Source organism: Streptomyces sp. NPDC005485 (assembly GCF_040606085.1).
GTDB lineage: Bacteria > Actinomycetota > Actinomycetes > Streptomycetales > Streptomycetaceae > Streptomyces.
On the sequence record NZ_JBEXDZ010000038.1, the window covers coordinates 1 to 57252 of the forward strand.

Here is a 57252-nt window from a genome sequence, read left to right on the forward strand (position 1 = left end):
CCGGTCGCCCTCGGCGCCGAAGACCGCCAGCCCGTCCGGTGAGAACCCCGGCATCGACAGGCCCGCCGCGACCCGCAGCACCTCCTCCGTGGACCCGTCCTCCTGCAACAGCTCGCCCTGCTGCCGCCCGAGCTGCCGCGCCACGGCTCCGCCGACTACGTCCACCTGCTCGTCGAGGGCTGCAAGCTCGCCATGGCGGACCGGGAGGCCTGGTACGGGGACGCGGCGGAGGTGCCCCTCGACGATCTGCTGTCACCGCGGTACAACGCCGCACGGCGCGACCTCATCGGCGACAAGGCGTCCTACGAACTGCGCCCCGGCAGCCCCGGAGGCCGCACGCCGCGGATGAGCGGGCACGCGCGCGTGGCCGCCGAGGCGGACCCCGGCTTCGACCCCATGGGGGCCGGCGAGCCGACGGTCGCCAAGAGCCCGCGGTCCCCGGTGCCGGGCGAGCCGGACGTCACCGCGGACGGTGGCACCCGCGGTGACACCTGCCATCTCGACATCGTCGACCGCTGGGGCAACATGGTCGCGGCCACGCCCAGCGGCGGCTGGCTCCAGTCCAACCCGGTCGTACCGGAACTGGGCTTCCCGCTCGGCACCCGGCTGCAGATGGCCTGGCTGGAGGAGGGCCTGCCCAACTCGCTGACGCCCGGCCGCCGCCCCCGGACGACCCTCACCCCCTCGCTGGCGCTGCGCGACGGCGTGCCCGTCCTGGCGTTCGGCACCCCGGGCGGCGATCAGCAGGACCAGTGGCAGACCCACTTCTTCCTCGCCGTGGCCCTGCGCTCCGAGGTGCGCGGCGGCCTCGACCTCCAGGGCGCGATCGACGCCCCGAACTGGCACAACGACAGCTTCCCCGGCTCCTTCTACCCTCGCGGCATGCGCCCCGGGGCCCTCACCGTCGAGTCCCGCACGGACGAAGCGGTCGTCGAGGAGCTGCGCCGCCGCGGCCACGACGTCCTCGTCGGCGACGCCTGGTCCGAGGGGCGGCTCTGCGCGGTCGCCCGGGACCCGCGGACCGGGGTGCTGTCGGCGGCGGCGAATCCGCGGGGGATGCAGGGGTACGCGGTCGGCCGCTGACCTTGGGGATCAAGGGGCACGTGCGGCGGCGGTCGCCCGGCCCCGGCAATTCATGTCGATTCCACCGGGAGTGCACCGGGCCGGTGGGGATTGTCAGTGGGCCGTGCTCTCATGGATGCATGATCGAAGACACGGAAACCATCGAAGAGTTTCTCGCACAGCACTCGGCCGACGTCGAAGAAGCGGTCCGCACGGCGGCCGCGACCGAGATCATGCCGCGCTTCCGGCAGCTCGCCGCGCACGAGGTCGACCAGAAGAGCGGCCCGCACGACCTGGTCACGGACGCCGACCGCAAGGCCGAGCTGTACCTCACCGAGGTGCTGCGGGAGCTGCTGCCCGGCTCTGTCGTTGTCGGCGAGGAGGCCGTGCACGCCGACCCGGCGTCGTACGAGGCGCTCCAGGGCGACGCCCCGGTCTGGATCGTCGACCCCGTCGACGGAACCCGCCAGTTCGTGCACGGCAACCCGGGCTTCTGCACGCTGGTCGCCCTCGCGCGCGGCGGCGTCCTGCTCGCCTCGTGGACCTACGCCCCCGCGCTCGAGGAGTTCGCCACCGCGATACGCGGGCGGGGCGCCGTTCTCAACGGCGCGCCGCTGCGCTCCGGCTCGCCCGAGCCCGGCCGTGACCTCGACGTCGCCACGTCCCACCCGGACTACACGACGGCCGAGCAGAAGCGCGCCCTGCTCGGCCTGCGCACCGACGGGATCCGCCCGCGCCCCTGCGGCTCGGCCGGCCTGGAGTATCTGGCCATCGCCCGCGGCGAGTTGGACGCCACCGCCTTCTCCTGGGAGGCGGCCTGGGACCACGCCGCCGGTCTGCTGCTCGTCGAGGAGGCGGGCGGCGCCCATCTGACCCTCGCGGGCGAGCCGTTCCGTATCACCGGCGGCAACGCGCTGCCGTTCACGGCCGCACGGGACGCGGCCACGGCTCGCCGGGTGGTGGAGCTGCTGTCGGCCGGAGCCTGAGCTGCGGGGACCCGTTGACGCGGATGCTGACGACCTCGAAATCGGCGGCGGTCCCGTCGGGCGGCCACACGCAGTCTGCCTCCCAGAGATGCACCACATCCACGAAACCGGGCAGCGGCAACCCGAGATCGACGAAGACACCCGTCCTGCCAGGAGGCCACGGGGCCCCGACGAACGTGCCGGGCAGCCGCGTGCCCACCGGTATCGGACCGCTGGAATGCCGGACGTCGCACTGCCGGTAGGAACGGCAGCGCCCCCACATCACGGCGAACTCGTGCTCGGTCACGGGCTCCGCGTCCGGCGGTGCCTCGACGGGCCCCTCCGCCGCCACGCCGTACACGACCTCGTAGAGCTGGGCGCCCAACAGGCCACAGCTGTCGCGGACTTGGGTGAGCTCGGCGAAGTCGACGGCCACCACGGGAACGGAGTCGGCGCCGAGCAAGGTCATCCGGCGTGTCGGCTGTCCGTCCGGGGCCGTCTCGAACCAGTACCAGGCGTCCTCTTCGGGCTCATGGCGGCGGAAGCGGCACGTCATGCGCGTAGGTTACCCGCGCCCCTGGGATGTCGGTGGCCCGGCATATCCTGATCCTCAGTGGCCATCGGCTGACGAAGGAGTCCGAAGGTGTCGTCCATGCTCGATGCGGTCGTGGTGGGAGCGGGCCCGAACGGGCTGACGGCTGCCGTGGAGCTGGCCCGCCGTGGATTCTCCGTCGCCGTCTTCGAGGCCCGCGACACCGTGGGCGGAGGAGCCCGCACCGAGGAGCTCACGCTACCCGGATTCCGGCACGATCCCTGCTCCGCCGCCCATCCGCTGGGCATCAACTCGCCCGCTTTCAAGACGATGCCGCTGGAGCGGTACGGACTGGAATGGCTGCACGCCGAGCTGCCCATGGCCCACCCCTTCGACGACGGTACGGCCGCGGTCCTGTCGCGGTCGGTGGCGGAGACCGCAGCCTCCTTCGGGCCGCGCGACGCGGGCGCGTACCGGCGGCTCGTCCAGCCCTTCCTGCCCAAGTGGGACACGCTGGTACGCGACTTCATGTCCCTGCCGCTGACCTCGCTGCCCCGGGACCCGGTCACCCTGGCCCGCTTCGGCCTCGTCGGCCTGCCGCCCTCGACCTGGCTGATGCGCCGCTTCCGCGACGACCGTGCCAGGGCACTGTTCGCCGGGCTCGTCGCGCACGTCATCGCCCCGCTCGACGGCCTCGCCACGGGCGCCGTCGGCCTCGTCTTCGCCCTTGCCGCGCACGCCAGGGGCTGGCCCGTCGCCCGGGGCGGTTCCCAGTCGATCTCCGACGCGCTCACCGCGTACCTGAAGGACCTCGGCGGCACCGTCCACACCGACTACGAGGTCAAGCGCCTCGACGACCTGCCCCCGGCCCGCGCATACGTCTTCGACACCTCGCCCACGGCCCTGGCCAGGATCGCGGGCCTCGGGCGCTACTACGAGCGGTACCGGTACGGGGCAGCCGTCTTCAAGATCGACTACGCGCTGGACGGCCCCGTGCCGTGGACGGCGCACGAGGCGCGCACCGCGGGAACCGTGCAGGTCGGGGCGAGCAGCCAGGAGATCGACCGCGCCCTGCGAGCGGCGTCGCGTGAGGGCCGCGCACCCGACGTCCCCTTCCTGATCTCGGTACAGCCCAGCGTCGTGGACCCCTCCCGGGCACCCGACGGCAAGCATGTCTTCTGGACGTACGGCCACGTCCCCAACGGCTGGAGCGGCGACCTCACCGACGCCGTCGAACGCCAGCTGGAGCGGTTCGCGCCCGGCTTCCGCGACCGCGTACTGGCCCGTGCGACCGCGGGCCCGCCCGAACTCGCCGTGCGCAACGCCAACTACGTGGGCGGCGACATCGCCACCGGCGCCGCCTCCGGGCTCCAGCTCCTGCTGCGGCCCAAGATCTCCCTGTTCCCGTACGGCACCCCGCACCCGGCCGTCTTCATCTGCTCGTCGGCCACCCCGCCGGGCCCCGGCGTGCACGGCATGTCGGGGCACAACGCGGCCAAGGCCGTCTGGAGGAGGCTGCGCCAGACATGACCGTCATCACGCTGGTCCAGGGCGACATCACCGGGCAGACGGTCGACGCCCTCGTCAACGCGGCGAACTCCTCCCTGCTCGGCGGGGGCGGCGTGGACGGAGCCATCCACCGCCGCGGCGGCCCGGCCATCCTGGAGGAGTGCCGCAAGCTTCGTGCCTCGCAGTACGGCAAGGGGCTGCGCACCGGCCAGGCGGTCGCCACGACCGCCGGTCGGATGGACGCCCGCTGGGTGATCCACACCGTCGGCCCCGTCTTCAGCCGGAGCGAGGACCGCTCCGCCCTGCTCGCCTCCTGCTACCGCGAATCGCTCAGGATCGCCGACGAACTCGGCGCGCGCAGCGTCGCGTTCCCGGCCGTCTCCGCCGGCATCTACGGATGGCCGATGGACGACGCCGCCCGGATCGCGGTGGCGACCGTCCGGGCCACGCGGACCGATGTCGAGGAGGTCAGGTTCGTGCTCTTCGACGAGCGGGCGTACGAGGCCTTCGCACGGGAGACGGCCCAGCGGTCCGGGTAGCGGGCCGGGCTCCGGTGCGGCCGTTCCAGGACGACCAGGATGCTGTTGGCGAGAGGGCGGCTGCCCGGGGCACCGGACCGGTCAGGGACCGGGAACACCGACCCGGCTTCGGTCGTTTCCCGACGGCGCAGCCAATCCCGCCCACCCCGACCTCCCCGAAGCGCACGCCATCAGCATCATCGGCCTCTGATGTGGAGCCTGACATGACGACACCGCGGCACCTGTTGATCATCGCCTTGGACGTCGCGTCCAGCCGCCCCGTCGAGCAGGGTGAGCTGTCGCTCGCCCTCGCGGGAGCCGAGCTCATCGATCTCCTCGACGCCCGGGCGGCCGCTCTGGAGGGCGACCGGATCGTGCCCGGCCCCGAGACTGTCACGGACGACCGGCTGCTGGACGAGGCCGCGTCGGCGCTCGTACGGCAGGAGCCGTACGAGTCCGCCGAGGAGTGGCTGTGGCGCCGCGGCAAAGGCCTGTCCTCGGCGTACCAGGCCGCCCTGGAGGCGGACGGCCAGGTGGCCCGGGAACGCCATCGCTGGATTCCCGTGCGGACCGGACGCACGGCGCTGGTCGACTCTCCCGCGCGTCGCCGGGCCGACGACCGCTGGACGTCGGGCGAGCGCGTCCTCGCAGGACTCGCAGCCGCCGTGGGGATCCTCGACGCGCCGGACGAGGGCTTCGAGGGGCCGACCGACGACGACGCCGTCGTGACCGTACTGGCCGCCGTCCACGACGCGGTGATGGAGCTGGAAGCCGTGCGGCAGCGGCGAAGCATCGAGAACGCGGCCTTCGACAACATCTGGCGAGGTCAGTGACCGAAGCCGGTACGAGGAGGCCGGCCGGCCGCAGGCCACGCGACCTACGTGTCGGATTTCCGCCAGCCCTTGGCCCGGCGGTGCCCGATCCTTGAGACATGCAGAACGGGATGCACGCCGATATCGAACGCTGTGTGCGCGCCGTCCAGTCGAAGGACGCGCGCTTCGACGGGTGGTTCTTCACCGCGGTCCTGACCACCCGAATCTACTGCCGGCCCAGCTGCCCGGTGGTGCCGCCGAAGCCGGAGAACATGACGTTCTACCCGAGCGCGGCGGCCTGCCAGCAGGCCGGCTTCCGGGCCTGCAAGCGGTGCCGCCCGGACACCAGCCCCGGCTCGCCCGAGTGGAACCGGCGCGCCGACCTGGTCGCCCGCGCCATGCGTCTCATCGGCGACGGAATCGTGGACCGCGAGGGCGTGCCCGGCCTCGCCACCCGGCTCGGCTACAGCACCCGCCAGATCGAGCGGCAGCTCCTCGCCGAACTGGGCGCGGGCCCGCTCGCACTCGCCCGGGCCCAGCGCGCCCAGACCGCGCGGCTGCTCATCGAGACCACCGCGCTCCCGATGGCGGAGATCGCCTTCGCGGCCGGGTTCGCCTCCATCCGCACCTTCAACGACACCGTCCGCGAGGTCTTCGCCCTGGCGCCGAGCGAGCTGCGCACCCGAGTGCCCAGGTCACGCGCTCCGGGAGTCTCGGGAACGCCGGGGGTCCTCAACCTGCGGCTGCCGTTCCGCGCGCCGCTCAACCCCGACAACCTCTTCGGACACCTCGCCGCGACCGCCGTACCCGGGGTCGAGGAGTGGCGCGACGGCGCGTATCGGCGCACCCTGCGACTGCCGTACGGCCACGGGGTCGTCGCGCTCGCTCCCACGGCCGACCACATCGCCTGCCGCCTCACCCTCAGTGACCTGCGCGACCTGCCCGTCGCCATCAGCCGCTGCCGCCGCATGCTCGACCTGGACGCCGACCCGGTCGCGGTCGACGACCAGTTGCGCGCCGACGCGCTGCTCGCGCCGCTGGTCGACAAGGCGCCGGGGCGCCGGGTTCCGCGCACCGTCGACGAGGCGGAGTTCGCCGTGCGAGCGGTGCTCGGCCAGCAGGTCTCCACAGCCGCCGCCCGCACCCACGCGGCCCGCCTGGTCCTCGCCCACGGCGAGCCCGTCGAGGATCCCGAGGGCGGCCTCACCCACCTCTTCCCGTCCGCCGAGGCCCTCGCCGCACTCGATCCCGAGTCCCTCGCGATGCCCCGCACCCGCCGCACCACCTTCACCACGCTCGTCGGTCAACTCGCCGACGGCACCATCCACTTGGGCGTGGAGAGCGACTGGGCGGAGACCCGCGCCCGGCTCCTCGCGCTGCCCGGCTTCGGGCCCTGGACCGTGGACGTCATCGCGATGCGCGCCCTCGGAGACCCCGACGCCTTCCTCCCCACCGACCTCGGAATCCGGCGCGCGGCCCAGGAGTTGGGCCTGCCCTCCACCCCGGCCGCCCTCACCGCACGGGCCGCGGCCTGGGCGCCCTGGCGGGCGTACGCCGTGCAGTACCTGTGGGCGACGGACGGCCACCCCATCAACTTCCTCCCTGTGTAAGGACATCCAGTGAAGCAGCACACGGTCGTCGACAGCCCGTACGGCCCCCTCACCCTGGTCGCCGACGACGGGGTCCTGTGCGGCCTCTACATGGTCGGCCAGCGCCACCGCCCGCCGGAGGAGAACTTCGGCGAGCGTGACGAGACCCCGTTCGGGGAGGTGGCCGAGCAGCTACAGGCCTATTTCGCAGGCGAGTTGAAGGAGTTCACGCTCCGCCTCGACTTCGCCGGGACACCCTTCCAGCGCACGGTCTGGGAGCAGCTGAGCCGCATCCCCTACGGCGAGACCCGCTCGTACGGCGAACTCGCGGAAGCGCTCGGCAACCCCAAGGCCTCGCGCGCGGTGGGCCTGGCCAACGGCAAGAACCCCATCGGCATCATCGTCCCCTGCCATCGCGTCGTCGGCGCCGACGGCAGCCTCACCGGATACGGCGGCGGCCTCGACCGCAAGCGCCGCCTGCTGGACCTCGAACGCGGCACGGCGCTCTTCTGACTCCACGGACGAGCCGCCCACCCCGCTCTAGAGGCGGCCCAGCAATTCCGGCAGCGCCGTTCCGATCGGCTCCCGTACGACCTCGTCGGCCCGGTCGTCGTACGGGGTCGGCTCGGCGTTGACGATGACGAGCCGCGCGCCGTGGTCGGCGGCGACCCCCGCGAGCCCGGCGGCGGGCTGCACCTGAAGGCTGCTGCCGACGGCGACGAACACCTGGCAGGCCTTGGTGATCGCGACCGCCTCGGCCAGCACCACCGGGTCGAGCCGCTGGCCGAACATCACCGTCGCCGACTTCAGGATCCCGCCGCACTCCAGGCACGGCGGGTCGTCCTCGCCCGCCTCGACCCGCGCGAGCGCGTCCTCCATCGGCCCGCGCGCATGGCACCCGGTGCACACGAAACTCCGTGCGCTGCCGTGCAGTTCGAGCACCTTGCGGGCCGGCATCCCGGCGAGCTGGTGCAGCCCGTCCACGTTCTGCGTGATCACCCGCACCGGCACCCCGGACCGCTCCAGCTCCACCACCGCCCGGTGCGCGGCGTTCGGCTCGGCCTTGAGCGTGCGGTTGTCGCGCCGCATCTGCCACGAGCGCCGCCGGATCTCCGGGTCCCCCATGTAGTACTCGTAGGTGACGAGCTTCTGGGCCTCCGGGTCCCGCTGCCACAGCCCGTTCGGCCCCCGATAGTCCGGGATCCCGGAATCCGTGGAGATCCCGGCCCCGCTGAGGATCGCGACAAGTGGCTTGTTCATGGTGCCGAGGGTAAAGGCGCCCGACGCCCGGTCGCGAGCGAATTCGGCCTCAGGAGGAGCCGGGGCGCGGGCCGAGGAGCAGGGCGGCGAGCCGCAGGTAGGCCTTGTACGCGTCGGGTGTCAGCCAGGACAGCTCGACCGTGCTGCCCATCGCCAGATGGCCGTCCCGCGGCACCGTGACGATGCCGCGGCAGCGTGAGCTCAGGCCAAGCAGGGCGCCCGAGTCGAGCGCCCAGCCCGCGGCCGGGCGGCTGTGGTTGAGCACGACCACCGACTCCCCGACGAGCCCGGGCCGGTCCAGGGTCACCAGGCGGTCCATGGCCTGCTGGGCCTGGGTCAGGCCCGCGGGGTCCGCGCGCGAGACGATGACCAGGCGGTCGGTGTGCTGCATGATCACGGGATGGAGGTTGTCGGTGTCGACCAGGGTGAGGTGGAAGTAGCGCTGCGTCGTGTACGCCACGCTGCGGAACTCGTAGTCCGTGTACTGACCGGCCGCCGGGGGACGCCGTACCGAGTCGTTCGCCAGCACCATGAGCCCGGAGCGGTGCGGTGACAGAAAGAGCTCCAGGTCCTCGAACCGTTCCACGTCGTGCAGCGAACCGGCAAGGTCCGACATGCTCTCCAGGGTGTTGCGGAACACCCGGCCGCTGATGCGGACCTGCCGTCCCGCATGCCGGTCGGCGTCGATCGCGAGCACGTGTTCCTGCCGTTGGTCGGCCAGCACGGCACCCAGCATCATCGTGGTCGTGGTGCAGCCGACGCCGTCCCTGACCCCCACGAGCGTGATCCGCAGCGGTCGTTCCAGCGGTTCCCGGATGGTCAGCGTCCACTGCTCGCGGTGGTCCTCCGGTGCGGGCGCCTCCATCGGGTCGACCGCCGCGGGGTCGGGCGCCTCTTCCTCGACGTCCTCCCACTCCGTCCCGCCCGGCAGCCGCGCCCCCAGGGCGTCCGCCACCTCACGGGCGGTGGGCCGCCCCTCCGGCTCGCGCATCACGCAGCGCATCAGCAACTCGGCCAGATCCTCGTCGAGTTGGGCGAAGTGATGGTTGCGCGCCAACTCGGCCTGCTCGTGCGGGGACCACGCCCTCCCGGTCACCGCGTGCAGCAGGACGACGCCCAGCGAGTAGACGTCTCCCGCGGTGATCCGCGACTCGCCCCAGTACGTCACCTCCGGCGCCCGGTAAGGGGAGTTGGCCGGTACCGACGCCGTCGACGCACTCCACGCGCCGTCGATGCGCGCCGACGTCCAGCCGATCACGTGCAGCGTCGACTCGGTCACCAGGATCGCGCCCGGGGCCAGCGAGCCGTGCACCATGCCCAGACGGTGGCAGCGGCTCAGCGCACGCGCCAGATTCCAGGCCAGCCAGGTGAACAGCGGGGTGCCCGGCTGCGGCCCCGCCGCCTCCAGCACCGCCCGCAGCGTGGGCGCCGGCCGCCCGTCGGCGAGCGTGTCGAGCCGCAGCGCGAGCCAAGGGGTGGCGGTGCTCGCCAGGTTGCCGTCGACGACCGCGGGCGCGTACACCCCGGCCATGCGACGCAGCGCACGGTGCTCGACGTCGAGCAGCTCCTGCGCCACCGGTGAGGCGAACGAGGAGGACACCCGCAGCAGTACGCGCTGTCCCTCCTCGTCCTCGCCGATGTACGCCGTGGGCTTGCCGCCGGATCCGTCGCGCTGCAGCAGCGTGTAGGGGCCCAGGGAATGCAGGTCCTGCAGACGCAGTGGCAGCCAGGAGGGTGCGGCCTCCAGGTCCGGCGGCAGTCGTACGTCCTCGTACTCGGTGACCCGCTCGGGCGTCGGCGCCATGGGCCGGGCGCCCAGATGCGTCAGCAGGCGGTCCTCCAGCCACGCGAACGGCCGCGTACCGGGCAGGAGTTCACCCGTCCCCGAGGGATGGGCGAGCCATGCCGGGAAGTCGGGGGAGCGGCCCACGAGGGTGCGCAGACGGTCGGTGACGGCTCGTGTCGTGCGCAGCAGGTCGATCGGGGACGCCGTGTCGAGCAGGATCTCCTGGGCGTCCCTGGGGAATCCGAAACGCCGGTGCTGGACCGGGAGCAGCTCGTCGTCGGGCTCGGTCCGGCGCATCAGACCGCCCAGGAACACCTCTGCGAGATGCGCGGTCTCGGCACGCCAGGGCACGGCCGCCTGGACGAGACGCATCACCGGAACCGTCAACGGGGACACTGCGGCCAGATGGGCGGCCAGCCGGTAGGCCTGCGGTGAGGCGGCGTTGCGGAACCGCAGGACGGCCTTCGCCGCGTCGGCTCCGCGGGTGTCGGCCCCGCCACGGGGAGCCCGCGCCTCCGGCGGTGCCAGCAGCGGCAGTTGCGCACTTGCGCCGGGCGACGCGACGAGGCGGGCCCAGGCCGCGACGGCCGGCGGATACGGTTCGAGCACCGGAACAGGGACGCCCGGGAACTTCTCGCCGAGGTCGGGCGGCAGCAGCGGATCGGTCACCTCCCAGCTCTCGTTGGCCGCGCCGCGCCGCCGGGTCGTCACCAGCCATGGCTCCGAGCGGATGCCCGAGCCGTCCCACAGGTGGGCGGGCAGGGTGTGCATGATCGCCGTCGGGCCCTGGCGCGCCCAGCGTTCCAGCGCCGTCCGCATCCGCCCGTCGCGCCAGCAGGGACCGACGCCGTCGCTGATCACCAGCACCAGCGTGCCGCCCGAGGGATCGACGACCGAGGCGGGGGACAGCAGCGGGGCGCCCGGGTCGAAGGGGCGGGCCCGCAGCAGCGGCACCGGCGCCTCGTCGGGGTCCGCGTGGTGCATGCGTGTGTCGAGGCCGTGCACCCGGATGTCGCGGAACGCGCCGAGCCGCTCCAGCAGCGCCCGCAGTTCCGCCGCGAGCCGCCGCCACAGCAGCATCGATATGCCGTCGTCGATCAGCAGGACCAGATCGAGCCAGCGCTGCCGCGCGGGCCGCGTCACCACGTCCGGCAGCCCCGTCTCGGCGATCGCGGCGGCCGTGGCCTCCTCGTCGAACTCCCGCTTCAACAGGTTGGGTTGGGGCTGCTTGAGCAGCCGCAGGGCACGCCCGAAGCGGAGCTCGTCCTCGCCGAGCGCCTTCTCCTCCGGCACCCGCACCGGCATCGCGCCGTCGCGTGCTCCGCCGTGGGCGTCGTCCTCGCCGAGCGCCGCGAACTCGGGTGCACTGCGCGTGGCGGCGGCCGCGTGCAGAGCGCCCAGGAGCTGCGCCGGCGCCGGCGGTTGCGCCGGGGTCTCGGCGCTCGACTCCGACGCGGCGGCCCCCGGAGGGCGGGTGCCGGGCGCCGGCGTGTCCTCGCTCGCGTCGCGCCCCGGACGGTGGGCGGAGAGCCGCGGCAGCGCCGACACGAGCGGGGCGCCGCTGTCCGCCGGAAGCCGCGCCGCCAGCCATACGGCGTCCAGCAGCTCGTGGATGGACAGTTCCTGCCCGGTGAGGCGGGCGATGCTGCTCAGCGCCGGCGGTGGCTCGACGCCGTCGAAGGGGTCGTCCGGAGCCCTGGGGCCCGTGCCGTCGGGCGGCATCTAGACCATCCCGCCGAGCCGGTGCAGTACGGCGTCGAGCAGCCCCTCGGCGTCCAGGTCGACCCCGCCCTTGCGCAGGAACACGGCGTTCAGCAGCTGGTCGGTGGCGAGTTCGCCCGGTGCCCGGCGGTTGAGGAAGGCATGGAGGAGGTCCTCCACGTCGCTCAGCGTGTCCTCGCCCAGATGGGCGGCCACGATGTCCCGCAGCCGGGCCTCGTCCGGGTCGGGCAGGTCCAGTCGTACGCAGCGGCGCATGAACGCGGGCGGGAAGTCCCGTTCACCGTTGCTGGTGATCACCACGACGGGGAACTCTCGGCAGCGGACCAGACCGCGGGTGACCGTGATCCGCTCACCGTGCGCCCCGTGGGTGAGGACCGGCACCTCGGCCTGCTCCTCCGGCAGCCGGGACAGCTCCGGGATCTCGAACTCGCCCTCCTCGAAGACGGTCAGCAGGTCGTTTGGCAGATCCACATCGCCCTTGTCCAGCTCGTCCACCAGCAGGACGCGCGGCCGGTCGCGCGGCACCAGGGCCGTGCCCAGCGGTCCCAGCCGGACGAACGTGCCGATCTCGGGTTCGTCCGCGCCCCGTTCCCGGCGCAGGTGCGTCTCGCGGAGTCGGCCGATGGCGTCGTACCCGTACAGGGCGTCCTTGAGGACCGAACGGCTGTTGACGGCCCATTGCAGCACCGGGCCCAGGGACAGTTCGTGGGCGATGGCGTGCGCCAGCGAGGACTTGCCGGTGCCGGGGTGCCCGGTCACCAGCAGCGGGCGGCGCAGATGCAGCGCGGCGCTCACCACGTCGGCCTCCGCGCGGCCGATGAGATAGGGGCGGTGCCGGGGGCGGCCGCCGGGCCGGTCGGTGAACTGCCGCCAGGGCGGTGCCTCGGGGAACTCCGGCTGCCGGGCCACGCGGTCGCCGCGGAACAGCCGCCACCCGTCGGTCTGCGTCATATCGCGTGCTCCGTTCCTTCCGAGGGGTCGGCGAGCTGTAGTTCGTCCGGCAGCGGCAGTTCGGCGTCGTCCCACACCAGGGCGGGGCGGGCGGCCACCTCGTTGTCCGCGTAGACGCGGACCCTGACGTACCGCACCCGCTCCGGAAGCGCGTCCACCGGCCCCTCGGGCACGATGGCATCGAGCGGGGGTCCCTCGCCAGGGCCGAGGCCGGCGCGGTTCCACAGCACGATGGGCACGCCCATGGCCAGACAGACGAGGACCAACTTGCCGCGGTGCTGGGCGTTCCCGTCCACAAGGACGCGCGCGGTGTCCCGATGGGTTGTCTTCAGCAGTCCGGCCAGTGTCCGGTCGCCCGTGCGGTGGTCGGCGAGCAGCGAGCCGCTCTGCTGCCGGGCGTTCCAGCGCCGTTCGAGATCGGCGGCCCCGGTGGGGGAGCGGCGCCGCAGCCGGGGGCAGCGCAGGACCAGGTGGAAGTCCTCGCCGAGCGGCGCGGGCATGTACTCGCCGGCCCCCGCCCCGTCCCACTCGTCGACCGGCAGGTCCAGCGCCTCCGGCGGCACCGACACGGCGACCAGCGCGACACCGTCACCCGTGTCCTTCGCGCCCCCCGCGACCTCCCTGATCAGCCGGGCGATCTCCGGTCCGGTACGGGGCCGGTCGGGTCCGTCGACGGTGCGTGCGGCGCTGCCGTCGGGGCGCAGCCGCCACACCGAGCAGCGGTAGTGGTGCGCGGGATCCTTGGCGTAGCGGTCGAGCTCCACCAGGATCCGAGCCCCGGCCGGAGCGGCCTGCCGCGACCAGCGCTCGGCGTCGGCGCGGCGCTCGCGCAGCGCGGAGGGGTGGATGCCGAGCCGCGCGGCGACCCGGTTGCTCCATTCGCGCAGGACCTGGCCGACCAGCCCTTCGGTGGCAGCCGCCAGGTACTCGACGACGCGCAGCAGGGCCGGCAGCCGGGGCGTCTCATCGGGCACGGGCGAGCCGTCGCCGTACCAGGTCTCCAACTCGCCCAGCACATCCGGTACTTCGGCCGGGGTGAGCCGGGCCGCCTGCAGTGACCGGGGGAGTTCGAGATAGGGAAGGGCCGCGGTCGCCGCCCGGTGCAGCAGTCCCGGATCGGCCTGGGTGAGATGCTCCAACTTGCCGATGAGCATGCGGTGTTCGGCGATGGAGAGCAGCCGGGCCGCGCCGGTGAGCCGGCCCAGGGCCAGCAGCCGGTCGAGCTCGGCCCGGCCACGCGGGTCGTCGACCACCTTGGGCGCCAGCGACTCGGCAAGGGTCGGCAGCGCCCGCTCCGTGCCGCACAGCAGGTGCGCCAGCTTCTCCACGGACGGCGCCGTGCCGTCGGAGGGCGCCGACAGGCCGAGCTGCTCGGCGAGTTCGCCGGCGTGCGCGGCGCGTGCCACGGGATCGCCGAGCAGCGTGTGCAGCGGCCCCACCATCATGTCGCGCACCGACTCGTCCTCGGCGAACACCGCCGACGGCCCCGCCCACAGCCCGGCCAGGTGCGGTTCCGGCACCGCCTCGGCCCGCCGCAGCTCCACCAGCACCGACTGCCAGCCGAGCCCCCAACTGCGCCGCACCGTGTGCTGGGTCGAGAACCCGTTGTCGGGAGCGGTGATCCGGCCCATGACGAGTCCCACGGCGGCGCCGTCGCCCATCGACCACAGGGGGCCGCCGCTGTACCCGTCGTCGACGGCCGCCCCGGACAGCTGCCCGTCGAGATAGCCGACGCCGTCGTCGTACACGGCCACGCGCACATCGGCGTACGAGAACGGCTGCCCGGCCCCGTACCACGCCCTGACCTCCTGCCCCCGCGCCATCTCCAGCCAGCGCACCGAGCCCACGGGCGGCGGCGGTTCCTCGTCGAGTTCCAGGACGGCCAGGTCGCCCTCCCACCTCAGGGCGCCGTCGTCGACCGGCCCGTACTGGTGGGAGCGGGGCGGTATCCATGACACCAGGCGCGCGCTGCGGACGTCGCCGGCGGAGAGCACAGGGAAGGACACGTCGAGCGTGATCCCTCCCGGGTCCTGCGGGTTCAGGCTCCGCCGCCCGAGCACGGTGTTGACGACATGCGCGCAGGTCAGCAGTCGGCGCCCGGAGAGGTAGACGCCCGCGCCCGCCGTACTGCTGCGGTTGGCGGACAGGACGCGGACGAGCGCGCCGCGCGCGTCCGCCGACCGGTCGCCCCGGGGCGCCGCGAACCAGGTCACTCCCCGTCCCGGGGCGGCAGCTGCCAGGTCGCCGAAATGGTCATGCTGGCCTGTCCGTTGGCGCCCACGATGCCGATCTTCAGGTCCTGGCCGATCTGTATGCCGAAGGCGACCGACAGCTCGTGCGGCGGATCGGCGATGCCGGACACCGAGTCGTGCACCTGCTGAAGTACGGGGCCCAGCGGACTCAGTACGGCGCGCAGGGCGTCCGTTGCCAGCGCCCCGACGCGCGCGCCGCGTCCGACGGGCGTGACACCGGCGATGCCGCCGGGCAGATCGGCGTCACCCGCCGGGGCCTCGCCCGCTGCGGCCAGTTCGAGACGGACCTGCGCTCCGTCGTCGAGCGCGAACTCCATGTAGTCGTAGTGCGGCACAGCAAGCATTGTGCCGATCAATGAGCCCTACAGGTAGGAGAGTTGACGAAATAGGCCCGCGGACCCGAAGGCAGCCGGGCCGCTACGCCCCTACGGCGCCGACCCGGTGGCCGTTCTCCAGCTCCGCCGTCCCCGACCCGTCCGCCAGTACGTCCAGGGCGGCGAGCACCCGGCGGCAGAGCGCGTCCGGCAGGTACCGGGTGAGCTCCTCGCGTGCCACGAGGCGCCAGGAGAGCAGTTCCTCCTCCTGCAGGCGGATGGACTCGAAGTCGCTGTCCGCGAGGACTCCGCCGTCGTAGAGGTAGGCGACCAGCGGCGGGCGTGTCGTCCCGGGCACCCAGTCGACCGCGAGCAGCCGTCCCGGCTCCACGTCGAGCCCGATCTCCTCGACTGTCTCGCGCCGTGCCCCCTGCCGCGGGGTCTCCCCGTCGTCCGACTCGACGGTGCCGCCCGGAAGAACCCAGCCCTCCCGGTAGTTGGGCTCGACGAGCAGGACACGGTCGTCCGCGGCACGGAAGAGCGCGGCGGCGCCCACCAGGACGCGGGGGAGGCCCGCGATGTACGTGGCGTAGTCTTGGGTGGTCATTCGTGCAGCGTAACCAGCTCGCGCGGGCGCCTCTCCCCCTGACTGCCGGCTCTGCGAAGTGGGCACTGCTGTCGAGGAGTTCGGCGACCGGCTGCCGTCAGGCCGCCGCCTCCGTCTCCGCGAGGGCCACCGTGCGGGCCGCCAACTCGCTGATGCGTACGCCGTCGAAGCCGAAGACCGCGCTGCGGACCATGTCCTCCAGCGGATCCTTCCACTGGGCGGGGATCGCGTCGGCCCCGCACAGCACGCCCGCCACCGACCCGGCGGTCGCGCCGTTCGAGTCGGTGTCCAGGCCGCCGCGGACGGTCAGCGTGATGGTCCGGGTGAAGTCGCCGTCGCCGTACAGCAGCCCGGCCGTGAGGACCGCGGCGTTCGGGATCGTGTGGATCCAGCCGAGCCCGGCGGTCTCCTCGCCCACCGTGGTGAGCGTGTCCTCCCAGGCCATCCGGGTCTCGTGAAGCGTGAGCACGCGCCGCACGGTGCGGGCGAGGCGGCTGCTCGCGGGAATGACGGTCAGCGACGTGTCCAGGGCGTCACGCACCGTGGCCGCCGTGAACGCCGCCGAGATCAGCGCCGCCGCCCACATCGCGCCGTACACGCCGTTGCCGGTGTGCGAGAGCACCGCGTCGCGGCGGGCCAGCGAGGCCGCGCGGCGGGGTGCTCCCGGGCAGGTCCAGCCGTAGACGTCGGCGCGGATCAGGGCGCCGATCCACTCCTGGTAGGGGTTGTCGTAGGTCGCGGTGAGAGGCGGTTTCAGGCCGTTGGCGAGATTGCGGTAGGCGGCCCGCTCCGCCGTGAACGTCTGCAGGTACGGCAGCCGCAGCAGCCACAGATCGCCGACCTGCTCCGTGCTGAAGCCGAAACCGTGCCTCTCCAGGAGGTCGAGGCCGAGGATCGCGTAGTCCACGTCGTCGTCACGGCAGCTGCCGTGGATACGGCCGCGCACGCACTGCCGCCATTCGGGGCGCAGCTCGAAGCCGTCGCTCTCGGTGAGCGGCTCGGGCAGGTAGTCGACAAGGGGCAGGGCCGCGGCCTGCCGCAGATAGCGGTCGATGCGTTCCCGCGTCCAGTGGTCGCCCTGCTCGACCGGTTTGCCGAGCATGTTGCCCGCGATCCGGCCCAGCCAGCCCCCGAGAACGCGGTCGCCGAGCTCAGTGCCCACAGGGGTCATGGTTCCGGTTTACCGAATTCCGGGCGAGCCCGCGCGGTGTTTCGCTGCGCGGGACGGGGCATGACGGCGTGGGCCTCCTGCGGTTATGGTCGCAGCGGCGCGACTGCCTTGACGTGAGCAAGGCCCGAAAGCAAGGGGAATGCAAGGTGGCGGACGCTGCTGTGAACCGGACACCCACCGGAAATGCGCGGGTGCTGATCGCCGCGGACAAGTTCAAGGGCTCGCTGACGGCCGTACAGGTCGCGGAGCGGGTCACGGCGGGCCTGCGCCGGGCCGCGCCCCATGTGGAGGTCGAGGCCCTGCCGGTCGCCGACGGCGGCGACGGCACCGTCGACGCGGCGGTCGCGGCCGGGTTCGAGCGGCGCGAGGTGTCCGTCGCCGGGCCGCTCGGCGGTGAGGTCACGGCCGCGTACGCGCTGCGCGGCGACACGGCCGTCGTCGAGATGGCGGAGGCCAGCGGGCTGCAGCGACTGCCCGCCGGGGTCTTCGCACCGCTCACGGCGTCGACGTACGGCTCCGGGGAACTGCTGCGGGCCGCGCTGGACGCCGGTGCGCGCACCGTCGTCTTCGGAGTGGGCGGCAGCGCCACCACCGACGCAGGTGCCGGAATGCTGTCCGCGCTCGGCGCCCGCTTCCTCGACGCGGAGGGCGAGCCGGTGGCCCCCGGCGGGGGCGCGCTGAGCGATCTCGTGACGGCCGACCTGTCCGGGCTCGACGCGCGGCTCGCCGACATCGACCTCGTGCTCGCGAGCGACGTGGACAACCCGTTGACCGGCCCGAAGGGCGCCCCCGCGGTGTACGGGCCGCAGAAGGGCGCGAGCCCCGACGACGTGGCGACCCTCGACGCCTCCCTCGCCCACTTCGCCACGGTCCTGGAGAAGGCCGTCGGCCCCCGGGCCGCGGAGTACGCGCAGGCGCCCGGTGCGGGCGCCGCGGGCGGCATCGGCTACGGCGCCCTGGTCCTGGGCGCCCGTTTCCGGGCCGGTATCGAGGTCATGCTCGACGTCCTCGGCTTCGCTCCCGCGCTGGAGCGGGCCACGCTGGTGATCACCGGGGAAGGGTCGCTGGACGAGCAGACCCTCCACGGGAAGGCACCCGCCGGCGTTGCCGCGGCGGCGCGGGCGGCCGGCAAGGAGGTCGTGGCGGTGTGCGGGCGCCTCGCGCTGCCGCCCGAGGCTCTCGGCAAGGCCGGGATCCGGCGCGCGTACGCCCTGACGGAGGTCGAGCCCGACGTCGCCCGGTGCATCGCCGAGGCGGGGCCGATTCTGGAGGAGCTGGCGGAACGGGTCGGGACGGATTTCCTGACCTGAGGCGTGAGGGGCCACTTTCCCTGCCGGACGGCGCTGGAGATTTTCAGCCCGTCCGGCGTTTGAGGACGAGCGCGAAGCGCGAAAGCAGGGGGAAAGGGGGCGCAGCCCCCAGGACAACGGGACGGGCAGGGGCGGAGGGGGCGACTACCCCACCCCCGACAACCGGTACGCGTCCAACGCCAACGTCATCTCGATCAGGTCCCGGGGCCGCGCCAGCGAGCGCGAGGTCAGCTGCTCCAGACGCCGCAGGCGGTTGAAGACCGTGTTGCGGTGGCAGTACAGGCGCCCCGCGGCCCGCCCGGCGGAGCCCTCGCAGGAGAGCCAGACGTCGAGGGTCTCCAGCAGGACGGCCCGGTCGCCGGGCTCCAGCTCCAGCAGCGCGCCGAAGACCCCCGCCACCAGGCGCTCCGCCAGCTCCGGCTGGCTGACGACCAGCGCGGTCGGCATGCGCTGATCGAGCCGTACGACCTCGGTGGCGTCCGGCGGACACGTCCGCAGCGCCAGCTCGGCGAGCCGCCGGGCCCGCCCCAGCTCTGCGAGGCCGGGGACCACGGGGCTGATCCCGCCGGGCCCGGCACACCGGGCGTCGAGGAGCCCCGCGAGAGCGTCCAGCCCGGCGCCGTCACCGAGCGCGACCACACCCACCTCGCAGTCCGTGCGCATCCGCCAGATGAACCGGAACCCGGTGCCCTGCACGGGCCGGTGGAAGGTCTCGCGGACGTCCCGGCGGTCGGCGCGCAGCACGACGACCGCGTACGGCCCGTGCTCGGGCAGATCGAGCCCGGCCGCGGCCCGCGCGGCGAGCCCGGGCGCCTGCTGTCCTTCGAGGAGGGCGTCGAGCAGCGCCTGAAGCCGCTCGTCGGTACGCCGCCGCAACTCCATCTCGGTGGCCCGGTAGGCGTCCGAGGCGGCCTCCGCCTGGGCGTCCACGGCCGACCACACCATCGTCGCCGACCGCATCAGCACGGTGAGCCGCGCCGGATCCTGTCCGGCCGCGCCTTCGAGGAGCGCGTCCCACACCAGGTAGCCGGCGTTGCGGTACGCGTGCACGAGGAGTTCCAGAGGCAGGCCCTGCTGGGCGCGCCGCCGCCCGGCGTCCTCGGCGCACTCCAGATCGCGGCGCGGGGAGTCCCGGGGCGCCGACATCGTCTCGATGCCGATCCGGATGGCCTCCTCCGACTCCCGCCAGTGCATGTCGTACGGCAGGACCCGCGCGTACACGGGGGAGTACTCGGTGAGCTGCCGCATATGGGCATCCACCAGTTCGGGCAGCCGGTCCAGCAGCGCGGTGCAGGACTCGGCGAGCAGCTTCCAGTCATGACCGGTCCGCGGTCTGCGCCCACCCATGGACCGGAGGATGCCACCGGGAACCCGCCTCGCACAGGCCCCTGACACGCGGTGTTGTGCGCGCGCACAACCGGCGGCGGTGCGCGCTGGTCACCCGCCACGTTTCGGCCGCACCCCGTGGACGGGCGCCGCCGGCGGTGCTGGGGTGAGCGCCACACCCAAGCGACCCCGGGGAGATGCCATGGGCGGTTCCGCTCTGCTCGTACGGGACCTGTCGGTGGGATACGGGCCCGTACGCGCCCTGCGCCGGGTGACGCTGGAGGTGCCCGAGGCAGCCGTGGTCACCGTCCTCGGCAGCAACGGCGCCGGAAAGTCGACGCTGCTGCGGGCGGTCTCCCGCACCCTCGCCTTCCACGGCGGCGCGGTGACCGGCGGCACCGTGAGCCTCGACGGCCGCCCCCTGGACCGGCTCCCCCCGGACCGGGTGGTGGCCGCCGGGGTGTCCCAAGTGCCCGAAGGGCGGCGGGTGTTCGCCCGGATGACGGTCGCCGACAACCTGCGGGCCGGCGCGCTCGGCGCCGCGGGAGGACGGCGCGAACGGGCCGCCGCCCTACGCCGTGTGCACGACCTGTTCCCCGTCCTCGCCGAACGCGCCCAGCAGCGCGCCGCCCTCCTGTCGGGCGGCGAACAGCAGATGCTCGCGGTCGCCCGCGCCCTGATGGCGGCCCCGCGCCTGCTGCTCCTCGACGAGCCCTCCCTCGGGCTCGCCCCGCTGATGGCCGCGCGGATCGCGGAGACCGTACGGGAGATCAACACCCAGGGCACCTCGGTCCTGCTCGTCGAACAGAACGCCGCCCTCGCGCTGCGGCTGGCATCGCACGCGTACGTCCTGGAGGTGGGCGAAGTGACCCTGTCCGGCCCGGCACGGGAGCTGGCCGCCTCCGACGAGGTGCGCCGCCGCTACCTCGGCGTGGTCGACGAGGACGCCGCGGCCGACGCCTCGGACGCCCGCGCCACGCACCCGACGCTGTCCCGGTGGGAGGGGTGAGGCACTCGATGATCGTCAAGGAGCAGCCTGCCGTCCCTGCGCCGGAGACGGGACAGCCGGCGGTCCGCTTCACCGCCTCCGGCGCCCGCGCCACGCACCCCCCGCTCTCCCGGTGGAAGGGATGAAGCTCCCCATGGCCAAGGACAGGAAGCCGGCCGTCCCGCCGCTGGAGATACGGCAGTTGACGGTCCGCTTCGCCGGGCTCACCGCCCTGGACGCCGTCAGCTTCACCGTCCGCCCCGGCACCGTGCATGCCGTGATCGGCCCCAACGGCGCCGGAAAGTCCACCTGCTTCAACGTACTGTCCGGCGTCGTCCGCGCCTCCTCCGGCAGCGTCCGCTTCGGCGCGCACGACCTGACCGGGCTGCCCGCGCACCGCATCGCCGACCTGGGCGTCGCCCGCATCTTCCAGAACCTCGCCCTGCCGCCGCACGCCACGGTCGAGGACAGCCTGCTGCTCGGCCGCCACCGGCTGACCCGCACCGGCTTCCTGTCCGCCGGGCTGCGGCTGCCCTCGGCGGCCAGGGAGGAGCGGCGGCACCGCGCACGCGTGCGGGAGATCGCCGCGTTCGTCGGACTGGAACAGCACCTGGACCGCCCGGCGGGCTCGCTGCCGTACGGGCAGCAGAAGCTCGCCGAACTCGCCCGCGCCCTGTGCATGGAGCCCCGCCTGCTGCTCCTGGACGAACCCGTCGCGGGCATGACCGCCGACGAACGGCGCCGCACCGCAGCCGTCGTCGCGGGCGTCCGCGACAGCCTCGGCATCTCGATCGTGCTGGTCGAACACGACATGGGGGTGGTGATGCGGCTCGCGGACGCGGTGACCGTACTCGACTTCGGGCGTCTGATCGCGGACGGCACCCCCGCCGACGTACAGAACGACCCGGCGGTCGTACGGGCCTACCTGGGCGAGCGTGACACCGACGGTGAGGAGTCCGAGGCATGAGCACCTTCGCCGAACTCCTTCTCAACGGTGTCTCGCTGGGCTCCGTCTACGCCCTGATCGCGCTCGGCTTCGTGGTGATCTTCCGGGCCACCGAGGTCGTCAACTTCGCGCACGCCTCGCTGCTGCTCGCGGGCGGCTACATCACGGCGTCGCTCCACGACGACCTCGGCTTCTGGCCCGCGCTGCTCGTCGGGATCGCGGGCGCCGCGCTCGTGGGGGCCGCCGTGGAGTTCCTGGTGATGCGCCGCTACCGGGGCAACGATCACAGCGTCCTCGCCATCGTCACCATCGGCGTCGACATCCTGCTCACCACCGAGCTGACCCGCCGTATCGGCACGGACGTGCTGCCGCTCGGCGACCCGTGGGGCGACGCCGTGCTCAGCGTCGGGCCGGTCTCGCTCGCGCACACCCGGATCGCCGCGTTCGTCGCCGCGACCCTGCTCATCACGGCCTTCCTGCTGGCCTTCCGCTACACCTCCTGGGGCGTGGCGATGCGCGCCGCCGCCGAGAGCCCGGAGACCGCGGCCCTGATGGGCGTACGCCTGGGCCGGGTCTCGCTGGGCGCCTGGGCGGTGGCGGGCGCTCTCGCGGCCGTCGCCGCACTGTTCCTCACCGTCTTCCCGACGCCGGGCCTGGAGCGGGCCACCTCGCTCACCGCGCTCAAGGCGTTCCCCGCCGCGATCCTCGGCGGCCTCGACTCGACCACCGGCGCCCTGGTCGGTGGCCTGCTCGTCGGGATCACCGAGTCCCTCGCCACCGGCTACCAGAGCGACCTCACCTTCCTGGGCCGCGGCCTCGGCGATCTCGCGCCCTACCTGGTCATGGTCGCGATCCTGCTCGTCCGCCCCGCCGGGCTGTTCGGCACCAAGGAGCTCGCCCGTGTCTGAAGCCCTGGTGAAGCCGCTGCGCCTGGTCCGCCCGCGCACCTATGTCTGGGCCGCCGGCACCGTGCTGCTGCTCGCCCTGCCGTTCTACGTGGAGCGCTTCTGGCTCCAGGCGGGCCTGTTCGCGATGGCCGCCGCGATCGGCGCGATCGGCCTCAACCTGCTCACCGGCGCGACCGGCCAGCTCTCCATGGGCCACGCCTTCTTCCTCGCGGTGGGCGCGTACGGCTACTGCGTGTTCGCCGCGGACGGGGGCGACGGGCTGACCGGGCTCGGCCTGCCGACCTGGCTCGCGATGATCCTCGCCGTGCTCGTCGCGGGGGTGGCGGGCGGCCTGTTCAGCCCCATCGCGGGGCGGCTGCGCGGCGCCTACCTGGGCATCGCCACCCTCGCGCTGATCTTCATCGGGCAGCACGTGCTGTTCAACGCACGCGAGCTGACGGGCGGCTTCAACGGACGCGACGTACCGCCGCTGAGCGTCTTCGGCCTCACCTTCGACGACCGTGAACTCGTCATCGCCGCCGTGCCGTTCGGCTCCGCGGAGAAGCTCTGGTACGCGGGCCTGGTGCTGCTCCTGGGCTGCGGGCTGTTCGCCCGGGGGGTGCTGCGCGGCAGACCTGGCCGGGCCATGAACGCGATCCGCGATCACCGCATCGCCGCCGGGGTCATCGGCGTCCCCGTCGCCCGCTACCGTGCTGCCGTCTTCGTGCTGTCCTCGATGTACGCGGGCCTCGCCGGGGTCCTGCTCGCGCTGGTCTTCCAGCGGACGGTGCCCGACTACTTCGGCGTGACGCTCTCGCTCGAATACCTCGCCATGATCGTCATCGGCGGGCTCGGCTCGGTCGCCGGGGCGGTGGTCGGGGCCGCGTTCGTCTCCCTGCTGCCGCAGCTGCTGACCCGCTACAGCGACGCCCTGCCGCTGGTCTCCGACCCCGGCACGGGCGGCGGCGTCGCACCGGGCGAGGCGGCCCGGTACCTCTACGGCGCCGCCGTCGTGGCGGCGGTGCTCTTCCTGCCCGGCGGCCTGGTCGGGGCGGCCGCCCGGCGTCGTGTCAGGACCGATCCAGGGTCGCTACCAAGGGAGGAACGATGAGTACGACGTATGCGGCCAGGGTGGCTGCCGGGGCGCTGGCCGCCCTGCTCGTGCTGGCCGGATGCAGTTCCAAGGCCAAGGACGACGACAACGGCGACAAGAAGGCCGCCGGAGGTGTGAAGACCGGGGACGGCATCTCCGGGAAGACGATCAACCTCGGCGTTCTCACCGACATGACCGGCGTCTACGCCACGCTCGGCAAGAGCGTCACGCAGGCCCAGCGGCTCTATGTGAAGCAGACCAACGACGCCGGCGGCATCTGCGGCTACAAGCTGGCCCTGACCGTCCGCGACCACGGCTACGAGCCGCAGAAGGCCGTGTCCGGGTACACGGAGCTGGCACCGAAGGTGCTGGGCTTCACGCAGTTCATCGGCTCGCCGTTCGTCGCCGCCGTCAAACAGCGCATCGACGGCCAGGACAAGGGCCTGGTGCTGCCGCAGGCCTGGTCGGCCACCCTGCTGGGCAGCCCGTACATCCGGGTCATCGGCTCCACCTACGACGTCGAGACGATCAACGCCGTCGACTTCCTGATGAAGGAGAAGGGGATCAAGAAGGGTGACCGGATCGGGCATGTGTACTTCGAGGGGGACTACGGCGAGAACGCGCTGACCGGCTCCAAGTACATGGCGAAGAAGTCCGGGCTCACCGTCGTCGAGCAGAAGATCAAGCCGACCGACAACGACATGACCGCGCAGGTCGCCGCCCTCAAACAGGCCGGCGTCAAGGCGATCGTGATCAGCGCGGGCCCGCGCCAGGCGGCCTCGCTCGTCGGTGTCGCCGCAGCCGGGAAGTTCGACGTGCCGATCATCGGCAACAACTCGGCCTTCGCCCCGCAGCTGCTCGCCACCCAGGCGGGCCCCGCCCTGACGAAGAACTACTTCGTCGCCTCGCCCTCGCTGCCGATCGGCGCCGGGACACCGCAGGCGAAGAAGCTGGTCGCCGACTATCGGAAGGCCTATCCGAAGGACGCCCTCGACAACGGCATCGTGGCCGGCTGGACCGCGGCCTCCGCGTTCGGCGAGGCCCTGAAGAAGGCCTGCGCGAGCAAGGACCTCACCCGCGAGGGCGTCGACAAGGCGCTGCTGACCCTCGACGCCTTCGACCCGGGCTTCGGCGTCACCCAGGATTTCACCGACCCGAAGGCCCCCTCGTCGAAGCAGAGCATCATCCTGCAGCCCGACGAGAGCGCCGTGGGCGGCATGAAGGTCGTCCGCGAGGCGGCCGCGTCGACGGTCGCCGAGGGATACACGCCGGGCGCGTGAGGGCCCGTACACGCGAAGGGCCCCGAACCGTGTGGTTCGGGGCCCTTCGTCCGTCGTGCGACCGCCGCTACGGCAGCTGCGCCGCGCGCGCCTCACGCCGGTTGTCGCGGAAGTTGTTCACCCGCCGTGCCGTGGCGAAGAGCGGGATCACCGCGCCGAGCACCAGCTGGAGCGCACAGCCCGTCTGGAGCAGCAGAGCGCCGCCGGGGGCGTCGAAGGCCCAGGCCGCCAGGAGAGCCATCCCGGAGACGATCCAGGAGACCATCGCGATTGCGAGCGGACCTCGCGGCTTCGGGTACTCGACCCGGCTCACCATCAGCCACGCCGTGCCGATGATCGCCAGCAGCGTCGCCACGAAGGGCAGCTCAAGGAGCACGATCGACACGACCGTCAGTGCCCCGAACGGCGAGGGCATGCCCTGGAACGTGCCGTCCTTCACCGTCACACAGGAGAATCTCGCGAGTCTGAGCACGACGGCGAGCAGCACCACGATGGCCCCCACCGCCGCCACCCGCTGGTGCGCGTCGTCCGCGACCATGCCGTAGACCAGGACGAAGTACGCCGGGGCCAGACCGAAGCTGATCAGGTCGGAGAGGTTGTCCAGTTCCGCGCCCATGGGGGAGGAGCGCAGCTTGCGGGCGACCAGACCGTCGAAGAGGTCGAAGACCGCCGCGCACAGCATCAGGATGACCGCCGTGGCGGCCGAGTGGCGGGCCATGCCCGTCGACTCGTCGTTGCCCGTCAGGTGCGGGATGAGGATCCCCGTGGTGGTGAAGTACACCGCCATGAAGCCGCACGTGGCGTTACCGAGGGTGAGGGTGTCCGCTATTGAGAGACGGAGCGAGAGGGGCATCTCGTCCTCGTCGTCCTCGACGGCCTCCGGCACCCAGCCGGCCTGTGTCTCAGGATCAATCACGGTCAATTCGAGTCACCCCAGCCACGGTCTTCTGACCGACCTCCACATCGACCTCGACACCCTCGGGGAGGTAGATGTCGACGCGCGAGCCGAAGCGGATCAGGCCGATCCGGTCGCCCTGCTCGACCTTCGTGCCCTGCGGGAGATACGGCACGATCCGACGGGCGACCGCGCCGGCGATCTGGATCATCTCGATGTCGCCGAGTTCGGTGTCGAAGTGCCAGACAACGCGCTCGTTGTTCTCGCTCTCCTTGTTGAACGCCGGAACGAACCCGCCCGGGATGTGCTCGACCGACGTCACCGTGCCGGACAGCGGCGCGCGGTTGACGTGGACGTTGAGCGGGCTCATGAAGATCGCGACGCGGGTGCGTCCGTCCTTCCACGGCATGATGCTCTGCACCACACCGTCAGCGGGCGAGATGACCCGGCCCTGGGTGATCTCGCGCTCGGGGTCGCGGAAGAACCACAGCATGCCCGCAGCGAGCGCGGTGGCGGGTACGGCCACGGCCCTGGCGGCGCCGGAGCGGCGCGCGCGGACCAGGCTGAGTGCTGCGGTGGCGACGGTCGGGAGAAGCCACGGCGATGCTCCGCGCGCGAGGCGTACGCCTGCCAGGCTGTCGCGAGGTGCAGAGGTTTGGCTGTGGGGCATGGATGACCTTCGTAGCGGATGATGCCGCGCTGTGACAGGGGACGGCGGCTTTCCCGGGATCGTACCGGTCGCGGACCACAACTGGGCAAGCCAGGAAGCCGAGTCGACGGCCGAAGAGTGTTGACGGGGTGTGATCTTCTTCTCGAAGAAAACACCCCGAACCCGGACATCTAGCCCTGGAGTCGATACTCTTCGAGCAGCCTGCGCCCGATGATCATTTTCTGGATCTCGGCGGTACCTTCACCGATCAGCAGCATCGGCGCCTCACGGTAGAGGCGCTCGATCTCGTACTCCTTGGAGAAGCCGTAGCCGCCGTGGATCCGGAAAGCGTCCTCGACTACTTCCTTGCAGTATTCGGAGGCGAGGTACTTCGCCATCCCTGCTTCGAGGTCGTTTCGTTCACCGGAGTCCTTTTTGCGTGCTGCATTCACCATCATCGCATGAGCGGCCTCGACCTTGGTAGCCATCTCGGCGAGCTTGAACTGAATGGCCTGGTGCTGGGCGATCGCCTTGCCGAAAGTGTGACGTTGCTGGGCGTAGGAGACACCGAGTTCGAAAGCACGCTGCGCGACACCGCAGCCACGTGCCGCCACATTCACGCGGCCGACTTCCACTCCGTCCATCATTTGGTAAAACCCTCGGCCGGTGGTCCCGCCGAGCACACGATTGGCCGGAATGCGCAGTCCGTCCATGATGAGTTCGGTCGTGTCGACGCCCTTGTAACCCATCTTGTCGATCTTCCCGGGGATGGTGAGGCCGGGGCGGACCTCTCCGAAGCCGGGCTCCTTCTCGACGAGGAAGGTCGTCATCGACTTGTGGGGCGCCGTGCCCTCGGGGTGTCCTTCATCACTTCGGACGAGAACGGCAACCAGCGTTGACGATCCGCCGTTCGTCAGCCACATCTTCTGACCGTTCAGGACGTACTCGTCGCCGTCCTTGACCGCCTTGGAGGAGATCGCCGACACGTCCGAACCAAGGGCCGGCTCCGACATCGAGAACGCGCCGCGCACCTCGCCGAGCGCCATGCGCGGCAGGAAGTAGTCCTTCTGCTCCTGTGTGCCGTGCTGCTTGAGCATGTACGCCACGATGAAGTGCGTGTTGATGATGCCGGAGACCGACATCCAGCCGCGGGCGATCTCCTCGACGCACAGTGCGTACGTCAGGAGCGACTCGCCCAGACCGCCGTACTCCTCGGGGATCATCAGGCCGAACAGGCCCAACTCCTTGAGCCCGTCGACGATCTGCTGGGGGTACTCGTCGCGGTGCTCCAGCTCGGTCGCGACCGGGATGATCTCCTTGTCCACGAAGTCGCGGACGGTGGAGAGGATCTCCTGCTGGACGTCGGTGAGACCGGCGGTCTGGGCGAGTCGCGCCATGGCTACTTCTCCTGCTCCTTGAGCTGGGGGCGGCCGGGCTGCTCGCCGCCGCGCTCCTTGATGTACGTCTCGGTGGGGACCATCACCTTGCGGCGGAACACGCAGACCAGCGTGCCGTCCTGCTTGTAGCCCTTGGTCTCCACGTAGACGATCCCGCGGTCGTTCTTCGACTTCGAGGGCGTCTTGTCGAGGACCGTCGTCTCGCCGTAGATCGTGTCGCCGTGGAAGGTCGGCGCCACATGACGCAGCGACTCGATCTCCAGGTTGGCGATCGCCTTGCCCGACACGTCCGGCACGGACATCCCCAGCAGCAGCGAGTAGATGTAGTTGCCGACTACGACGTTCTTGCCGAAGTCCGTCGTGTTCTCCGCATAGTTGGTGTCCATGTGGAGCGGGTGGTGGTTCATGGTGAGCAGACAGAAGAGGTGGTCGTCGTACTCGGTGACCGTTTTTCCGGGCCAGTGCTTGTAGACCGCGCCGACCTCGAACTCCTCGTAGGTGCGTCCGAACTGCATGGTGCTCAGGCCTCCGGGGCTTCGAACTTGGACGTGCGCTGCATGCCGGCGGCCCGGCCCTTGCCGGAGATGACGAGCGCCATCTTGCGGCTGGCCTCGTCGATCATCTCGTCGCCGAGCATCGCGGAGCCCTTCTTGCCACCCGCCTCGGAGGTGTAGAAGTCGTACGCGTCCAGGATCAGCTCGGCGTGGTCGAAGTCCTCCTGCGACGGCGAGAAGATCTCGTTGGCCGCGGCGACCTGGTCCGGGTGCAGTACCCACTTGCCGTCGAAGCCGAGCGCGGCGGCGCGCTGCGCGACCGCCTTGTAGCCCTCCGGGTTGCGGATCTGCAGGTAGGGACCGTCGATCGCCTGGAGGTTGTTGGCGCGGGCGGCCATCAGGATGGCCATCAGGATGTAGTGGTACGCGTCCGCGCCGTAGCCGGGCGGCTGCTCGCCGACGACCAGCGACTTCATGTTGATGGAGGCCATGAAGTCGGCCGGGCCGAAGATGATCGTCTCCACGCGCTGCGAGGCCGTCGCGATCGCGTTGACGTTGTTCAGACCCTGGGCGTTCTCGATCTGCGCCTCGATGCCGATCTTGCCGACCTCGAAGCCCATCGTCTTCTCGATCTGGGTCAGCAGCAGGTCGAGCGCCACGATCTGCTGGGCGTCCTGGACCTTCGGCAGCATGATGCAGTCGAGGTTCTGGCCGGCGCCCTCGACGACCGTGACGACATCGCGGTACGTCCACTCGGTCGTCCAGTCGTTCACCCGCACGACCCGCGTCTTGCCCGTCCAGTCGCCCTCGTTGAGGAACTTGACGATGGTGTGCCGCGCCTCGGGCTTGGCGAGCGGCGCGCACGCGTCCTCCAGGTCGAGGAAGACCTGGTCGGCGGCCAGGCCCTGCGCCTTCTCCAGGAAGCGGGGGTTCGAGCCGGGCACGGCCAGGCAGGAACGCCGCGGACGCAGGCGGTTGACGGGGCTGGTCATGCGAGGACCTCCAGGGGGTCGAGCTTGTTCGCTTTGCGGATCTCGTCGACGATACGGCCGATGATTCCGGTGATGTCGAAGTCCTTCGGGGTGAACACCGCGGCCACTCCGGCGGCCCGCAGCTGTTCGGCGTCGGCGTTCGGGATGATCCCGCCCGCGATCACCGGGATGTCGGTCGCACCGGCCTCGCGGAGCCGGTCGAGGACGTCCGGCACCAGCTGCGCGTGCGAGCCGGACAGGATGGACAGGCCCACGCCGTGCACGTCCTCCGCGAGGGCCGCGTCCACGATCTGCTCGGGCGTGAGCCGGATGCCCTGGTAGACCACCTCGAACCCGGCGTCGCGGGCCCGCACGGCGATCTGCTCGGCACCGTTGGAGTGCCCGTCCAGGCCCGGCTTGCCCACCAGGAAGCGGAGCTTGCCGACGCCCATCTCCTTGGCGGTCAGGTCCACCTTGCGCCGCACCAGGGCGAGCGCGGTGCCCTCCTCGGCGGTGACCGCGACGGGCGCGGACGACACACCGGTGGGGGCCCGGAACTCGCCGAACACCTCGCGCAGGGCGCCGGACCACTCGCCGGTCGTGACGCCGGCGCGGGCGCACTCCAGGGTGGCCTCCATGAGGTTGCCGGTGCCCTGCGCGGCCTCCTTCAGCTTCTCCAGCGCCTTGCACGGGCGCGGGTGGTTGAAGGGCGGCTGGTAGCGGGTGTCGCGCCAGTCCTTGAGCGCGGAGGTGACGCGTGCCTCGACCGCCGGGTCGACCGTCTGGATCGCGGCGTCCAGGTCGGCCGTGAGCGGGTTCGGCTCGGTCGACTCGAAGATGTTCACGCCGATGATCTTCTCGGCGCCGCTCTCGATCCGGGCCCGGCGCTCGGCGTGCGAGGCGACGAGCTGCGACTTCAGATAGCCCGACTCGACGGCCGCCATCGCGCCGCCCATCTCCTGGATGCGGTCGATCTCGGCGAGCGACTCCTCCATCAGGGAGGTCACCTTGGCCTCGATGACGTGCGAGCCCTCGAAGATGTCCGCGTACTCCAACAGGTCGCTCTCGTAGGCGAGCACCTGCTGCATGCGCAGCGACCACTGCTGGTCCCAGGGCCGGGGCAGGCCCAACGCCTCGTTCCAGGCCGGGAGTTGGACGGCACGCGCGCGTGCGTCCTTGGAGAGCGTCACGGCCAGCATCTCCAGCACGATTCGCTGGATGTTGTTCTCCGGCTGCGCCTCGGTCAGACCGAGGGAGTTGACCTGGACGCCGTAGCGGAAGCGCCGGTGCTTGGGGTTCTCGATGCCGTACCGCTCGCGCGTGATCTTGTCCCAGATGCGGCCGAACGCCCGCATCTTGCACATCTCCTCGACGAAGCGGACGCCGGCGTTCACGAAGAAGGAGATACGGGCGACCACGTCCCCCTTCTGGTCCTCGCGGATCTGGCCGGACGCGAACACCGCGTCCAGCACGGCGATCGCGGTGGACATCGCGTACGCGATCTCCTGGACCGGGGTGGCTCCCGCCTCCTGCAGGTGGTAGCTGCAGATGTTGATCGGGTTCCACTTGGGGATGTTGTTGACGGTGTAGCAGATCATGTCCGTCGTCAGACGGAGCGAGGGGACCGGCGGGAACACGTGCGTGCCCCGCGACAGGTACTCCTTCACGATGTCGTTCTGGGTCGTGCCCTGGAGCTGGGCGATGTCCGCACCCTGCTCCTCAGCGACGACCTGATAGAGCGCCAGCAGCCACATGGCGGTGGCGTTGATCGTCATCGAGGTGTTCATCTGCTCCAGGGGGATGTCCTGGAAGAGACGGCGCATGTCACCGACGTGCGAGACCGGGACCCCGACCCGGCCCACCTCGCCGCGGGCGAGGATGTGGTCGGGGTCGTAGCCGGTCTGCGTCGGCAGGTCGAACGCGACCGACAGGCCGGTCTGACCCTTGGCGAGGTTGCGCCGGTACAACTCGTTGGACGCCTCGGCCGTGGAGTGACCGGCGTACGTCCGCATCAGCCACGGCCGGTCCTTCTGGCGCTCTGTCATCAGTCGACCTCAGATGTTCCGGAAGCGGTTGATGGCGTCGATGTGCTGGGCGCGCTTCTCCTCGTCGCGCACGCCGAGGCCCTCGCCGGGGGCGAGCGCGAGCACGCCCACCTTGCCCTGGTGGAGGTTGCGGTGCACGTCGTACGCGGCCTGCCCGGTCTCCTCCAGGGAGTACACCTTGGAGAGCGTCGGGTGGATCTTGCCCTTCGCGACGAGGCGGTTGGCCTCCCAGGCCTCGCGGTAGTTGGCGAAGTGCGAGCCGATGATCCGCTTCAGGGACATCCACAGGTAGCGGTTGTCGTACTCGTGGTTGTAGCCCGAGGTCGAGGCGCAGGTGACGATGGTGCCGCCCTTGCGGGTGACGTAGACGGAGGCACCGAAGGTCTCGCGGCCCGGGTGCTCGAAGACGATGTCCACGTCCTCGCCGCCGGTCAGCTCACGGATGCGCTTGCCGAAGCGCTTCCACTCGCGCGGGTCCTGGTTGTGCTCGTCCTTCCAGAACCGGTAGTCCTCGGCGTTGCGGTCGATGATCGCCTCGGCGCCCATCTTCCGGCAGATGTCCGCCTTCTGCTCGCTGCTCACGACACAGATGGGGTTGGCGCCGCCGGCCAGCGCGAACTGCGTGGCGTACGAGCCCAGGCCGCCGCTGGCGCCCCAGATGAGGACGTTGTCGCCCTGCTTCATGCCGGCGCCGTTGCGGGAGACCAGCTGGCGGTACGCGGTCGAGTTCACCAGACCGGGAGCCGCCGCCTCCTCCCAGCTGAGGTGGTCCGGCTTCGGCATCAGCTGGTTGGACTTGACGAGCGCGATCTCGGCGAGGCCGCCGAAGTTCGTCTCGAAGCCCCAGATGCGCTGCTCGGGGTCGAGCATCGTGTCGTTGTGGCCGTCGGAGGACTCCAGCTCGACGGAGAGACAGTGCGCGACGACCTCGTCACCGGGCTGCCAGGCGTTCACGCCGGGGCCGGTGCGCAGGACGACGCCCGCGAGGTCGGAGCCGATGACGTGGTACGGGAGGTCGTGGCGCTTGGTGAGCTCCGAGAGGCGCCCGTAGCGCTCCAGGAAGCTGAAGGTGGAGACGGGCTCGAAGATCGAGGTCCACACCGAGTTGTAGTTGACCGAGGAGGCCATCACGGCCACCAGGGCCTCGCCCGGGCCGAGCTCCGGCACTGCCACCTCGTCCAGGTGCAGTGACTTGCGGGGGTCCTTGTCGCGGGTGCTGAGGCCGGCGAACATCTCCGCCTCGTCCTTGTGCACGGTGACCGCGCGGTACGACTCGGGGAGCGGCAGAGCGGCGATGTCGGCGGAGGTCGACTCCGACGACTGAATCGCGTCCAGGATTTCCTTCACGGTGTTGCCTCCGGCGAAAGGCGTCTTGAGGGGAGACGCTGAGGGTTACGTCGGTGTGCTGCTGTGGTGTGAGGGTGTGCCGTCGGTTCGGCGAAGGTGGTGCTACGGCAGCGCTTTGTGGCGCGAAGGGTGCCTGTGACGCAGGCGTCCGGGCGCGCTCGCCAGTGGCTTGCGGGGACAGCCGACGTACGAAAGGTCTCTGCACGCCGGCCGCCCGGACAACATCAACGTATGGCACCGCGTGTCACCTGGCAAGGCACGCAGTGCCATAGGTTGCGCTCAGGTGAAATCTTTACGTAACACCTGAGCGATGATCGATCAGGCGGGGGTGCAAAAACGCCGGACGGGGCGTTTTCGGCCCGTCCGGCGAGGGGGCGAAAAGCCTGTCCGGCGTTTGAGGACAAGCGGCGGAGCTGCGGTTCTGTGACGGAAGTGACTACGACCGTTCCCGCAGCGCCTGCTCGATGGTTCGCATGACCTGCTCCAACGGGGCGTCGACCCGGGCGACGGTCACCAGGACATCCCCCTCCGTGAAGGAGGAAGCGGGCGCAGGCAGCGGCGCGGCCTCGTGCCCGGCGCCTATACCGGTTCCGAACGTCTTCTGCACGATCGAGAACGCGTGGTCGAGCTGGGCCTCGACATCCCCCTGGCCACCGGCCCGCAGCCAGCGCCGCAGTACGTGGTTGTGGGCGGTGACCACGGCCGACGCGGCGACCTCCGCCAGCAGCGGGTCGTCGTTGGCGTCGTCGTCGTGGGCGTGCTCGTCGAAGTGGCCGAGGAGATAGCGGGTGAAGAGGCGTTCGTAGCGGGCGACCGAGGCGATCTCACGCTCGCGCAGGGTGGGCACCTCGCGGGTGAGCCGGTAGCGCTCGACGGACACGGCCGGGGAGGCCGCGTACATCTTCATGACTTCCTTGATGCCGCGGCACACGGTGTCGAGCGGGTGTTCGTGCGCGGGGGCCGCGTTGAGCACCGCCTCGGCGCGCACCAGGGTGTCGTCGTGGTCGGGGAAGATCGCCTCTTCCTTGGAGCGGAAGTGGCGGAAGAACGTGCGGCGCGCGACACCGGCCTGGGCGGCGATCTCGTCGACGGTGGTCGCCTCGTACCCCTTGGTCGCGAACAGCTCCATGGCCGCGGCCGCCAGCTCCCGGCGCATCTTGAGCCGCTGGGCGGCGGCGCGTGTGCCGGCGGCACTTTCCGGTGCGTCGGTCGTAGCCGGTGTACGTGAGGACTTGGCGGGCTGGGACATGACCCGAACGTACTGCATGGGCGCAGGAGAGCGCTCATGACCGGGGGTTCCCCCGCCCTGGCTGGGCGGGGGGTCGCAGGACAGGGCGGGCGGGAGATGGCCGCCCGGGTCCAGGAGCCCGCCCCAGTCGGCGGACTCCCTGTACCGGTCCTCGCCCGGCTCAGCGCCGGGCATATTCGCGGAAGCCGCGGCCCGTCTTGCGGCCGAGGCAGCCCGCGGCCACCAGGTGCTCCAGGAGCGGCGCCGGGGCGAGGCCCGGGTCGCGGAACTCGCGGTGCAGCACCTTCTCGATGGCCAGGGAGACGTCCAGGCCGACCACGTCCAGCAGCTCGAACGGGCCCATCGGGTAGCCGCCGCCCAGCTTCATGGCGGCGTCGATGTCGTCGAGGGTCGCGTAGTGCTCCTGCACCATCTTGATCGCGTTGTTCAGGTACGGGAACAGCAGCGCGTTCACGATGAAACCGGCGCGGTCGCCGCAGTCCACCGGGTGCTTGCGGATCTTCGTGCAGACCTCGCGGACCGTGGCGTGCACATCGTCCGCGGTCAGCACGGTGCGCACGACCTCGACCAGCTTCATCGCCGGGGCCGGGTTGAAGAAGTGCATGCCGATCACGTCCTGCGGGCGCGAGGTGGCGCGGGCGCAGGCCACCACGGGCAGCGAGGAGGTGGTCGTGGCGAGGATCGCGCCGGGCTTGCAGACCTTGTCGAACGCGGCGAAGAGCTGCTGCTTGATCTCCAGGTCCTCGGCCACGGCCTCCAGGGCCAGGTCGACCTCGGCGAAGGCGTCGTAGGAGCCGGCCGGGGTGATCAGGTCCAGGGTCGCGGCGGCGGCCTCGGCGGTCATCCGGCCCTTGTCGACGGAGCGCGCGAGCGACTTGCCGATCCGGGCCTTGGCGGCCTGTGCCTTCTCCTCGCTGCGGGCGGCGAGGACCACCTCGTACCCGGCCTTCGCGAACACCTCCGCGATACCGGACGCCATGGTCCCGGAGCCCGCGACACCGACCGAGCGGATCGTGCGTCCGGAGGTCAGGGCGGCGCCCTCCTGCGGCGTCAGCGCGTCCTGCACGACGGTGGCGCTGCCGGGGGCCTCGTACGTGTAGAAGCCGCGCCCCGACTTGCGGCCGGTCAGGCCCGCCTCGCTGAGCTGCTTGAGGAGGGGGGCGGGCGCGTGCAGCCGGTCGTGCGACTCGGCGTACATGGCCTCCAGGACCGTGCGCGCGGTGTCGATGCCGATCAGGTCGAGCAGGGCGAGCGGGCCCATGGGCAGACCGCAGCCGAGCTTCATCGCGGCGTCGATGTCCTCGCGGGAGGCGTACTTGGCCTCGTACATCGCCGCTGCCTGGTTGAGGTAGCCGAACAGCAGCCCGTCCGCGACGAAGCCGGGGCGGTCACCGACCGCGACGGGCTCCTTGCCGAGGTCCACCGCGAGGTCGGTGACCGCGGCGACGGCCGCGGGCGCGGTCAGCACGGACGAGACGACCTCGACCAGCTTCATCGCCGGGGCCGGGTTGAAGAAGTGCAGTCCGAGCACGCGTTCCGGACGGGCGGAGTCGGCCGCCAGACGCGTCACCGAGAGGGCGTTGGTGCCGGTCGCGAGGATCGTCTCCGGGCGCACGATGCCGTCGAGCGCGCGGAAGACCTGCTGCTTGATCTCGTACGACTCCGGGACCACCTCGATGACCAGGTCGGCGTCGGCCGCCGCCTGCAGATCGGTGAACGTCCGGAAGCGGGCCAGGACGTCGCCGCGCTCCTGCTCGGTGAGACGGCCGCGCCCCACGGCGCGGGCGGTGGAGGTTTCGAGCGAGACGACCGCCTGGGCGGCCGCGGCCTCGCTGACGTCGATGCCGATGACTTCGCGGCCGGCGCGAGCCAGGACCTCGGTGATGCCGGTGCCCATGGTGCCGAGGCCGACGACGGCGACGGTCTTGAGCGTGGACAGGGAGGGGTCGGACAGGGGAGCGGCCATCGCGGGACTCCAGGAAGAGGGTGACGACTGAGAGGTACGCACGCAGGTGCGCCGACGGGCGCACGAAGTGCGGCAGATGCGGGTGTTGCCGGGCTGACGAGCGCACACGCCCGGTGCCGTCGGCGGGCGCGAAGCACATGCGCCCGGAGAACGGTGAAAACCGACCGGCCCTGTCCCAAGCCGCGTCGTACTGTCGTGCTGAGGTACCTGAAGTACCGAACCGACTGCTCCCGCGGCAGCTGCGTCACCAGGCCACCGCGAGTAAAGAGGCGAGTGGGTAACTCGCTCGTCTGAGCTTAACTCGCCGGTAACGAGCACGCCACCCCCCGAGTTTGTGATGTACGTCCCCGCCGCTCCAGCAGGCCTCCAGGGGGTGTACCGCGGGCACCGCACAGGACTTTCAAAACACCCCCTAGGCTCGGCGGCATGGACGAAGAGTTGCGATCACTCACGGAGCGTTTACGCGGCGAGGCGGGGGCCTCGGTGGCATACGAGCACCTCGTGGCGACCGACGACCTCGACGAACTGGCGGCCGTGCTGACCGCCCCCGGGCAACCCCTGTGGGCCAGGGAACTGGTCGCCTTCCGGCTGGGGATCGCCGGGGACCCGCGGGCCTTCGAGGCGCTCGTCCTGCTGCTCAACCACCGCGAACCGCAGCGCTGCGCGTCCGCCGCGTACGCCCTCGCCCGGCTCGGCGATCCGCGCACCGCCCGCGCCGCGGCGGCGCTCGCCACCAACGAGCTGCGCGTCGCCTACGCGCTCCATCCCGTACGGCTGCTTGCCGCGCTGCGCGCCCCCGAGGCCGTGCCCGCCCTGATCACCACGCTGCAGCGCCGGCTCCGGCCGCATGATCCGTACCGCCGGGTCGCGCTCGCCTGTATCGACGGCCTCGGCGCGATGGGCGACGCACGCGCGAGGCCCGCCCTGACCGAGGCGCTCGCCCATCCGGCGCTCGCCGAGGCGGCGGTCCACGCACTGGCCCGGCTGCCCGTCGAGCGATGAGCCCGCCTCAGCCGGCCCCGCCGCCGGACAGCGCCCGGGCGTACCGCACCTCGGGCACCGCGTACCCGTTCGCCTCGAACGGCTCCTCGGCTCCGTCGGGACGAAACCCTGCCCGCTCGTAGAAGCGGCGCGCGCCGGTGTTCTTCTTCAGCACCCACAGCAGCATCCGCGGATACCCGTCGGCGGTGCACCGGGTGGTGGACTCCCGCAGCAGGGCGCGCCCCACTCCGGTGCCGACGTGCTCGGGATGTGCGTAGATCGCGTACAACTCGGCATCCGCGGTGCGGACTTCGCCGTCCCGGTACGGGCCGTGGCAGGCCCAGCCGATGACTTCGCTGCCCTGCTCGGCGACCAGGTGCACGATGCGCGAGTCGCCCGATGCGAAGTGCCTGCGCCGCCGCTCGGCGTCCTCCGTCACGCTCATCGCGTCGAGGTACGACCGTGGTACCAGGCCCGGGTAGGCGGTCTGCCAGCCGCGGACGCGGATCTCGGCGACGCGGTCGCAGTCGGCCACGGTCATCTCCCGGACGCGCAGAGCGCTCACGTAGCGAGCACCGCGTACGCCTCGATCTCCATCAGGAACTCGGGGCGGACGAGCGCCGCGACCTGGACGGCCGAGGCGGCCGGGAGGCGGTCGTCGGGTATGTGCTCGGTGCGGGCCGCCCGGATCGCGGGCATGTGGGCCATGTCCGTGACGAAGAAGGTGAGTTTGACGACGTCGTCGAAGCCGGCCCCGGCGGCGGCCAGGCAGCGGCGCAGGTTCTCGAAGACCTGCCGGGCCTGTGCCGCCGCGTCGCCCTCGCCGACGAGCTCGCCGCTCTCGTCCAGGGCGAGTTGTCCGGAGACCGCGACGAAGCGGCCGCTCCCCATGACGACATGCGTGTACGCGGCGGCGGGGGCGACCCCGTCGGGGGCGGGAATCCTGGTCAGCTCACTCATGGGTCCAGAGTGGACCATGGCACTGACAACGCCCCCAACGGGTTTTCGCGGTTCTCAGCCGCGGAAGCCGAGCAGCCCGTGCAGGGCCGAGCCGCGCGAGGAACCGGACGCCGCCTTCGTGGTCCGCGGCTTCGGGTCGGGCCGCTTCTCGCACACCGCGTCGACCTCGCCACCGCTGTGCGGCACCGTGCCGTCCTTCAGATACGCCGCCAGGTACTTGTCCAGGCAGGCGTTCCCGCTCAGCGTGATCCCGTGGTTCCCGCCGCCCTGCTCGACGACCAGACCGGAACCTGCCAGCAGGCGGTGGACGGTGACCCCGCCCTCGTACGGTGTGGCCGCGTCGTTCGTGGCCTGGAAGAGCAGTGCCGCGGGCAGCTCGTCGTTGGACACGTCCACCGGCTCCAGGGTGTCCGTCGGCCAGAACGCGCACGGTGCGTTGTACCAGGCGTTGTTCCACGCCATGAACGGTGCCTTGTCGTACACCGCCCAGTTGTCCTCGCGCCACTGGTTCCAGTCGCGCGGCCAGGACGCGTCCCGGCACTGCACCGAGGTGTAGACGCTGTAGCCGTTGTCACCGGAGGCGTCGACGGCGGCGAAGTGCTCGTACGCCTCGACCAGCGGGGCGGCGTTCCTGTCGTTCACGTAGGCCGCGAACGCCTTCGCGAGGTGGGGCCAGTAGCCGTTGTAGTAGCCGCCGGGCATGAAGGTGTCCTCCAGCTCGGAGGCGCCCACCTTCTTTTGGGCGGGCTTCCTGGCGAGCGCGGCCCGCATCCTGTACCACTTGGCCTCGACCTTCGCGGGGTCGGTGCCCAGCTTGTACGTCGCGTGGTACTTGGCGACCCACGCCATGAACGCCCGGTGGCGGTCGTTGAAGGCGTGGTCCTGCTGCATGTTGTCGTCGTACCAGGTGCCGGTGGGGTCGACGACGGAGTCGAGCACCAGGCGGCGGACGCGGTCCGGGAAGAGCCTCGCGTACACGGCGCCCAGATAGGTCCCGTAGGAGTAGCCGAAGTAGCTGATCCGCTCGGCGCCGAGCGCGTGCCGGATCGAGTCCATGTCACGGACCGCGCTCACCGTGTCGATGTACGGCAGGACGCCCTTGTACTTGGTCCCGCACGCCGCGGCGAACGACCGGGCCCGCTTGAGGTTCGCCTCTTCCAGCGCGTGGGTGAGCGGTACGGAGTCCGGGCGCACCGCGTCGAAGTGGCCCGGCTCGCAGTCGAGCGCGGGCTCGCTCCTGCCCACACCGCGCGGGTCGAAGCCGATGACGTCGTACTGCGCGGCCACCGACCTGGGCAGCGAGGACGCCACGTATCCGGCGAGCGTCAGTCCGCTCCCGCCGGGCCCGCCCGGGTTCACCAGCAGAGGGCCCTGGTACGTCTTCGCGGTGTGCGCGACGCGCGACAGCGCGAGCGTGATCCGGCGGCCGTCGGGACGGTTGTGGTCGAGCGGCACCTTCAACGACGCGCACTGCAGCCTCGGATAGGCCGTGGTGCCGCACTTCTTCCAGATCACCTTCGCCGTGCGGGCGGAGGGCACGGCGGCGGGGCCCGCGCTCGCGTCGGCCGGGACCGCGACCACCATCGCGGCGACCACCGCGGCGGCACCGCACAGCGCGGCTGCTCTTGACTTCATGAGGCCTCCCGGAAACGGAGGATGGTGAGCCGTGCTCACCACGGCCTTCGCCGCATCGTTCCGGAGCGGCCGCCCGAAAGAACTGGTTCCCACCAGAGTTGACCCGATCGGGGCGCGCGATCCGCTCGGATGCCGCCGGTGGGACGTCCGGAGGGTCTCAGAGCAGGGTGAGCTGCGTCGGCTCGGTTGCCGGCGGGACGGGCTCGGGCGCGGTGATCCTGCGCGGCATCCCCGCGCGGGCGGGACCGATGCCGTACTCCTGGGCCAGTTCGTGGACCTGACGGGTGATCCGGCGCTGATACCACTTCGGCGCGTACGCGCCCTCCGCGTACAGCCGCTCGTAACGGCGTACGAGGTAGGGGTGATGGTGCTCCAGCCAGGCCATGAACCACTCGCGGGCGCCGGGACGCAGATGCAGCACGAGCGGGGTCACCGAGGTGGCGCCGGAAGCCGCGACGGCCCGCACGGTGGCGCGCAGTTGGGCCGGGTGGTCGCCGAGGAAGGGGATCACGGGGGCCATCAGGACCCCGCAGTCGATGCCGTGGTCCGACAGCGCGCGTACGGCGTCCAGACGGCGCTCCGGCGCGGGCGTGCCCGGCTCCACGGTGCGCCACAGCTCGGTGTCTGTGAAGCCGACGGAGACGGAGATCCCGACGTCCGTGACCTCCGACGCCTGCTTCAGCAGGTCGAGGTCGCGCAGGATCAGCGTGCCCTTCGTCAGGATCGAGAAGGGGTTCGCGTGGTCGCGCAGGGCCGCGATGATGCCCGGCATCAGACGGTAGCGGCCCTCCGCGCGCTGGTAGCAGTCGACGTTGGTGCCCATCGCGATGTGCTCGCCGAGCCAGCGCTGCGAGCCCAGCCTGCGGCGCAGCAGTTCGGGCGCGTTGACCTTCACCACGATCTGGGAGTCGAAGTCGAGTCCCGTGTCGAGGTCGAGATAGCTGTGGGTTTTGCGCGCGAAGCAGTACACGCACGCGTGCGAGCAGCCTCGATAGGGGTTGACCGTCCATTCGAACGGCATCCGTGACGCCCCCGGCACGCGGTTCACGATCGACCTGGCCCGGATCTCGTGGAAGGTGATCCCGCGGAACTCGGGAGTGTCGAAGGTGCGGGTGATCACCGCGTCCGCGCCGAACAGCGCGGCATCCCGGGCGGGGTCCCCGGCGGGGTCCGCCGTGAGGTTCTCCCAGCGCATGACGCCTCCTCGGTAGCACTGACCACAGAATAGAACACATGTTCCCTTGATCGTGCGACCCGCTTTTCCCGGGTCGGCACGGGCCCCGATTTGGGCGGCCGGGCCGGGGGGTGGTTGGCTTGCCCCCACCCCGAGAACCCAGGTGCTGGAGGAATGCAATGGCGCAGGTCGAGGCCACCACGGAGCGAGTCGTCGCGGCGGACGCGGAGAAGGTGTTCGACGCCCTCGCCGACTACAGCGGCACGCGCGAGAAGCTGCTGCCCGAGCACTTCAGCGAGTACGAGGTGCGCGAGGGCGGCGACGGCGAGGGCACCCTCGTCCACTGGAAGCTGCAGGCCACCAGCAAGCGCATCCGCGACTGCCTCTTCGAGGTCAGCGAGCCCACCGACGGCGAGCTCGTCGAGAAGGACCGCAACTCCTCGATGGTCACCACCTGGCGCGTCACCCCGGCCGGTGAGGGCAGGTCCCGCGTCGTCGTGACCACCGTCTGGGACGGCGCCGGCGGCATCGGCGGCTTCTTCGAGCGGACCTTCGCGCCCAAGGGCCTCGCCCGGATCCACGACGCGCTGCTCGTCAATCTCGCCGCCGAGATGGAGAAGTAGCCCGAAAGGCAGCCGGAAGCCGGCCGGGAGGCGGCGCCGGTGGCGCCCCCGGAAGGCGCCCAAGGGGCGGCCGCCGGGGGTGCGTTGGCGCGCTCACCGGTTCGAGTGGATCTCCGTCCGGTGCAGCGTTGTGCCGTAACTCGTCGCACTTACTCGCAGTTGTCGCGTAATGCGGGATTCGTGCAGTAGGTGCGACGAGGGGAGCGGTACGTGGGCGGGATCACTCTGGTGCAGGACGAACCGGCCGTTTCGCCCCCGCGGCACCCCGCCCCTCCCGCGGCCGCGCCGGTCGAACTCGGCCCGCGCCGGGTGCGATTGGTCTTCGTCGGCCTCATGCTCGCGCTGCTGCTCGCGGCGCTGGAGCAGATGATCGTCGCCACCGCCCTCCCGAAGATCGTCGGGGAGCTGCACGGCCTGGACCGGATGTCCTGGGCGATCACCGCCTACCTGCTCACCTCCACCGTCGGACTCCCCGTCTACGGCAAGCTCGGCGACCTCTTCGGCCGCAAGGGCGTCTTCCAGTTCGCGATCGTCGTGTTCGTCATCGGCTCGGCGCTCGCCGGCCGGTCGCACACCATGGACCAGCTGATCGCCTTCCGCGCCGTCCAGGGCGTCGGTGCGGGCGGTCTCATGATCGGCGTGCAGGCGATCATCGCGGACATCGTGCCGCCCCGCGAACGCGGCCGTTTCATGGGCCTGATCGGCGCCGCGTTCGGCCTCGCGTCGGTCGCCGGACCGCTCCTCGGGGGCTATTTCACCGACCACCTCACGTGGCGGTGGTGCTTCTACATCAACGTGCCCTTCGGCCTGCTGACCCTGCTCGTCGTCACCGCCGTACTGAAGCTCCCGAAGCCCGCCGCCCGGGGGCGCCTGGACCTCCTCGGCGTGCTGCTGCTCGCCGCCGCCTCAACCTGCCTGGTCCTGCTGACCAGTTGGGGCGGCACCGAGTACGCCTGGGACTCGCGGGTCATCCTGGGGCTCGGCGCGGGCGCCCTCGCCGCGACGGTCCTCTTCCTCGTCGCCGAGCACTTCGCGGCCGAACCCCTCATCCCGCTGCGGCTGTTCAGGGACGGCGTCTTCAACGTCACCGCTCTCGTGGGCCTGGTGATCGGCATCGCCCTGTTCGGCGCCGCCAGCTACCTGCCGACGTTCCTGCAGATGGTCGACGGCGCGAGCGCGACCGAGTCCGGGCTGCTGATGCTCCCCATGATGGGCGGCATCGTCGGCGCCTCCGTCATCTCGGGACAACTCATCACCCGCACCGGCCGCTACAAGGTCTTTCCGGTCCTCGGCGGCGCGCTCGCGGCCGTCGGCATGTGGCTCCTGTCCCGCCTCGAAGTCGACACGCCCCGGCTGCACTACAGCATCTGGATGGCCGTCCTGGGCGCCGGTATCGGCATGGTGATGCCGGTCCTCGTCCTCGCCGTGCAGAACTCCGTGCCTCCGGCCGACCTCGGCACGGCGACCAGCGCCAACAACTACTTCCGTCAGATCGGCGGCAGTGTCGGTGCCGCCGTCTTCGGCACGCTGTTCGCGAACCGACTCGCCGACGCCCTCGCCGACCGCGTCCCCGCCCGGACGGCCGGCGGCCTGCCGGACGCCGAGTCCCTCACCCCGCAGCTCGTCCACGCGATGCCCGCCGCCCTGCGCGAGGACTACATCGGCGCCTACGCCGACGCCATGCCGCGGATCTTCCTCTACCTGGTGCCGGTACTCGTCCTGGGCCTGCTCATCGCCTTCTTCCTCAAGGAGAAACCACTGGTGTCCCACCACATGCCCGCCGCCGACACCGCCGACCCCGTGACCGAAGCCGCCGTGTCCGTGCCGATCCCGGGGGCCCGTTCGTCGTACGCCGCCGGAATCCCCGTCTGCGGAACGGTGCAGCACCCCGACGGGACCGTCGTCCCGCGCGCCGCGCTCACCCTCATCGACATCGCGGGACACCAGATCGGGCGGGGCGCCAGCGGCGAGGACGGACGGTACGCGCTGTCCACGCCCGGATCGGGGTCGTACGTCCTGATCGCCGCGGCCGGCGGCCACCAGCCGCAGGCCGTCTCCGTGACCGTCGGAGAGCGCCCGGTCGAGCTGGACGTCGTGCTCGGCGGCGCCGGACGCCTGGCCGGGAGCGTGCTGACCGCGGACGGCACCCCGGTGCGGGAGGCCACCGTGACGCTCACCAACGTCCACGGGGAGGTCGTCGCCACCACCCGCAGTGGACGCGAAGGGGGCTACGTCATCACGGAGTTGGTGGCGGGCGAGTACACCCTCGCCGCGAGCGCGCCCGCCTTCCGCCCGGCCGCGCTGCCCGTCACCGTGCAGGCCGCGCGCGAGACCCGCCAGGACGTCGAGCTCGCGGGCGGCGCCGTGCTGCGCGGCACCGTGCGGGCCGGCGGCGGACGTCCGGTCGAGGATGCCCGGGTGACCCTGCTGGACGCCGCGGGCAACGTGGTGGACACGCTCACCACCGGCACCGACGGAACGTTCCGGTTCGTCGACCTGTCCTCCGGCGAGTACACCGTCATCGCGGCCGGATACCCTCCGGTGGCCACCGTCCTGCAGATGGCCGGCGGCGGCAGGACGGAACGCGACCTGCAACTCGGACACGAGGACTAGCCCAGGACCGGCACACGACCGGCCCAGGGTCGGCGCCGATCTCCGGCGGGTCGCGGCGGGTCCCGGCGGGCGACCGCAGGACGGCACGCGCCGGAGGCTACCGGGGAGTCCAATTCCCGTATTGCCACACATCGCAACCGGCCACCGCCGTACGGTAGTGGGGGGCGGCACGGATCTTCAGCAGCCGTGGGAGAAAGGGTCTGCGCCATGGAGCGTCATACCGACCGTGGCACCGAAACCGGCGCACCTCCTGACCGGACGGCCGGGAGCGGTGCGGCGGAGCACGCTGCCTCCGGACGGATCCGCCTGGCCGTGGTCGTCGTGGACCGCGAAGGGCTCGTGTCGCACTGGAGCACCGGCGCCCGGCGTCTGTTCGGCGCCTCCAGGCAGGACGCCGTGGGCCGCCCGGCCGTCGACCTGCTCCCCGTCTCCGGAGCGCTCCCCGACGACGAGGACCTGACGCCCTACGGGTCGTATGCGGCGTACGACGGACTCGGCCCCGACCTGGAGTCCTCCCTCGACGGACGCCTCTCCTACCCGGCGGCGGGCCGCGCCCGGCTCACGGTGGACGGCCCGGACCGCGTGGACGTCCTGTGGTGGGCGTACCCGCTGGTGGGCCCGGGACAGGAGCGGCTGCTGGTGCTGGCCGCCGACGCGGAAGCGCTGCGCCACGAGGGCGACGCCTCCGACCACCTGGCCGTCGAGCGCATCGCGCCCGGTTTCGCCCTGCACACCGACTTCCCCGGCGCACCGGAGCTGGCCCGCAGGCTCCCCGAGATCCTGCCCAGCATGAGCGTCGGCGAGAGCGCCCGCATCGTCGCGCAGGTTCTCGAACTGGGCTATCCCATACTGGAGTTCAGCCAGAACGACCGGGTGCCGGTGACCCCCGACTGGGGCGTGCCCCGGCGCGCCGAGCGCAAGGCCCGCCGCGAGCGGGTGGCCCGGGCGGTGGCCGCCGGAGCGCCCCTGCCCGTGATCGCGGAGGAGGACGAGCGCGAGGACCTGGAGTATGCCGCCGTACGCGAGCGACTGGAGTTCCTGAACGAGGTCAGCGGGCGCATCGGCACCTCGCTCGATCTGTCGCGGACCATCGTCGAGGTCAGCCGGGCCGTCGTGCCCCGGTTCACCGACGTCGCGGGCACCTATCTGCGCGAACAGGTCGTCGCCGGCGAGGGGTTCCCCGACGGCGTGCCCGACACGACCACCATGTGGCACCGGGTCGCTCTGGAGCACACCGACGAACCCGGCCGCTGGGACGACGTCGTGCCGGTGGGCGAGGCCATGCCCTTCCCGGCGCACACGCCGTTCTTCCAGTGCATGACCACCGGCGAGCCCGTCCTTGTGCCGCGCATCAGCGAGCAGATGGGGCACATGATCGCCGCGCAGTTCGAGAAGCGCGACATCCGCCCGCTCATCACGGGCCGCTCCATGCTGGTCGTCCCGCTGAAGGCCCGCAACGTGGTGCTCGGCTTCATGATCCTGCTGCGTCACCCGGAGCGCGTCGAGTTCAACGACATGGACCGCGCCACCGGCGCCGAACTCGCCGCCCGCGCAGGGCTCGTGCTCGACAACGCCCGCATGTACACGTACCAGGAGAACGTCGCCGAGACCCTCCAGGACAGCATGCTGCCGCACATCGCCCCGCGCATGGCAGGCTGTGACATCGCCACCCGCTATCTGCCCGGTACGCTGCTGGGGCGGGTCGGCGGCGACTGGTTCGACTCCGTCAAGCTGCCCGGCTCGCGCACCGCCCTGGTCGTCGGCGACGTCATGGGCCACGGCCTGAACTCCGCCGCGATGATGGGCCAGTTGCGCACCGCAGTCCAGACCATGGCGGCGCTCGACCTGCCGCCCGCGCAGCTCCTGCGCAACCTCGACGACCTCGCCCAGCGGCTCGGCGAGCACTACCTCGCGACCTGCCTGTACGCGGTCTACGACCCGATCGCAGGCGAGCTCCACCTCGCCAACGCGGGCCACATCCCTCCCGTGCTGGTCCGCGCCGAGGACGGCCGCAGCGATCTGCTCGACCTGCCCACCGGCGCGCCCATCGGCGTCGGAGGCGTGCCCTTCGAGGCCGTACGGATCCCGGTGGCGCCCGGCGACCGCCTGGTGATGTGCACCGACGGCCTGGTCGAGGTGCGCGGCGAGGACATCGGCGTCGGCCTCGCCACGCTCTGCGAGTCCGCCGCCCATCCGGCCGCCTCCATGGACGCCGCCTGCGACACCATCATCCGCACCCTGGGCACCCGCGGCGGCCGCAAGGACGACGTGGCCCTGCTGATGGCCCGGCTCAACGGCATCGAGCCCGAGGACGTGGCCGAGTGGCGGTTCGCGCTCGACCCGGCCGAGGCCGGCAGGGCCCGCGCCGTCGTCCGCGAACAGCTCCACGAGTGGCGCCTGAACTCCGTGGCCGACCACGCGGTGCTGATGGCCGACGAGCTCGTCACCAACGCCGTACGGCATACGCACAACCGCCAGGTCGAACTGCGCCTGGTGCGCGGCGACACCCTGCTGTGCGAGGTGGCGGACGGCGACCACACGCTGCCGACCCTGCTCAGCGCCGGGCCCACCGACGAGTTCGGGCGCGGCCTGCGGGTGGTGAGCACCCTCGCCCGCGAGTGGGGAGCCAGCCGGACGACTGCGGGCAAGACCGTGTGGTTCGAGCTGAGCCTGCCCCGACGCTGAGACCCCGCGACGCCCGGGGCAAAGGGGGCGATCGGGGTACGGAGGGGCGCACCACGGCGTACGGGTATCGAATGAGCCGTGAAGGAATGCGCGTCCCGCTTGTCGCCTCACCCCCGGCGCGGTAGACCGATCTGGCCTGCCACAACCGGCGGGCCGCCGGCACAACCTGGGGAGCGGGCATGAGCGTGACGAGTCGGTACAGGGAGGCCTGGGAGGGCTTTTGGCGAGAGGCTTCCGAGGAGCCGGGGTCGGTCTTCTGGGACGCGGAGCCCGCGCTGACCGTCGGCGTCCATCTCCCCCTGTTCGAACGGCACTTGGCGGCGCCCGGGCTGCCCCTCGTGGACCTCGGCTGCGGCAACGGAACGCAGACACGCTTCCTCGCCGACCGGTTCCCGCACGTCGTCGGCGCCGACCTCTCGGCCGCGGCGCTCGACCACGCCCGCCGCGCCGACCGGGCGGGGCAGGCCCGTTACCGGCTGTTCGACGGGTCCGAGAAGAACGACGCCGAGACGCTGCACGCCGAACTCGGTGACGCCAACGTCTATATGCGCGGAGTGCTCCACCAGTGCGAACCGGACGACCGGCAGCCGCTGGTGAACAGCCTGGCGGCCCTGGTGGGGGAGCGCGGCCGGGCCTTCGTCGTCGAACTGGCCGAAGCCGCCGGGACCGTCCTCAGGGGCCTGGCACAGAGCCCCGAAGGCCCGCCGGCGAAGCTCGCGCCGGTCTTCCGGCACGGCATCGCACCCGGCGAGGTGAGCGACGCCGCGATCCCCGACTACCTTCGCACCGCGGGCCTCACGATCCTCGCGAGCGGCGAACTCCCGCTGATCACCACCGAGTTCACGGCCGACGGCAGGCGCATCGAGCTTCCCTCGAAGTGGCTGGTGGCGGGGCGTACGGCATAGGGCGCCGCGGTTCGGTCAGTCCTGCGGGCCCCTGAGATCGAACTGCACGTCCACGACTCCCTCGACGGCCCGCACCAGGCGCGCGGCCACGGCGGCCAGGGAGGTGTCGGGGGTGTGGCCGACAAGGGTGACCACGCCCTCGCACACCTCGGCCCGGACGTTCGACGCGGGCGCCGGGAAGACGTACGCCACGACTTCCCGGTCGACCTCCTCGGCGATCTCGTCATCGTCGCGCAGGAACACCTTGAGGAGATCACCGCGGCTGACCACGCCCTGCAGCATGCCCAGCTTGTCGACGACGGGGAGCCTTTTGACCTTGGCGTGCGCCATGGTGTGCGCGGCCTGCGCGAGGGTGGCGTCCGCGTGGACGGTGAGGGCCGGGGAGGTCATCAGTTCCCCGGCGGTCAGCGCCCCGGCCTTGGCGAGATCGGCGAGGCGTTTGAGCTGGACGGCCCGGTCCGGGTCGCTGTCCCGGAACTCCTCCTTGGGCAGCAGGTCGGCCTCCGACACGACACCGACGACCCGGCCCTCGCCCTCCAGGACGGGCAGGGCGCTGACCTTCCAGTCCTGCATGACCCGGACGATCTCCTTGAAGGCCGCCCCGCGGCCGATGGCGGCGACCGTCGAGGTCATCACGTCGCTCACGATGCGCGGGCCGCCGTGCACGGGGGCTTCTCGGCCGGCCCGGTCCCCGGCTGTCGTCATCGGGGGTCACCGCTCCCGTACGGGGCGTACAGGTCCAGCAGCCTGGTCCGCGCCGACCGCAGCCGGTGCGCGAGGACGTCGCCCACCCACTGGGTCACCAGCATGCCCAGCGACGGGTCCGCCCGGCACAGCGTGCGTACCGCGGCGGCGTCGAACTCGTAGGCGCGCACCGGGCTCGTCGTCTCGGCACCCAGATGCCAGATGTGCGGGGCGAACAGCCAGGACCAGCCGAGGAGTTCGTTGTGTCCGAGCGTCTCGATGACGGCCGCGCGGCACCCGGGGACATGCATGTCGAGGGCCACGGTGCCGGTGCGGATGATCCAGAACCGGTCGGCGAGCCGACCCTCCTCGAAAAGGCGCGCCCCCTTGGGAAACGACACCTCCTGGGCGAGCTGCATCAGCCGGTCCCGGTCCTCGGCCGGCAGTACACGCAGCATGGTGGAACTTGGCGAAGTGTTCATCACGGCCCTCTTCACTCGTACGGACGCACTCGTACGGCCTGCCACTTCCAGGGTGTGCCCGACGCCCGCCGGGCGCCAGGGGCCGCCCGGCCCGGGGCGGGGGCCCGGACGGCACCCGGCCCTTGCGGTCGAATCCAAGGCCGATCGGTCCCCCGGCAGGACCAGTGACCCCTGCCGGACCACCCCCACTGCGCCGAGTCTGGAACCGGACGCGAACAGAGGAGAGGCAGATCATGAAGGCAGCGGTCGTACGAGTGTTCGGTGAGCCTCTGGTCATCGAGGAGCGCCCCGACCCGGAGCCCGGTCCCGGTCAGGTCCGTGTCCGGCTGGAGGCCTCCGGGCTGTGCCACACCGACATCCACGCCGCGCACGGCGACTGGCCGGTCAGGCCGAGCCTGCCGTTCGTCCCCGGCCACGAGGGTGTCGGCCTCGTCGAGAAGCTCGGTGAGGGGGTCACCCACCTGTCGGTCGGGCAGCGTGTGGCGGCGCCCTGGCTGGGCAGGGCCTGCGGGCGGTGCGAGCACTGTCTGTCCGGCTGGGAGACGCTGTGCGAGCAGCAGATCAACACCGGGTACGGCTGCGACGGCGGGTATGCCGAGAAGATGCTCGCCTGGGCCGACTTCGCCCAGCCGGTGCCGGAGGGTGTGGATCCGCGCGACGCGGCGCCCCTGACCTGCGCGGGTGTGACCACGTACAAGGCGCTGAAGGTCGCCGGCGTCCGGCCGGCCCAGCTCGTGGCGGTCTCCGGTATCGGCGGTCTCGGTCACCTCGCCGTGCAGTACGCGAAGATCGCCGGAGCCACCGTGGCGGCGATCGACGTGACCGACGAGAAGCTGGCCCTGGCCGCCGAGCTGGGTGCCGACCTGGTCATCGACGCCCGCAAGGAGGACGTGGGCGCCGTGCTCAAGCGGCACGGCGGTGCGCACGCCGCCCTTGCGCTCGCGGTGAACGAGTCCGCGTTCTCCGCCGTCCACTCCGGGCTGCGGCGCGGCGGGAAGCTCGTCATGGTCGCCCTGCCCGCGCACGGCACCGTCCAGGTCCCGATCTTCGACGCGGTGCTGGGCGGCACCAGCGTGATCGGCTCCATCGTCGGCACCCGGCAGGACCTCGCGGAGGTCTTCCAGCTGCACGCGGCGGGCCGCACCAGGGTCGTCCGCGAGTCGCGGCCGCTCGCCTCCGTCAACGAGTCGATCGACGAGGTGCTGCGCGGCGAGGTCAAGGCCCGCATCGTGTTCGACTTCGACACCGACTTCCACGAAGACAGGTGACGGGCCCGGAGCTGCCCGTCGCCGGTGGGTCAGAGGCTCGCCGCGTGATCGGGGACGTAGGTCTGCAGATCGCGTGGCGGGCGCTGGTAGCCGGTCGACGGGGGCCGCTCCGGCAGCTTCAGGACCGGCGGCGGCACCTCGTGGTAGGGCACGGTGGAGAGCAGATGGGCGATCGTGTTCAGCCGGGCCCGGCGCTTGTCGTCGCTCTCCACGACGAACCACGGCGCCTCCGCGATGTCCGTGTGCACCAGCATCTCGTCCTTCGCCCGGGAGTACGCCTCCCAGCGGGTGATCGACTCCAGGTCCATCGGCGACAGCTTCCAGCGCCGCGTCGGGTCCTTCAGACGGCGCCCGAACCGCTCCTGCTGCTCGGCGTCGCTCACCGAGAACCAGTACTTGCGCAGCAGGATCCCGTCCTCCACGAGCATGCGCTCGAAGAGGGGGCATTGCCGGAGGAAGAGTTGGTACTCCTCCTTGGTGCAGAAGCCCATCACATGCTCGACCCCGGCCCGGTTGTACCAGCTGCGGTCGAACAGCACGATCTCACCGGCGGCGGGCAGGTGCTCGACGTACCGCTGGAAGTACCACTGGGTGCGCTCGCGCTCGGTCGGCCTGGGAAGCGCCGCGATGCGTGCGACGCGCGGGTTGAGATGTTCCGCGACCCGCTTGATCGTGCCGCCCTTGCCGGCCGCGTCCCGGCCCTCGAACACGACGACGAGCCGGGCGCCCTCGGCCCGCACCCACTCCTGCAGCTTCACCAACTCTGTCTGCAGGCGCAGCAGTTCCCGCTCGTACACCTTGCGCGGCACTGCCGCCGCCTTCTTGCCGGCCATGCCGTCCACTTCCGTTCGATGACCTACGCGGACTTACGGAGCCCTTCATGCCCAAGGTCGAACACCCGAACAGCACCGTACTGACCGACACGGAGCTGCGCACCTTGAACGCCCACTGGCGCGCCGCCAACTACCTTGCCGCGGGCCAGATCTACCTGCTCGCCAACCCTCTCCTGACGCAGCCCCTGACGCCCGCGCACATCAAGCCCCGGCTGCTCGGCCACTGGGGCACGTCACCGGGCCTGAACCTCGTGCACACGCACCTCAACCGGGTGGTCAAGGCCCGTGGCCTGGACGCGCTGTGCGTGTGGGGGCCGGGTCACGGAGGGCCGTCCGTGCTCGCCAACTCGTGGCTGGAGGGCAGTTACAGCGAGACCTACCCGGACGTGACCCGGGACGGGGCGGGCATGGAGCGGCTCTTCAGGCAGTTCTCGTTCCCCGGCGGGGTGCCCAGCCATGTCGCGCCGGAGACGCCGGGCTCGATCCACGAGGGCGGCGAACTCGGCTATTCGCTGGCGCACGCCTACGGCGCGGCCCTCGACAATCCGGACCTGCTGGTCGCGTGCGTGATCGGCGACGGCGAGGCGGAGACCGGGCCGCTGGCCGCCTCCTGGCACTCCAACAAGTTCCTCGACCCCGTCCACGACGGCGCCGTCCTGCCGATCCTGCACCTCAACGGCTACAAGATCGCCAATCCGACGGTGCTTTCCCGCCTCCCGGAGTCCGAACTCGACGCGCTCCTGCGCGGCTACGGCCACGAGCCGATCCACGTCACCGGTGACGACCCCCTGGAGGTCCACCGTGCCATGGCCGCGGCCTTCGACGAGGCGCTGGACAAGATCGCCCTGGCGCAGCGCGCGGCCCGCCGGGAGGGCGCGACCGAGCGCGTGCACTGGCCGGTCGTCGTGCTGCGGACACCGAAGGGCTGGACCGGGCCCGCCGAGGTCGACGGTGTCCCCGTCGAGGGCACCTGGCGCGCCCACCAGGTCCCCCTGGCCGGGGTGCGCGAAAACCCCGGGCATCTGCGGCAGTTGGAGGAGTGGCTGCGCTCGTACAGGCCCGAGGAGCTGTTCGACGCGGAAGGCCGGCCCACCGCCGACGTCCTCGCCTGCGTCCCCGAGGGCCGCCGACGGCTGGGCGCCACCCCGCACGCCAACGGCGGCGTGCTCGTACGTGACCTGCCGATCCCGTCACTCGACCGGTTCGCAGTCCCCGTCGACAAGCCGGGGGCGACCCTGCACGAGCCCACCCGGATCCTCGGCGACCTCCTCGAACAGGTCATGGAGGACACCGCGGCCCGCCGCGACTTCCGTCTCGTCGGGCCCGACGAGACCGCCTCCAACCGGCTGCAGGCCGTCTTCGACGCCAGTGGCAAGGCCTGGCAGGCCCAGCACCTCCCGGTCGACGAGCACCTGGACCGGCACGGCCGGGTCATGGAGATCCTCTCCGAACACACCTGCCAGGGCTGGCTGGAGGGCTATCTGCTCACCGGGCGGCACGGCCTGTTCTCCTGCTACGAGGCGTTCGTGCACATCGTCGACTCGATGGTCAACCAGCACATCAAGTGGCTGCGAACATCACGGGAGTTGGCGTGGCGGGCCCCGATCGCCTCGCTCAACTACCTGCTCACCTCGCACGTCTGGCGTCAGGACCACAACGGCTTCTCGCACCAGGACCCCGGCTTCGTCGACCACGTCCTCAACAAGAGCCCCGAGGTCGTCCGGGTCTATCTGCCGCCGGACGCCAACACCCTGCTGTCGGTGGCGGACCACGCGCTGCGCAGCCGCGACTACGTGAACGTGATCGTCGCCGGGAAGCAGCCCTGCTTCGACTGGCTTTCCATGGACCAGGCCCGCTCCCACTGCGCCCGCGGCGCCGGGATCTGGGAGTGGGCCGGCAGCGAGAACGGCGGGGAGCCGGACGTCGTGCTGGCCTGTGCCGGCGACGTGCCCACCCAGGAGGTGCTCGCCGCCTCCGACCTGCTCCGCCGCCATCTGCCCGAACTCGCCGTACGCGTGGTCAACGTCGTCGACATGACCCGGCTGCTGCCGCGCGAGGAACACCCGCACGGGATGAGCGACTTCGAGTACGACGGGCTGTTCACCACCGACAAGCCGGTGATCTTCGCCTACCACGGCTACCCGTGGCTGATCCACCGCCTCGCCTACCGCCGCACCGGACATCGCCACCTCCACGTCCGCGGCTACAAGGAGATGGGCACCACGACCACACCCTTCGACATGGTCGTCCGCAACGACCTGGACCGCTACCGGCTGGTCATGGACGTCATCGACCGCGTTCCCGGGCTGGCCGGGCGCGCCGCAGCCGTACGCCAGCGGATGGCCGACGCCCGCACCCGCCACCACGCCTGGATCCGCGAGCACGGCACCGACCTGCCCGAGGTCGCGGACTGGACCTGGAACGCCTGAGGATCCGCGTATACACGCAGTGGCCTGCCGACGGGTCGGGCGCGGGCACATCCACGGCGATTCGTCGCGCGGGGCGGCGTACGGCGCGGGTGAGCGCGTAACGTGATACGCCATGAAGATCCTCATCAGCGCCGACATGGAGGGCGCCACCGGTGTGACCTGGCCGGCCGACGTGCTGCCCGGCACGCCGCAGTGGGAGCGGTGCCGGGCGATGTTCACCTCGGACGTCAACGCCGCGGTGCTCGGCTTCTTCGACGGCGGGGCCGACGAGGTGCTGATCAACGAGGCGCACTGGACGATGCGGAACCTGCTGCTCGAGCAGCTGGACGAGCGGGCGGAGATGCTCACCGGGCGGCACAAGGCGCTGTCCATGGTGGAGGGCGTCCAGCACGGAGACGTGGACGGCATCGCGTTCGTCGGCTACCACACGGGCGCGGGCATGGAGGGCGTGCTCGCGCACACGTATCTCGCCAACTCCATCACCGGGGTGTGGGTCGACGACGTGCGGGCCAGCGAGGGACTGCTCAACTCCCATGTCGTCGCCGAGTACGGCGTGCCCGTCGTGCTGGTCACCGGCGACGACCTGGCGTGCGACGACGCGCTCGGATACGCGCCCGAGGCGCTGAAGGTCGCGGTCAAGGACCATGTGTCGCGGTACGCGGCGGTGTGCCGCACCCCGGCCAGGACCGCCGCCGAGATCCGGTCCGCCGCGAAGGCGGCCGCCGAGCTGGCGGTCCGTCATGAACCGGTGCGGGGCGGCCCGTTCACCGTGGCGCTGGAGTTCGACGCCGAGCATCTGTCGATGGCGGCCACCGTCGTGCCGGGCGTCCGGCGCGTCGGCGAGCGCAAGGTGGCGTACAGCAGCGGGACCATGTACGAGGGCATCCGCACCTTCAAGGCGGTCACCACGATCGTCTCGGCCGCGGTGGAGGAGCAGTATGGCTGACGGGCAGGCGCTGGACGAGGTCGTGACGTTCACCTCCGACCTCATCCGCATCGACACCACCAACCGGGGCGGCGGGGACTGCCAGGAGCGGCCCGCGGCCGAGTACGCGGCCGCGCGGCTGGCCGAGGCGGGCCTGCAGCCGACCCTCCTGGAACGCACAGGGGGCCGCACCAACGTCGTCGCGCGCATCGAGGGCACCGACCCCTCGGCGGACGCGCTGCTCGTCCACGGGCATCTGGACGTGGTGCCCGCCGAGGCGCGGGACTGGAGCGTGCACCCGTTCTCCGGGGAGATCCGCGACGGGGTCGTGTGGGGCCGGGGCGCGGTCGACATGAAGAACATGGACGCGATGATCCTCGCCGTCGTCCGGGCCTGGACGCGCGAAGGAGTACGCCCCCGGCGGGACATCGTCATCGCCTTCACCGCCGACGAGGAGGCGAGCGCCGAGGACGGGTCGGGCTTTCTCGCCGACCGGCACCCCGGACTGTTCGAGGGCTGCAGCGAGGGCATCAGCGAATCGGGGGCGTTCACGTTCCACGACGGCGGCGGACGACAGCTCTACCCGATCGCGGCCGGCGAGCGCGGCACGGGCTGGCTGAAGCTCACCGCCCGCGGCCGTGCCGGACACGGCTCCAAGGTGAACCGGAGCAATGCGGTGGTGCGGCTGGCCGCCGCGATCGCCCGCATCGGCGCCCACGAGTGGCCGCTTCGGCTCACCCCTACCGTGCGCGCGGCCCTCACCGAACTCGCCGCGCTCTACGGCATCGACGCGGACCTCGACGACGTGGACGGCCTCCTGGCGAAGCTCGGCCCGGCCGCCTCGCTCGTCGAGGCGACCGTACGCAACAGCGCCAACCCGACCATGCTGAACGCCGGTTACAAGATCAATGTGGTTCCCGGGGAGGCTGTCGCCCACGTGGACGGCCGATATCTGCCCGGCGGCGAGGACGAGTTCCGCACGACCCTTGACCGGCTCACCGGACCCGACGTGGAGTGGGAGTTCCACCATCGCGAGGTGGCCCTCCAGGCGCCGGTGGACTCGGTGACGTACGCGCGAATGCGGGCCGCCGTCGAGGAGTTCGCGCCGGAGGGGCACGTGGTGCCGTACTGCATGTCGGGCGGTACGGACGCCAAGCAGTTCTCGCGCCTCGGCATCACCGGCTACGGGTTCGCGCCGCTGAAGCTGCCGGAGGGCTTCGACTACCAGGCCCTCTTCCACGGCGTCGACGAGCGGGTCCCGGTCGAGGCGCTGCACTTCGGTGTCCGCGTCCTCGACCGCTTTCTGCGCACGGCCTAGGGGAAGTTGGGGGAGATGACTGAGACGTTGCCCTACGGTGCGTGGCCCTCGCCCATCGACGCGGCACTCGCCGCCGCGCACGACGGGTACCCCGAGTTCGTCGGCTTCGTCGGCGAGGAGGTGTGGTGGAGCGAGCCGCGGCCCACGGAGGGCGGGCGGCGCACGCTCGTCAGACGCGCGGCCGACGGCACGCAGGAGTCGGTCCTGCCCGCCCCGTGGAACGTGCGCAGCCGGGTCATCGAGTACGGCGGGCGGCCCTGGGCCGGGGTCATGGGAGCCGAAGGGCCGCTCGTGGTCTTCGTGAACTTCGCCGACCAGCGGCTGTACGCCTACGAGCCCGAATCCGCGGCGGGGCCCGGGTCCGAGCCGCGGCCGCTGACGCCGGTGTCCCCGGTGGGGGGCGGACTGCGCTGGGTGGACCCGCAGTTGCGTCCCGAGCGGGGCGAGGTCTGGTGCGTGCTGGAGGAGTTCACCGGGGACGCGCCGACCGACCTGCGACGGGTCCTCGCCGCCGTACCCCTGGACGGATCGGCCGCCCAGGAACGGGACGCGGTGCGCGAACTCTCCGACGGACGGCACCGGTTCGTCACCGGCCCCCGGCTGTCCCCCGACGGGCGGCGCGCGGCCTGGCTCGCCTGGGACCACCCGCGCATGCCGTGGGACGGTACGGAACTGGTCGTCGCGGACGTGACCCCGGACGGGAACCTGCGCCGGCCGCGCACGGTGGCCGGCGGTCCCGACGAGTCGATCGCCCAGGCGGACTGGGGCGTGGACGGCTCGCTCCTGCACGTCAGCGACCGCACCGGCTGGTGGAACCTGTACCGCGACGGCCAGCCGCTGTGTGCCCGCGACGAGGAGTTCGGCGGGCCGTTGTGGAAGATCGGGCACCGGTGGTTCGCGCCCCTGGAGGACGGGCTGATCGCCGTCGTGCACGGCCGGGGCGCCACCGCGCTCGGCATACTCGACCCGGAGAGCGGCGAACTCGTCGACGCGGCAGGCCCCTGGACCGAGTTCGCCCCGACGCTCGCCGTGCACGGCAGCCGTGTCGTGGGCGTCGGAGCCAGCCCCCGCAGCGCCCACGAGGTCGTCGAACTGGACGCCCGCACCGGGCGCGCCCGGGTGATCGGCGCCGCGCACGACGACCCGGTGGACCCCGCGTACTACCCGGAACCGCAGATCCGCACCTTCACCGGGCCGGCAGGCCGCGAGATCCATGCGCACATCTACCCGCCGCACCACCCCACGCTGGTCGCCGCCGGCGACGAACTGCCGCCGTACGTCATCTGGGCGCACGGCGGCCCGACCGGCCGCGCACCGCTCGTCCTCGACCTGGAGATCGCCTACTTCACCTCGCGTGGCATCGGTGTCGCCGAGGTCAACTACGGCGGCTCGACCGGGTACGGGCGGGAGTACCGCAACCGGCTGCGCGAGCAGTGGGGTGTCGTCGATGTCGAGGACTGCGCGGCCGTCGCGCTCGCCCTCGCCGACGAGGGCACCGCCGACCGCGGGCGGCTCGCCGTCCGGGGCGGCAGCGCGGGCGGCTGGACCACTGCCGCCTCCCTCGCCGCCACCGACGTCTACGCCTGCGGCACGGTCCTCTACCCGATCCTCGACCTCGCCGGCTGGGGCACGGGGGAGACCCATGACTTCGAGTCCCAGTACCTGGAGACTTTGGTGGGCCCGCTCGCCGAGGTGCCGGGCCGGTACGCGGAGCGGTCGCCCGCCGAGCACGCCGACCGTGTCACCGCACCGTTCCTGCTGCTCCAGGGCCTCGACGACCCGATCTGCCCGCCCGTGCAGTGCGAGCGGTTCCTCGCCAGGATGGCGGGGCGCGGCGTGCCGCA

Annotated in this window: 47 protein-coding genes and 1 pseudogene (1 of these 48 only partly in view); 23 read left to right on the forward strand and 25 right to left on the reverse strand. The window is 71.7% G+C overall.

Annotation, left to right across the window (positions count from 1 at the left end):
• Positions 1-87 precede the first annotated feature (87 nt).
• Positions 88-1083, forward strand: a pseudogene (locus ABZS97_RS15550) (gamma-glutamyltransferase); the annotation flags it as partial.
• A gap of 119 nt (positions 1084-1202) precedes the next feature.
• Positions 1203-2048, forward strand: a complete 846-nt coding sequence (locus ABZS97_RS15555) for an inositol monophosphatase family protein (protein ID WP_356137814.1) — start codon at positions 1203-1205, stop codon at positions 2046-2048.
• Here the strand turns inward: ABZS97_RS15555 and ABZS97_RS15560 are convergent.
• Entirely contained in the window at positions 1984-2583 is a 600-nt protein-coding gene (locus ABZS97_RS15560) for a hypothetical protein (RefSeq protein WP_356137816.1), read from the reverse strand. The genes ABZS97_RS15555 and ABZS97_RS15560 overlap by 65 nt on opposite strands.
• A gap of 96 nt (positions 2584-2679) precedes the next feature.
• Here ABZS97_RS15560 and ABZS97_RS15565 point away from each other — a divergent pair, with 96 nt between their 5' ends.
• The 5 genes from ABZS97_RS15565 (at position 2680) to ABZS97_RS15585 (ending at position 7500) form a co-directional block, all read left to right on the forward strand.
• Complete coding sequence (locus ABZS97_RS15565; RefSeq protein WP_356137818.1) at positions 2680-4089, forward strand: NAD(P)/FAD-dependent oxidoreductase; 1410 nt, start codon at positions 2680-2682, stop codon at positions 4087-4089.
• Positions 4086-4607, forward strand: a complete 522-nt coding sequence (locus ABZS97_RS15570; protein WP_356137820.1) for an O-acetyl-ADP-ribose deacetylase — start codon at positions 4086-4088, stop codon at positions 4605-4607. Before ABZS97_RS15565 ends, ABZS97_RS15570 begins: the two co-directional genes overlap by 4 nt.
• A 203-nt stretch (positions 4608-4810) precedes the next feature.
• Entirely contained in the window at positions 4811-5419 is a 609-nt protein-coding gene (locus ABZS97_RS15575) for a GPP34 family phosphoprotein (protein ID WP_356137822.1), read from the forward strand.
• Between the two features lie 98 nt (positions 5420-5517).
• Positions 5518-7008, forward strand: coding sequence for an AlkA N-terminal domain-containing protein (locus ABZS97_RS15580; RefSeq protein ID WP_356137824.1), 1491 nt, complete (start codon positions 5518-5520; stop codon positions 7006-7008).
• A gap of 9 nt (positions 7009-7017) precedes the next feature.
• Complete coding sequence (locus ABZS97_RS15585; RefSeq protein ID WP_356137826.1) at positions 7018-7500, forward strand: methylated-DNA--[protein]-cysteine S-methyltransferase; 483 nt, start codon at positions 7018-7020, stop codon at positions 7498-7500.
• Between the two features lie 27 nt (positions 7501-7527).
• Here the strand turns inward: ABZS97_RS15585 and ABZS97_RS15590 are convergent, their stop codons facing one another.
• The 7 genes from ABZS97_RS15590 to ABZS97_RS15620 form a co-directional block, all read right to left on the reverse strand.
• Positions 7528-8247 (reverse strand): Sir2 family NAD-dependent protein deacetylase, encoded by a 720-nt coding sequence (locus ABZS97_RS15590; protein WP_356137828.1) that lies wholly within the window; start codon positions 8245-8247, stop codon positions 7528-7530.
• Between the two features lie 49 nt (positions 8248-8296).
• A complete protein-coding gene (locus ABZS97_RS15595; RefSeq protein ID WP_356137830.1) occupies positions 8297-11755 on the reverse strand; it encodes an SAV_2336 N-terminal domain-related protein in 3459 nt (1152 codons plus the stop codon).
• Positions 11756-12706: a MoxR family ATPase gene (locus tag ABZS97_RS15600; RefSeq protein WP_356137831.1), complete on the reverse strand. Its 951-nt coding sequence runs from the start codon at positions 12704-12706 to the stop codon at positions 11756-11758. It lies immediately after the preceding gene.
• Positions 12703-14919, reverse strand: a complete 2217-nt coding sequence (locus ABZS97_RS15605; protein ID WP_356137833.1) for a trypsin-like peptidase domain-containing protein — start codon at positions 14917-14919, stop codon at positions 12703-12705. The genes ABZS97_RS15600 and ABZS97_RS15605 overlap by 4 nt, the downstream gene beginning before the upstream one ends.
• Positions 14916-15293, reverse strand: a complete 378-nt coding sequence (locus tag ABZS97_RS15610; protein ID WP_356137835.1) for a CU044_2847 family protein — start codon at positions 15291-15293, stop codon at positions 14916-14918. The genes ABZS97_RS15605 and ABZS97_RS15610 overlap by 4 nt, the downstream gene beginning before the upstream one ends.
• 82 nt (positions 15294-15375) lie before the next feature.
• Complete coding sequence (locus tag ABZS97_RS15615; protein ID WP_356137837.1) at positions 15376-15879, reverse strand: NUDIX hydrolase; 504 nt, start codon at positions 15877-15879, stop codon at positions 15376-15378.
• 97 nt (positions 15880-15976) lie between these two features.
• Positions 15977-17050 carry an ADP-ribosylglycohydrolase family protein gene (locus ABZS97_RS15620; RefSeq protein ID WP_356137839.1) on the reverse strand — a complete coding sequence of 358 codons (1074 nt, stop codon included), beginning with the start codon at positions 17048-17050 and terminating at the stop codon, positions 15977-15979.
• A 146-nt stretch (positions 17051-17196) separates the two neighbouring features.
• Here ABZS97_RS15620 and ABZS97_RS15625 point away from each other — a divergent pair, with 146 nt between their 5' ends.
• Positions 17197-18360: a glycerate kinase gene (locus ABZS97_RS15625; RefSeq protein ID WP_356137841.1), complete on the forward strand. Its 1164-nt coding sequence runs from the start codon at positions 17197-17199 to the stop codon at positions 18358-18360.
• Between the two features lie 144 nt (positions 18361-18504).
• Here the strand turns inward: ABZS97_RS15625 and ABZS97_RS15630 are convergent, their stop codons facing one another.
• Complete coding sequence (locus ABZS97_RS15630) at positions 18505-19707, reverse strand: helix-turn-helix domain-containing protein (protein WP_356137843.1); 1203 nt, start codon at positions 19705-19707, stop codon at positions 18505-18507.
• A 181-nt stretch (positions 19708-19888) separates the two neighbouring features.
• On the opposite strand from ABZS97_RS15630, the gene ABZS97_RS15635 reads away from it, so the two are divergent.
• The 5 genes from ABZS97_RS15635 (at position 19889) to ABZS97_RS15655 (ending at position 24880) form a co-directional block, all read left to right on the forward strand.
• Positions 19889-20695: an ABC transporter ATP-binding protein gene (locus ABZS97_RS15635; RefSeq protein WP_356137845.1), complete on the forward strand. Its 807-nt coding sequence runs from the start codon at positions 19889-19891 to the stop codon at positions 20693-20695.
• 133 nt (positions 20696-20828) lie between these two features.
• Entirely contained in the window at positions 20829-21641 is an 813-nt protein-coding gene (locus ABZS97_RS15640) for an ABC transporter ATP-binding protein (protein ID WP_356137847.1), read from the forward strand.
• Positions 21638-22528, forward strand: coding sequence for a branched-chain amino acid ABC transporter permease (locus ABZS97_RS15645; RefSeq protein ID WP_356137849.1), 891 nt, complete (start codon positions 21638-21640; stop codon positions 22526-22528). The genes ABZS97_RS15640 and ABZS97_RS15645 overlap by 4 nt, the downstream gene beginning before the upstream one ends.
• Positions 22521-23618 (forward strand): branched-chain amino acid ABC transporter permease, encoded by a 1098-nt coding sequence (locus ABZS97_RS15650; RefSeq protein WP_356137851.1) that lies wholly within the window; start codon positions 22521-22523, stop codon positions 23616-23618. The genes ABZS97_RS15645 and ABZS97_RS15650 overlap by 8 nt, the downstream gene beginning before the upstream one ends.
• Complete coding sequence (locus ABZS97_RS15655; protein ID WP_356137853.1) at positions 23615-24880, forward strand: ABC transporter substrate-binding protein; 1266 nt, start codon at positions 23615-23617, stop codon at positions 24878-24880. The genes ABZS97_RS15650 and ABZS97_RS15655 overlap by 4 nt, the downstream gene beginning before the upstream one ends.
• Before the next feature lie 67 nt (positions 24881-24947).
• Here ABZS97_RS15655 and pssA read toward each other — a convergent pair whose 3' ends face one another.
• The 9 genes from pssA to ABZS97_RS15700 form a co-directional block, all read right to left on the reverse strand.
• A complete protein-coding gene (gene pssA / locus ABZS97_RS15660; protein ID WP_356137855.1) occupies positions 24948-25802 on the reverse strand; it encodes a CDP-diacylglycerol--serine O-phosphatidyltransferase in 855 nt (284 codons plus the stop codon).
• A complete protein-coding gene (locus ABZS97_RS15665) occupies positions 25789-26445 on the reverse strand; it encodes a phosphatidylserine decarboxylase (RefSeq protein ID WP_356137857.1) in 657 nt (218 codons plus the stop codon). Before ABZS97_RS15665 ends, pssA begins: the two co-directional genes overlap by 14 nt.
• Positions 26446-26615: 170 nt before the next feature.
• A complete protein-coding gene (locus ABZS97_RS15670) occupies positions 26616-27821 on the reverse strand; it encodes an acyl-CoA dehydrogenase family protein (protein WP_356137859.1) in 1206 nt (401 codons plus the stop codon).
• 2 nt (positions 27822-27823) lie between these two features.
• Positions 27824-28336, reverse strand: a complete 513-nt coding sequence (locus ABZS97_RS15675; protein WP_100591523.1) for a MaoC family dehydratase — start codon at positions 28334-28336, stop codon at positions 27824-27826.
• Between the two features lie 5 nt (positions 28337-28341).
• Positions 28342-29307 carry a CoA ester lyase gene (locus ABZS97_RS15680; RefSeq protein ID WP_356137862.1) on the reverse strand — a complete coding sequence of 322 codons (966 nt, stop codon included), beginning with the start codon at positions 29305-29307 and terminating at the stop codon, positions 28342-28344.
• Positions 29304-31331, reverse strand: a complete 2028-nt coding sequence (locus ABZS97_RS15685; RefSeq protein WP_356137864.1) for a protein meaA — start codon at positions 31329-31331, stop codon at positions 29304-29306. The genes ABZS97_RS15680 and ABZS97_RS15685 overlap by 4 nt, the downstream gene beginning before the upstream one ends.
• A 9-nt stretch (positions 31332-31340) precedes the next feature.
• Positions 31341-32678, reverse strand: coding sequence for a crotonyl-CoA carboxylase/reductase (gene ccrA / locus ABZS97_RS15690; protein WP_356137866.1), 1338 nt, complete (start codon positions 32676-32678; stop codon positions 31341-31343).
• 436 nt (positions 32679-33114) lie between these two features.
• A complete protein-coding gene (locus ABZS97_RS15695) occupies positions 33115-33927 on the reverse strand; it encodes a TetR family transcriptional regulator (RefSeq protein WP_356137868.1) in 813 nt (270 codons plus the stop codon).
• Positions 33928-34087: 160 nt separating this feature from the next.
• Positions 34088-35893 (reverse strand): 3-hydroxyacyl-CoA dehydrogenase family protein, encoded by a 1806-nt coding sequence (locus ABZS97_RS15700; RefSeq protein WP_356137870.1) that lies wholly within the window; start codon positions 35891-35893, stop codon positions 34088-34090.
• A 426-nt stretch (positions 35894-36319) separates the two neighbouring features.
• Between ABZS97_RS15700 and ABZS97_RS15705 the strand changes: the two genes are divergently transcribed.
• Positions 36320-36895, forward strand: a complete 576-nt coding sequence (locus tag ABZS97_RS15705) for an adenylosuccinate lyase (RefSeq protein ID WP_356137872.1) — start codon at positions 36320-36322, stop codon at positions 36893-36895.
• Between the two features lie 7 nt (positions 36896-36902).
• Here the strand turns inward: ABZS97_RS15705 and ABZS97_RS15710 are convergent, their stop codons facing one another.
• From ABZS97_RS15710 to ABZS97_RS15725, 4 genes are all read right to left on the reverse strand, one after another.
• On the reverse strand, positions 36903-37415 hold the full coding sequence (locus ABZS97_RS15710) for a GNAT family N-acetyltransferase (RefSeq protein WP_356137919.1): 513 nt from the start codon (positions 37413-37415) through the stop codon (positions 36903-36905).
• Positions 37416-37435: 20 nt separating this feature from the next.
• Positions 37436-37834: a RidA family protein gene (locus tag ABZS97_RS15715; RefSeq protein WP_356137874.1), complete on the reverse strand. Its 399-nt coding sequence runs from the start codon at positions 37832-37834 to the stop codon at positions 37436-37438.
• 54 nt (positions 37835-37888) lie between these two features.
• Positions 37889-39469, reverse strand: coding sequence for an alpha/beta hydrolase (locus ABZS97_RS15720; RefSeq protein ID WP_356137877.1), 1581 nt, complete (start codon positions 39467-39469; stop codon positions 37889-37891).
• 157 nt (positions 39470-39626) lie between these two features.
• Positions 39627-40664, reverse strand: coding sequence for an Rv2578c family radical SAM protein (locus tag ABZS97_RS15725; protein WP_356137879.1), 1038 nt, complete (start codon positions 40662-40664; stop codon positions 39627-39629).
• 158 nt (positions 40665-40822) lie between these two features.
• Between ABZS97_RS15725 and ABZS97_RS15730 the strand changes: the two genes are divergently transcribed.
• The 4 genes from ABZS97_RS15730 (at position 40823) to ABZS97_RS15745 (ending at position 47469) form a co-directional block, all read left to right on the forward strand.
• Positions 40823-41266, forward strand: coding sequence for an SRPBCC family protein (locus tag ABZS97_RS15730; RefSeq protein WP_356137881.1), 444 nt, complete (start codon positions 40823-40825; stop codon positions 41264-41266).
• A gap of 210 nt (positions 41267-41476) precedes the next feature.
• Positions 41477-43879 (forward strand): MFS transporter, encoded by a 2403-nt coding sequence (locus ABZS97_RS15735; RefSeq protein ID WP_356137883.1) that lies wholly within the window; start codon positions 41477-41479, stop codon positions 43877-43879.
• A gap of 207 nt (positions 43880-44086) precedes the next feature.
• Positions 44087-46564: a SpoIIE family protein phosphatase gene (locus tag ABZS97_RS15740; protein WP_356137885.1), complete on the forward strand. Its 2478-nt coding sequence runs from the start codon at positions 44087-44089 to the stop codon at positions 46562-46564.
• 179 nt (positions 46565-46743) lie between these two features.
• A complete protein-coding gene (locus tag ABZS97_RS15745) occupies positions 46744-47469 on the forward strand; it encodes a class I SAM-dependent methyltransferase (RefSeq protein ID WP_356137887.1) in 726 nt (241 codons plus the stop codon).
• A gap of 15 nt (positions 47470-47484) precedes the next feature.
• Here the strand turns inward: ABZS97_RS15745 and ABZS97_RS15750 are convergent, their stop codons facing one another.
• Positions 47485-48135 carry a CBS domain-containing protein gene (locus tag ABZS97_RS15750; RefSeq protein WP_356137921.1) on the reverse strand — a complete coding sequence of 217 codons (651 nt, stop codon included), beginning with the start codon at positions 48133-48135 and terminating at the stop codon, positions 47485-47487.
• 35 nt (positions 48136-48170) lie between these two features.
• A complete protein-coding gene (locus tag ABZS97_RS15755; protein WP_356137890.1) occupies positions 48171-48635 on the reverse strand; it encodes a cyclic nucleotide-binding domain-containing protein in 465 nt (154 codons plus the stop codon).
• Between the two features lie 233 nt (positions 48636-48868).
• Here ABZS97_RS15755 and ABZS97_RS15760 point away from each other — a divergent pair, with 233 nt between their 5' ends.
• Entirely contained in the window at positions 48869-49903 is a 1035-nt protein-coding gene (locus ABZS97_RS15760; RefSeq protein ID WP_356137892.1) for a zinc-dependent alcohol dehydrogenase, read from the forward strand.
• A gap of 29 nt (positions 49904-49932) precedes the next feature.
• On the opposite strand, the gene ppk2 is transcribed toward ABZS97_RS15760, so the two are convergent.
• Entirely contained in the window at positions 49933-50736 is an 804-nt protein-coding gene (gene ppk2, locus ABZS97_RS15765; protein WP_356137894.1) for a polyphosphate kinase 2, read from the reverse strand.
• Between the two features lie 47 nt (positions 50737-50783).
• Between ppk2 and ABZS97_RS15770 the strand changes: the two genes are divergently transcribed.
• From ABZS97_RS15770 to ABZS97_RS15785, 4 genes are all read left to right on the forward strand, one after another.
• Positions 50784-53165: a phosphoketolase family protein gene (locus ABZS97_RS15770; RefSeq protein WP_356137896.1), complete on the forward strand. Its 2382-nt coding sequence runs from the start codon at positions 50784-50786 to the stop codon at positions 53163-53165.
• Positions 53166-53277: 112 nt separating this feature from the next.
• The gene (locus ABZS97_RS15775) at positions 53278-54111 is read left to right on the forward strand and encodes a M55 family metallopeptidase (protein WP_356137898.1); all 834 of its coding nucleotides are present in this window, start codon (positions 53278-53280) and stop codon (positions 54109-54111) included.
• Positions 54104-55408, forward strand: coding sequence for a M20/M25/M40 family metallo-hydrolase (locus ABZS97_RS15780; protein WP_356137900.1), 1305 nt, complete (start codon positions 54104-54106; stop codon positions 55406-55408). The genes ABZS97_RS15775 and ABZS97_RS15780 overlap by 8 nt, the downstream gene beginning before the upstream one ends.
• Positions 55409-55423: 15 nt before the next feature.
• A protein-coding gene (locus tag ABZS97_RS15785) for a prolyl oligopeptidase family serine peptidase (RefSeq protein WP_356137902.1) crosses the window boundary here: on the forward strand, positions 55424-57252 show its 5' portion. The gene runs 145 nt beyond the window's last position; the window shows 1829 of its 1974 coding nt (coding positions 1-1829); the start codon lies at positions 55424-55426; its stop codon lies beyond the right edge, outside the window.

Excerpts from the sequence above, each read along its gene's own strand:
- ABZS97_RS15685 (WP_356137864.1), bottom strand. The coding sequence starts at position 31,331 with ATGACAGAGCGCCAGAAGGACCGGCCGTGGCTGATGCGGACGTACGCC.
- ABZS97_RS15560 (WP_356137816.1), bottom strand. The coding sequence starts at position 2,583 with ATGACGTGCCGCTTCCGCCGCCATGAGCCCGAAGAGGACGCCTGGTAC.
- ABZS97_RS15760 (WP_356137892.1), top strand. The coding sequence starts at position 48,869 with ATGAAGGCAGCGGTCGTACGAGTGTTCGGTGAGCCTCTGGTCATCGAG.
- ABZS97_RS15725 (WP_356137879.1), bottom strand. The coding sequence starts at position 40,664 with ATGCGCTGGGAGAACCTCACGGCGGACCCCGCCGGGGACCCCGCCCGG.
- ABZS97_RS15780 (WP_356137900.1), top strand. The coding sequence starts at position 54,104 with ATGGCTGACGGGCAGGCGCTGGACGAGGTCGTGACGTTCACCTCCGAC.
- ABZS97_RS15645 (WP_356137849.1), top strand. The coding sequence starts at position 21,638 with ATGAGCACCTTCGCCGAACTCCTTCTCAACGGTGTCTCGCTGGGCTCC.
- ABZS97_RS15720 (WP_356137877.1), bottom strand. The coding sequence starts at position 39,469 with ATGAAGTCAAGAGCAGCCGCGCTGTGCGGTGCCGCCGCGGTGGTCGCC.
- ABZS97_RS15635 (WP_356137845.1), top strand. The coding sequence starts at position 19,889 with ATGGGCGGTTCCGCTCTGCTCGTACGGGACCTGTCGGTGGGATACGGG.
- ABZS97_RS15740 (WP_356137885.1), top strand. The coding sequence starts at position 44,087 with ATGGAGCGTCATACCGACCGTGGCACCGAAACCGGCGCACCTCCTGAC.
- ABZS97_RS15620 (WP_356137839.1), bottom strand. The coding sequence starts at position 17,050 with ATGACCCCTGTGGGCACTGAGCTCGGCGACCGCGTTCTCGGGGGCTGG.
- ABZS97_RS15665 (WP_356137857.1), bottom strand. The coding sequence starts at position 26,445 with ATGCCCCACAGCCAAACCTCTGCACCTCGCGACAGCCTGGCAGGCGTA.
- ABZS97_RS15570 (WP_356137820.1), top strand. The coding sequence starts at position 4,086 with ATGACCGTCATCACGCTGGTCCAGGGCGACATCACCGGGCAGACGGTC.
- ABZS97_RS15675 (WP_100591523.1), bottom strand. The coding sequence starts at position 28,336 with ATGCAGTTCGGACGCACCTACGAGGAGTTCGAGGTCGGCGCGGTCTAC.
- ABZS97_RS15730 (WP_356137881.1), top strand. The coding sequence starts at position 40,823 with ATGGCGCAGGTCGAGGCCACCACGGAGCGAGTCGTCGCGGCGGACGCG.
- ABZS97_RS15700 (WP_356137870.1), bottom strand. The coding sequence starts at position 35,893 with ATGGCCGCTCCCCTGTCCGACCCCTCCCTGTCCACGCTCAAGACCGTC.
- ABZS97_RS15640 (WP_356137847.1), top strand. The coding sequence starts at position 20,829 with ATGGCCAAGGACAGGAAGCCGGCCGTCCCGCCGCTGGAGATACGGCAG.
- ABZS97_RS15670 (WP_356137859.1), bottom strand. The coding sequence starts at position 27,821 with ATGGCGCGACTCGCCCAGACCGCCGGTCTCACCGACGTCCAGCAGGAG.
- ABZS97_RS15565 (WP_356137818.1), top strand. The coding sequence starts at position 2,680 with ATGCTCGATGCGGTCGTGGTGGGAGCGGGCCCGAACGGGCTGACGGCT.
- ABZS97_RS15680 (WP_356137862.1), bottom strand. The coding sequence starts at position 29,307 with ATGACCAGCCCCGTCAACCGCCTGCGTCCGCGGCGTTCCTGCCTGGCC.
- ppk2 (WP_356137894.1), bottom strand. The coding sequence starts at position 50,736 with ATGGCCGGCAAGAAGGCGGCGGCAGTGCCGCGCAAGGTGTACGAGCGG.
- ABZS97_RS15710 (WP_356137919.1), bottom strand. The coding sequence starts at position 37,415 with ATGACCGTGGCCGACTGCGACCGCGTCGCCGAGATCCGCGTCCGCGGC.
- ABZS97_RS15555 (WP_356137814.1), top strand. The coding sequence starts at position 1,203 with ATGATCGAAGACACGGAAACCATCGAAGAGTTTCTCGCACAGCACTCG.
- ABZS97_RS15580 (WP_356137824.1), top strand. The coding sequence starts at position 5,518 with ATGCAGAACGGGATGCACGCCGATATCGAACGCTGTGTGCGCGCCGTC.
- ABZS97_RS15595 (WP_356137830.1), bottom strand. The coding sequence starts at position 11,755 with ATGCCGCCCGACGGCACGGGCCCCAGGGCTCCGGACGACCCCTTCGAC.
- ABZS97_RS15715 (WP_356137874.1), bottom strand. The coding sequence starts at position 37,834 with ATGAGTGAGCTGACCAGGATTCCCGCCCCCGACGGGGTCGCCCCCGCC.
- ABZS97_RS15745 (WP_356137887.1), top strand. The coding sequence starts at position 46,744 with ATGAGCGTGACGAGTCGGTACAGGGAGGCCTGGGAGGGCTTTTGGCGA.
- ABZS97_RS15770 (WP_356137896.1), top strand. The coding sequence starts at position 50,784 with ATGCCCAAGGTCGAACACCCGAACAGCACCGTACTGACCGACACGGAG.
- ABZS97_RS15655 (WP_356137853.1), top strand. The coding sequence starts at position 23,615 with ATGAGTACGACGTATGCGGCCAGGGTGGCTGCCGGGGCGCTGGCCGCC.
- ABZS97_RS15695 (WP_356137868.1), bottom strand. The coding sequence starts at position 33,927 with ATGTCCCAGCCCGCCAAGTCCTCACGTACACCGGCTACGACCGACGCA.
- ABZS97_RS15615 (WP_356137837.1), bottom strand. The coding sequence starts at position 15,879 with ATGACCACCCAAGACTACGCCACGTACATCGCGGGCCTCCCCCGCGTC.
- ABZS97_RS15600 (WP_356137831.1), bottom strand. The coding sequence starts at position 12,706 with ATGACGCAGACCGACGGGTGGCGGCTGTTCCGCGGCGACCGCGTGGCC.
- ABZS97_RS15705 (WP_356137872.1), top strand. The coding sequence starts at position 36,320 with ATGGACGAAGAGTTGCGATCACTCACGGAGCGTTTACGCGGCGAGGCG.
- ABZS97_RS15575 (WP_356137822.1), top strand. The coding sequence starts at position 4,811 with ATGACGACACCGCGGCACCTGTTGATCATCGCCTTGGACGTCGCGTCC.
- ABZS97_RS15630 (WP_356137843.1), bottom strand. The coding sequence starts at position 19,707 with ATGGGTGGGCGCAGACCGCGGACCGGTCATGACTGGAAGCTGCTCGCC.
- ABZS97_RS15590 (WP_356137828.1), bottom strand. The coding sequence starts at position 8,247 with ATGAACAAGCCACTTGTCGCGATCCTCAGCGGGGCCGGGATCTCCACG.
- ABZS97_RS15755 (WP_356137890.1), bottom strand. The coding sequence starts at position 48,635 with ATGAACACTTCGCCAAGTTCCACCATGCTGCGTGTACTGCCGGCCGAG.
- ABZS97_RS15775 (WP_356137898.1), top strand. The coding sequence starts at position 53,278 with ATGAAGATCCTCATCAGCGCCGACATGGAGGGCGCCACCGGTGTGACC.